This window comes from Cyclobacterium xiamenense (assembly GCF_009467825.1).
In the GTDB taxonomy this organism is placed as follows: Bacteria; Bacteroidota; Bacteroidia; order Cytophagales; family Cyclobacteriaceae; genus Cyclobacterium; species Cyclobacterium xiamenense.
This window is the reverse complement of sequence record NZ_WIOK01000009.1, coordinates 1-57,671: the sequence shown is the minus strand read 5'-3', so window position 1 is coordinate 57,671 and position 57,671 is coordinate 1. Positions and strand designations below refer to the sequence as shown.

At 49.1% G+C, this 57,671-nt stretch carries 43 protein-coding genes (1 of these 43 running past the window's edge); 36 read left to right on the top strand and 7 right to left on the bottom strand.

The annotated features are described in order from the left end of the window. From GCU44_RS08720 to GCU44_RS08680, 9 genes are all read left to right on the top strand, one after another. A protein-coding gene (locus GCU44_RS08720; protein ID WP_092172722.1) for an IlvD/Edd family dehydratase crosses the window boundary here: on the top strand, positions 1 to 564 show its final stretch. The gene continues 1,152 nt to the left of window position 1, outside the view; the window shows 564 of its 1,716 coding nt (coding positions 1,153–1,716); its start codon lies off the left edge, out of view; the stop codon is at positions 562 to 564. Between the two features lie 68 nt (positions 565 to 632). Continuing rightward, positions 633 to 1,409, top strand: coding sequence for an SDR family NAD(P)-dependent oxidoreductase (locus tag GCU44_RS08715; protein WP_154855967.1), 777 nt, complete (start codon positions 633 to 635; stop codon positions 1,407 to 1,409). 242 nt (positions 1,410 to 1,651) lie between these two features. Continuing rightward, complete coding sequence (locus GCU44_RS08710) at positions 1,652 to 3,760, top strand: bifunctional aldolase/short-chain dehydrogenase (protein ID WP_154855965.1); 2,109 nt, start codon at positions 1,652 to 1,654, stop codon at positions 3,758 to 3,760. A gap of 9 nt (positions 3,761 to 3,769) precedes the next feature. Beyond that, positions 3,770 to 5,053, top strand: coding sequence for a TIM barrel protein (locus tag GCU44_RS08705; protein WP_154855963.1), 1,284 nt, complete (start codon positions 3,770 to 3,772; stop codon positions 5,051 to 5,053). Positions 5,054 to 5,086: 33 nt separating this feature from the next. Further along, positions 5,087 to 6,418: an FGGY-family carbohydrate kinase gene (locus GCU44_RS08700; protein ID WP_154855961.1), complete on the top strand. Its 1,332-nt coding sequence runs from the start codon at positions 5,087 to 5,089 to the stop codon at positions 6,416 to 6,418. Positions 6,419 to 6,437: 19 nt separating this feature from the next. Further along, the gene (locus GCU44_RS08695; protein WP_154855959.1) at positions 6,438 to 7,370 is read left to right on the top strand and encodes an alpha/beta hydrolase; all 933 of its coding nucleotides are present in this window, start codon (positions 6,438 to 6,440) and stop codon (positions 7,368 to 7,370) included. Then, positions 7,319 to 8,671 (top strand): apiosidase-like domain-containing protein, encoded by a 1,353-nt coding sequence (locus GCU44_RS08690; RefSeq protein WP_241684881.1) that lies wholly within the window; start codon positions 7,319 to 7,321, stop codon positions 8,669 to 8,671. Before GCU44_RS08695 ends, GCU44_RS08690 begins: the two co-directional genes overlap by 52 nt. A 205-nt stretch (positions 8,672 to 8,876) precedes the next feature. Further along, complete coding sequence (ileS, locus tag GCU44_RS08685; protein WP_154855957.1) at positions 8,877 to 12,251, top strand: isoleucine--tRNA ligase; 3,375 nt, start codon at positions 8,877 to 8,879, stop codon at positions 12,249 to 12,251. A 3-nt stretch (positions 12,252 to 12,254) separates the two neighbouring features. Next, positions 12,255 to 12,890, top strand: coding sequence for a lipoprotein signal peptidase (locus GCU44_RS08680; RefSeq protein WP_154855955.1), 636 nt, complete (start codon positions 12,255 to 12,257; stop codon positions 12,888 to 12,890). Positions 12,891 to 13,153: 263 nt separating this feature from the next. Here GCU44_RS08680 and GCU44_RS08675 read toward each other — a convergent pair whose 3' ends face one another. The 4 genes from GCU44_RS08675 to GCU44_RS08660 form a co-directional block, all read right to left on the bottom strand. Continuing rightward, positions 13,154 to 15,607 (bottom strand): PKD domain-containing protein, encoded by a 2,454-nt coding sequence (locus GCU44_RS08675; RefSeq protein WP_154855953.1) that lies wholly within the window; start codon positions 15,605 to 15,607, stop codon positions 13,154 to 13,156. An 80-nt stretch (positions 15,608 to 15,687) separates the two neighbouring features. Then, positions 15,688 to 16,605: a hypothetical protein gene (locus GCU44_RS08670; RefSeq protein WP_154855951.1), complete on the bottom strand. Its 918-nt coding sequence runs from the start codon at positions 16,603 to 16,605 to the stop codon at positions 15,688 to 15,690. Positions 16,606 to 16,718: 113 nt separating this feature from the next. After that, positions 16,719 to 17,813: a P1 family peptidase gene (locus tag GCU44_RS08665; protein ID WP_154855949.1), complete on the bottom strand. Its 1,095-nt coding sequence runs from the start codon at positions 17,811 to 17,813 to the stop codon at positions 16,719 to 16,721. A 3-nt stretch (positions 17,814 to 17,816) separates the two neighbouring features. Beyond that, on the bottom strand, positions 17,817 to 18,287 hold the full coding sequence (locus GCU44_RS08660; protein WP_092170867.1) for a pyrophosphohydrolase domain-containing protein: 471 nt from the start codon (positions 18,285 to 18,287) through the stop codon (positions 17,817 to 17,819). Positions 18,288 to 18,715: 428 nt separating this feature from the next. Between GCU44_RS08660 and dapF the strand changes: the two genes are divergently transcribed. From dapF to GCU44_RS08635, 5 genes are read left to right on the top strand one after another with little or no spacing between them, the layout of a single operon-like run. Then, positions 18,716 to 19,501, top strand: coding sequence for a diaminopimelate epimerase (gene dapF, locus GCU44_RS08655; protein WP_154855947.1), 786 nt, complete (start codon positions 18,716 to 18,718; stop codon positions 19,499 to 19,501). 57 nt (positions 19,502 to 19,558) lie between these two features. Beyond that, complete coding sequence (secA, locus tag GCU44_RS08650; RefSeq protein ID WP_154855945.1) at positions 19,559 to 22,939, top strand: preprotein translocase subunit SecA; 3,381 nt, start codon at positions 19,559 to 19,561, stop codon at positions 22,937 to 22,939. Between the two features lie 14 nt (positions 22,940 to 22,953). Further along, positions 22,954 to 23,505 carry a hypothetical protein gene (locus tag GCU44_RS08645; protein ID WP_154855943.1) on the top strand — a complete coding sequence of 184 codons (552 nt, stop codon included), beginning with the start codon at positions 22,954 to 22,956 and terminating at the stop codon, positions 23,503 to 23,505. Then, positions 23,492 to 24,685 (top strand): M20 metallopeptidase family protein, encoded by a 1,194-nt coding sequence (locus GCU44_RS08640; RefSeq protein WP_154855941.1) that lies wholly within the window; start codon positions 23,492 to 23,494, stop codon positions 24,683 to 24,685. Before GCU44_RS08645 ends, GCU44_RS08640 begins: the two co-directional genes overlap by 14 nt. A gap of 26 nt (positions 24,686 to 24,711) precedes the next feature. Beyond that, the gene (locus GCU44_RS08635) at positions 24,712 to 25,485 is read left to right on the top strand and encodes a S1/P1 nuclease (protein ID WP_174238242.1); all 774 of its coding nucleotides are present in this window, start codon (positions 24,712 to 24,714) and stop codon (positions 25,483 to 25,485) included. 3 nt (positions 25,486 to 25,488) lie between these two features. Here GCU44_RS08635 and GCU44_RS08630 read toward each other — a convergent pair whose 3' ends face one another. Further along, positions 25,489 to 26,181 carry a ComF family protein gene (locus GCU44_RS08630; protein ID WP_154855939.1) on the bottom strand — a complete coding sequence of 231 codons (693 nt, stop codon included), beginning with the start codon at positions 26,179 to 26,181 and terminating at the stop codon, positions 25,489 to 25,491. Positions 26,182 to 26,327: 146 nt separating this feature from the next. Between GCU44_RS08630 and GCU44_RS08625 the strand changes: the two genes are divergently transcribed. From GCU44_RS08625 to GCU44_RS08555, 15 genes are all read left to right on the top strand, one after another. Continuing rightward, positions 26,328 to 26,690, top strand: a complete 363-nt coding sequence (locus tag GCU44_RS08625) for a hypothetical protein (RefSeq protein ID WP_092172717.1) — start codon at positions 26,328 to 26,330, stop codon at positions 26,688 to 26,690. Next, positions 26,687 to 27,460 (top strand): exodeoxyribonuclease III, encoded by a 774-nt coding sequence (locus GCU44_RS08620; RefSeq protein ID WP_154855937.1) that lies wholly within the window; start codon positions 26,687 to 26,689, stop codon positions 27,458 to 27,460. The genes GCU44_RS08625 and GCU44_RS08620 overlap by 4 nt, the downstream gene beginning before the upstream one ends. 25 nt (positions 27,461 to 27,485) lie before the next feature. Beyond that, a complete protein-coding gene (locus GCU44_RS08615) occupies positions 27,486 to 27,887 on the top strand; it encodes an ATP-binding protein (protein ID WP_092170846.1) in 402 nt (133 codons plus the stop codon). 1 nt (position 27,888) lies between these two features. After that, positions 27,889 to 28,353 (top strand): rRNA maturation RNase YbeY, encoded by a 465-nt coding sequence (gene ybeY / locus GCU44_RS08610; RefSeq protein ID WP_154855934.1) that lies wholly within the window; start codon positions 27,889 to 27,891, stop codon positions 28,351 to 28,353. A 32-nt stretch (positions 28,354 to 28,385) separates the two neighbouring features. After that, positions 28,386 to 30,254, top strand: a complete 1,869-nt coding sequence (mnmG, locus tag GCU44_RS08605) for a tRNA uridine-5-carboxymethylaminomethyl(34) synthesis enzyme MnmG (RefSeq protein WP_154855932.1) — start codon at positions 28,386 to 28,388, stop codon at positions 30,252 to 30,254. A gap of 1 nt (position 30,255) precedes the next feature. Next, entirely contained in the window at positions 30,256 to 31,143 is an 888-nt protein-coding gene (locus tag GCU44_RS08600; protein ID WP_154855930.1) for a class I SAM-dependent methyltransferase, read from the top strand. After that, positions 31,140 to 32,891, top strand: a complete 1,752-nt coding sequence (locus GCU44_RS08595) for an Ig-like domain-containing domain (RefSeq protein ID WP_154855928.1) — start codon at positions 31,140 to 31,142, stop codon at positions 32,889 to 32,891. The genes GCU44_RS08600 and GCU44_RS08595 overlap by 4 nt, the downstream gene beginning before the upstream one ends. A gap of 665 nt (positions 32,892 to 33,556) precedes the next feature. After that, a complete protein-coding gene (locus tag GCU44_RS08590) occupies positions 33,557 to 33,988 on the top strand; it encodes a MarR family winged helix-turn-helix transcriptional regulator (protein WP_154855926.1) in 432 nt (143 codons plus the stop codon). A 423-nt stretch (positions 33,989 to 34,411) separates the two neighbouring features. After that, positions 34,412 to 36,817 (top strand): 3-hydroxyacyl-CoA dehydrogenase/enoyl-CoA hydratase family protein, encoded by a 2,406-nt coding sequence (locus GCU44_RS08585; RefSeq protein ID WP_154855924.1) that lies wholly within the window; start codon positions 34,412 to 34,414, stop codon positions 36,815 to 36,817. A 123-nt stretch (positions 36,818 to 36,940) separates the two neighbouring features. Beyond that, entirely contained in the window at positions 36,941 to 38,113 is a 1,173-nt protein-coding gene (locus GCU44_RS08580) for a thiolase family protein (RefSeq protein WP_154855922.1), read from the top strand. A 55-nt stretch (positions 38,114 to 38,168) separates the two neighbouring features. Continuing rightward, positions 38,169 to 39,980, top strand: a complete 1,812-nt coding sequence (locus tag GCU44_RS08575) for an acyl-CoA dehydrogenase family protein (protein WP_154855920.1) — start codon at positions 38,169 to 38,171, stop codon at positions 39,978 to 39,980. A 39-nt stretch (positions 39,981 to 40,019) separates the two neighbouring features. Further along, positions 40,020 to 40,541, top strand: a complete 522-nt coding sequence (locus GCU44_RS08570) for a DinB family protein (RefSeq protein ID WP_154855918.1) — start codon at positions 40,020 to 40,022, stop codon at positions 40,539 to 40,541. Positions 40,542 to 40,805: 264 nt separating this feature from the next. Next, positions 40,806 to 41,894 carry an alkaline phosphatase family protein gene (locus GCU44_RS08565; protein ID WP_154855916.1) on the top strand — a complete coding sequence of 363 codons (1,089 nt, stop codon included), beginning with the start codon at positions 40,806 to 40,808 and terminating at the stop codon, positions 41,892 to 41,894. Next, positions 41,891 to 43,573, top strand: a complete 1,683-nt coding sequence (locus GCU44_RS08560) for a metallophosphoesterase family protein (RefSeq protein ID WP_154855914.1) — start codon at positions 41,891 to 41,893, stop codon at positions 43,571 to 43,573. Before GCU44_RS08565 ends, GCU44_RS08560 begins: the two co-directional genes overlap by 4 nt. Further along, positions 43,570 to 44,985, top strand: coding sequence for an amidohydrolase family protein (locus tag GCU44_RS08555; protein WP_154855912.1), 1,416 nt, complete (start codon positions 43,570 to 43,572; stop codon positions 44,983 to 44,985). Before GCU44_RS08560 ends, GCU44_RS08555 begins: the two co-directional genes overlap by 4 nt. Before the next feature lie 84 nt (positions 44,986 to 45,069). Here the strand turns inward: GCU44_RS08555 and GCU44_RS08550 are convergent, their stop codons facing one another. Continuing rightward, positions 45,070 to 45,876 carry a metallophosphoesterase family protein gene (locus GCU44_RS08550; protein ID WP_154855910.1) on the bottom strand — a complete coding sequence of 269 codons (807 nt, stop codon included), beginning with the start codon at positions 45,874 to 45,876 and terminating at the stop codon, positions 45,070 to 45,072. A 247-nt stretch (positions 45,877 to 46,123) separates the two neighbouring features. Further along, a complete protein-coding gene (locus GCU44_RS08545) occupies positions 46,124 to 46,672 on the bottom strand; it encodes a fasciclin domain-containing protein (RefSeq protein WP_154855908.1) in 549 nt (182 codons plus the stop codon). 323 nt (positions 46,673 to 46,995) lie between these two features. On the opposite strand from GCU44_RS08545, the gene GCU44_RS08540 reads away from it, so the two are divergent. The 7 genes from GCU44_RS08540 (at position 46,996) to GCU44_RS08510 (ending at position 57,577) form a co-directional block, all read left to right on the top strand. After that, positions 46,996 to 48,837, top strand: a complete 1,842-nt coding sequence (locus tag GCU44_RS08540; RefSeq protein ID WP_154855906.1) for a Xaa-Pro dipeptidyl-peptidase — start codon at positions 46,996 to 46,998, stop codon at positions 48,835 to 48,837. A gap of 474 nt (positions 48,838 to 49,311) precedes the next feature. Then, the gene (locus GCU44_RS08535; protein ID WP_154855904.1) at positions 49,312 to 49,683 is read left to right on the top strand and encodes a GxxExxY protein; all 372 of its coding nucleotides are present in this window, start codon (positions 49,312 to 49,314) and stop codon (positions 49,681 to 49,683) included. A gap of 763 nt (positions 49,684 to 50,446) precedes the next feature. After that, positions 50,447 to 50,878 carry a very short patch repair endonuclease gene (locus tag GCU44_RS08530; protein ID WP_154855902.1) on the top strand — a complete coding sequence of 144 codons (432 nt, stop codon included), beginning with the start codon at positions 50,447 to 50,449 and terminating at the stop codon, positions 50,876 to 50,878. Further along, positions 50,859 to 52,448, top strand: a complete 1,590-nt coding sequence (locus GCU44_RS08525) for a DNA cytosine methyltransferase (protein ID WP_154855900.1) — start codon at positions 50,859 to 50,861, stop codon at positions 52,446 to 52,448. Before GCU44_RS08530 ends, GCU44_RS08525 begins: the two co-directional genes overlap by 20 nt. Before the next feature lie 53 nt (positions 52,449 to 52,501). After that, positions 52,502 to 53,929: an ATP-binding protein gene (locus GCU44_RS08520; RefSeq protein WP_154855898.1), complete on the top strand. Its 1,428-nt coding sequence runs from the start codon at positions 52,502 to 52,504 to the stop codon at positions 53,927 to 53,929. Beyond that, complete coding sequence (locus GCU44_RS08515) at positions 53,929 to 56,715, top strand: Z1 domain-containing protein (RefSeq protein WP_154855896.1); 2,787 nt, start codon at positions 53,929 to 53,931, stop codon at positions 56,713 to 56,715. The genes GCU44_RS08520 and GCU44_RS08515 overlap by 1 nt, the downstream gene beginning before the upstream one ends. Continuing rightward, positions 56,708 to 57,577, top strand: a complete 870-nt coding sequence (locus GCU44_RS08510; protein ID WP_161993915.1) for a PD-(D/E)XK motif protein — start codon at positions 56,708 to 56,710, stop codon at positions 57,575 to 57,577. Before GCU44_RS08515 ends, GCU44_RS08510 begins: the two co-directional genes overlap by 8 nt. The last annotated feature ends 94 nt before the right edge of the window (positions 57,578 to 57,671 follow it).

The following is a 57,671-nucleotide window of genomic DNA, read 5'->3' as shown; positions in this document are numbered from 1 at the left end:
GGAGCCATTATCAAACCATCAGCGGCAAGCCCGGAACTGATGAAACACACCGGCAAAGCAGTGGTCTTTGAAGACATCGACGATTACAAAAACAAAATTGACGATCCGGACCTGGATATCGACGAGCATAGCATCATGGTCCTAAAGAACGTAGGGCCCAAGGGCTACCCCGGTATGCCCGAAGTAGGGAATATGGGCTTGCCTCCAAAAGTCCTGGCAAAAGGAATCAAAGACATGATCCGCATTTCGGATGGCCGCATGAGCGGCACCGGATTTGGTACCGTGGTGCTACATGCCACACCCGAAGCCGCCGAAGGAGGAAACTTTGCCGTCGTGCAAACGGGAGATCTGATCGAATTGGATGTAGAACAGCGAAAACTGAACCTGCTGGTATCAGAAGAAGAGCTGGGCAAACGAAAAGCGGCCTGGCAAAAACCCGCTGCAATGACTGACAGGGGTTATGTAAGTCTGTATGTCAAACACGTAGAACAAGCCAACCTGGGGGCAGATCTGGATTTTCTGAAAGGAAATTCCGGAAGTGAAGTCACCAAAGATTCTCATTAACCCCGAAAATAGGTGTTTGGGTAGATCGGACCGATCTACCCAAACACCTATTTTATCCCAAACACACGATGAATATGCACGACCAACCTGATCAGCTGGTAGCGCTGATCACCGGAGCCGGAACCGGCATCGGGTTTGAAATATGCCGCCTGCTAGCATCCCAGGGAGTCTACGTGATGCTCAACGACGTGGACCCTTTGCTCACCGAAAAGGCGAGCCAAACGATCAACAAAGCCTATCCAGGTTTTTGCAAAGGGTGTCCGGGAGACGCCGGGGATACCGACTTTATTGTCCAGATGGTCCGGGAAACGGTTAGGGAATTTGGCTCCCTGGACCTGGTGGTGGCCAATGCGGGGATCACCCTATTCGGAGAGTTTCTTAACTATAAGGAAGCAGATTTTCACAAGGTGATGCAGCTCAACCTGGCCGGAACCTTTTTCCTGGCTCAACAAGCTTCCCGCCAAATGATCGCACAGAACAGGGGAGGCAGCCTCTTGTTCATGTCTTCGGTAACAGGACATCAGGCACACAAAAACCTGGCGGCCTATGGCATGAGCAAAGCGGCATTGGAGATGTTGGCCAAGACCCTGGTACTGGAACTATCCCCGTACAAAATCAACGTAAACACCGTCGCTCCGGGAGCTACCATTACCGAACGTACTGCTCAGGAAGCGGGCTATGCGGAAACCTGGTCCCGGATCACCCCCATGGGCAGACCAGCGCGTCCCCAGGATATCGCAGAAGCCGTAGCATTTCTGGTATCCCCCCGGGCAAGACACATTACCGGGCAAAGCCTGGTGATCGATGGAGGGTGGACGGCAACCAGTCCGTCTCCGTATACGTAATCCGTTTATTTACGAAAGGTTACCGCGTAAGCGAGATTTTTCGGTCAAATTCGGTGAAATCCGGCCGAAAAAGCAAGATTTTTGATGATTTCAGGTAAGTTTGTGTTAAAAGAGAGGCTAGGATCTGGCAGATGGTCTCGGCGTTTTTTTATCCCTAATCAGCATAGAACAGGACAGTTAAAAACTAATGATAAATTATATTCGCTAAATTAAAACGTATTCAAATCTATTCTAGTTACAATATGGCAATTACAAAAGACACGTTTAAGCACGTAGATTACCTATGGGATGAGGAAAAAGCAAAATCACTGGGAGACGATCAGGTCGCCCTGCTGCTTTACAGGTCCAATATATTGGGTGCGGACTTACGGATAACCAACTACGGGGGTGGCAATACCAGTTGCAAGACTATCGAAAAAGATCCCCTCACCAAGAAAGATACCGAAGTAATGTGGATCAAGGGATCCGGTGGAGATATCGGTACCTTGAAACGAAATGGCCTGGCTGGGTTGTACATGGACAAGTTGCTTTCGTTGAAAAACGTATACAGGGGGCTGGAATTTGAAGATGAAATGGTAGCGCTTTTCAATCACTGCATCTACGACCTGGACTCGAAGGCACCTTCGATCGATACCCCGCTTCACGCATTTTTACCATTCAAGCACATCGATCACCTGCATCCGGACGCGGCCATCGCCATCGCCGCCTCCAAAGATGGAGAAAAAATAACGGAGGAATTATTTGAGGGGCAAATCGCATGGGTCCCCTGGCAGCGACCCGGCTTCGATTTGGCACTGAAACTTGATGAAGCCTTGAAAGCGAACCCGGGAATTCGCGGCATCATGCTGGGAGGCCATGGACTCTTTACCTGGGCAGAGACTTCCTACGAGTGCTACATCAACAGCCTGGAGGTAATCGACAAAGCCTCTCAGTACCTGGAAGAAAACTACGGAAAAAATCGCCCGGTTTTTGGCGGTCAGAAGGTTCAATCCCTTCCAGAGGCCGATCGAAAATTACAAGCAGCTAAACTTGCCCCCCATTTACGAGGACTTGCTTCGAGCTTTAACCGCATGATCGGTCATTTTTCGGACGACGAACGGGTATTGGAGTTCATCAACAGCAACGACCTTGCGAAACTGGCACCCCTGGGAACCAGCTGTCCCGACCACTTTCTACGAACCAAGATCCGCCCCCTTGTACTGGACATTCCCGCCGATAAGGACCTAACCGATATGAGCGATGTCACCGCTTATTTGGAAAAAGAATTTGAAGACTACCGGCAGTATTACACCAAGTATTACGAAGATCACAAACGGGACAATAGCCCCGGCATTCGGGATTCCAACCCGGTGGTGATTCTTTGGCCAGGCGTGGGCATGTTTTCCTATGCCAAAAACAAGCAAACGGCGCGCGTGGCCAGTGAATTCTACACCAACGCCATCAACGTGATGAAGGGTGCAGAAGCGATTTCCGAATACGTTTCGCTTCCCTTGCAGGAAGCATTTGATATAGAATATTGGTTGTTGGAAGAGGCCAAGTTACAGCGCATGCCCAAAGAACAACCGCTTTCCCGAAAAGTGGCCTTTGTAACCGGCGGTGCGGGAGGTATCGGCAAAGCCATTGCCGATAAACTTGCCAAAGAAGGCGCCTGTGTATTTATCACCGACATCAATCAGGGAAATCTGGAAGAAGCGCTGAACAGCTACAACCGGGACACAGGTGCTGGTTCCCTGATGGACGTGACCAAGATGGAAGACATCGAAGCTGCGTTGCAGGCAGCCTGTCTGAAATTTGGTGGCGTGGATATCATCGTCAACTGCGCCGGACTGGCCATATCCAAACCCATCGATCAAACCACTGAAAAAGACTGGGACATCCTGCAAAACGTTTTGGTAAAAGGTCAGTTTGCCGTTTCCAAAGCAGCTGTTGCCATCCTACGTGCGCAAAACAAAGGCGGGGATATCATCAACATTGCCAGCAAAAATGCGCTGGTATCCGGACCGAACAATGTTGGCTACGGCACCGCAAAAGCAGCGCAGGTGCACATGAGCCGGCTTCTGGCCGCCGAGCTTGGACCGGATAAAATTCGCGTCAACGTAGTCAACCCGGATGCGGTGATCGAAGGCAGCAAGATCTGGGAAGGCGAATGGGCCAAAGGCCGCGCCAAAGCCTACGGCATTACCGTGGAAGAACTTCCGGCCTTCTACGCCAAGCGAACCATTATGAACGAAATCATAGGCGTGGACGACATTGCCAATGGCGTTTTTGCCTTTGTCGGCGGACACCTCGGCAAGAGTACCGGAAACATCCTGAATGTGGACGGTGGAGTAGCTGCCGCGTTTGTACGATAAACTAGTACCATGCTATTCGATAAAAACCAAATCCATACACTCAATGACCAAGCTCTCCCGGACCACCGGGAGAGTTTTGAGTATCTAAGCCAACGGTTGTCGCGCAGAGGCGTCAAAACAAACGAGCTGATCAAAAAAATCCAGGAATTTCAGGTGGCCATCCCCAGTTGGGCCCTGGGCACCGGGGGCACGCGCTTTGGTCGATTTCCCGGAGGCGGCGAACCCCGTTCTCTGGAAGAAAAAATCTCGGATGTGGGTACCCTGCACGCCCTGAATGCCGGATCCGGGGCCATCTCCCTGCACATTCCCTGGGATATTCCGGACAACGTGGAAAAAATCCGGCACCATGCTGCGGCCAATGGATTGCTGTTTGATGCCGTGAACTCGAATACGTTTCAGGACCAACCCGATCAGGAGTTTTCGTACAAGTTTGGCTCGCTCTGTCACACGGATGCCCGTGTGCGAAAACAAGCGGTAAACCACAACCTGGAAGTGATTCAATACGGGAAAATGCTCGGATCCAAATCCCTTACGGTCTGGCTGGCGGACGGCTCCTCCTTTCCAGGGCAAATGAATTTCCGAAAAGCCCTACAGCGTACGCTGGACTCCCTGAGAGAAATCTACGATAGCATGCCCTCCGACTGGAAACTGTTCGTGGAATACAAACCCTACGAACCCTATTTTTACCACACGGTCATTCAGGATTGGGGTACCTCTCATTGGCTGGCTTCCCAACTTGGAGAGCGGGCGTACACCCTTGTAGACCTGGGGCACCACCTGCCCAATACCAATATTGAGCAGGTAGTAGCGACACTGATGATGCAAGGAAAACTGGGGGGATTTCACTTCAACGATTCCAAATTCGGAGACGACGACCTCACGGTAGGCGCCATGAAACCGTACCAGTTATTTCTGATTTTCAACGAATTGGTTGAAGGAATGGAGGATCCCAATTCGTCTAATCCGTCCCCTGCGTGGATGATCGATGCCAGCCATAACTTAAAGGATCCCATGGAGGACCTGTTGCAATCCGTGGAAGCCATTCAACTGGCGTATGCGCAAGCTTTGATCGTAGACCGTTTAGCACTGGAAAACGCTCGGGACAATAACGATCCCGTATTGGCGCAGGAAATCCTACAGGAGGCCTTCCGAACAGATCTGAGGCCACTGATTGCAGAAGCCCGGGTTCAGTCCGGTGCGGCCCTGCACCCTGTTAGCGTTTTTCGCAAACTGGAAGTTCGTAAAAAACTGATTCGGGAACGAGGATCCAAAAGCTTGGCCACCGGCCTTTAATGTAACCTTTCTTTTCGTTAAACCAACCACCCAATGCCCAAACCGGTAATCGCCATCTTTGATATAGGAAAAACCAACAAAAAGTTTTTTCTTTTCGATGAAGACCTGAATGAAATAAACGAAGAATACATAAAGTTTCCGACGATCACCGACGAGGATGGGGACGAGTGCGATGATTTGGAGAAAATTACCACCTGGGCCAGAGACACCGTGGAAGCACTATGCAATAATCCGGAGTTTGAAGTCAAGGCCCTTAACTTCTCCACCTACGGAGCTTCCTTTGTGTCCATCGATGAAAATGGCAAGCCGCTTACGCCAATTTACAACTACCTGAAAGATTTTCCGGAAGACCTGCACCGGGAGTTTTACGATGCCTATCCGGAAGCGACGATTAATCTGGCCACCGCTTCTCCTACCTTGGGTATGCTCAATTCAGGTCTGCAATTGTATTGGTTGAAACGAAAAAAGCCCGAAGTTTTCAAGAAGATCGCTTATTCCCTGCACCTGCCCCAGTACATTTCTTTTTTGTTTAGCGGTGAAGCGGTGAGCGAACCCACCTCCATCGGTTGCCACACCAAACTTTGGGATTTTCCAAAAAAAGATTACCACGAGTGGGTATACAAGGAAGGGATAGACGCAAAGTTAGCCCGTCAGGTACCGACCACCCATAGCTTCGAACGGGTGATTTGCGGCAAAAAAGTCCAAGTGGGCGTGGGCATCCACGACAGCTCGTCCGCACTGGCTTCCTACCTGATCAAAATCAAGGAACCGTTTATCCTGATTTCAACCGGCACCTGGAGCATCACGCTCAATCCCTTTCCCAACGAGGAACTACGCCTGGAGGAGTTGCAAAACGACTGCCTGAATTTTCTTTCCATCCATGGACAAACCGTCAAAGCCAGCCGGTTTTTTCTGGGCTACGAACTGGACCATCAATTGGAAAAAATGAATGCCGCCTTTAGCAAAGAAAGCAAGTATTACAAGGACATCCTTCCCGACGAAGCGATGGTGCAAGGCTTACTGCAGGAAAAGACCCCGGGTAAGTTTTATCCGGAAACCATCGCGAGAACTCCGTTGGTGGCATCGATTTTCCCGGAAAACCACTGGGATGTTTCGGGTTTTCCCGATTTTGAAACAGCCTACCACCACCTGGTCTACGGGCTGGCAAAAATGCAGGTGGCTTCCCTCTTGCTCGCAAAGGGTGGGTCGGATACAAAAAAAGTGTATATTGACGGTGGCTTTGTACACAACAAGGTATTTATCCGATTCCTAACGGAATTATTGGAGGGCTATGAATTGGAGTTTTCTGATTTCCCCCTGGGTTCTGCCTACGGTGCTGCCTTGATGCTCAAAGCTTATTCGTAATCTTTATACCCCACAACCCATGCGTTCTCTGCTCCTCCTGACCTGCGTGCTTATGCTTACCAACCTGTCTATGGGACAAACCGGACCCCTTACGCTGACGATCTACCCGGGAGAGGTGCCGTTCCAGAAGGAAACGGACATCACAGAAGTCGTTCAACAAAACGACATACTGGTCATCAGCAAGGTTCAGCTTCCCCAAATCCAGGTGTTTCTTCCCGCCAAACGATCTGCCACCGGAAAAGCCGTGATCATTTGCCCGGGCGGTGGATACGGGGTACTGGCGTACGATTGGGAAGGACTCGACATTGCCAAATGGCTAAACAGTCATGGCATCGCTGCAATCGTTCTGAAATACCGCCTGCCCTCTGCAGCAACCCAGACACGACCACATGTGGTACCCATGTCCGATGGACAGCGGGCCATTCGCCTGGTACGGCACCATGCCGGGGAATGGGGAATTGACCCGGATCAAATTGGGATTATGGGATTCTCCGCGGGGGGGCACCTGGCTTCCACGCTGGGCACACATTTCGATTCGGGTAACCCGGGCGACGCGGATGCCGTTGAGCACCAATCCAGCCGACCGGATTTTATGGTTCTTGGCTATCCGGTGATTTCCTTTACCGAACACATTACCCATATCGGATCCCGAAACAACCTGCTTGGAAAAGAACCCGATCCACAATGGGTCAGCTATTTTAGCAACGAAACCCAGGTTCGGGCCGACAGTCCGCCCACCTTTCTCTTTCATTCCCAGGACGATAAGGCCGTACCGGTGGAACACAGCTTACTCATGTACCAGGGCCTGCTGGAAAAACAAATCCCCGTGGAAATGCACCTGTACCCGACAGGCGGACATGGGTTTTCCCTTTCCATAAACAAGGAGGGTACGCAAAAAGGATGGATGGAGAGTCTCATCACCTGGATCCAGCATTTACCTACCTCCCCATGAAACCGCTGCGGATAACGGCCAACCGAAGGTACCTGGAAACTACTTCCGGAGACCCCTTTTTATGGGTGGGAGATACCGCCTGGGAACTCATACACCGAGCGAGCCTGGACGAAACCAGGCTTTACTTTCGGAACCGCAAAGAAAAAGGCTTTTCCCTGATTCAAACCGTGATCCTGGCTGAATTGGACGGCTTGCACCACCCCAATGCCCATGGAGAAATCCCCCTACATGACGATGACCCGGCCCGACCCAACGAAGGATATTTCCGGCACGTGGATCAGGTAGTGGCCCTGGCGGAAGAGATGGGCCTATACCTTGGATTGCTACCCACCTGGGGCGATAAGTTTAATAAAAAATGGGGGGATGGCCCGGAAATCTTCACACCCGAAAATGCCCGAAGCTTCGGGGAATTTCTTGGGAAGCGGTATGCCGGATTTCCGCACATTGTTTGGATTCTGGGTGGGGACCGGATTCCTGAAACGTCCCTGCACCGGGAAATCATTGAGCAAATGGCAGCAGGGATCCGGGATCAGCAAGGCCACAGCCTCCTAAGCTACCATCCGAATGGAGGAAACCTGGCCAGCGACCACTTCGGAGATTCCGATTGGCTGGACGTGGACCTCTTCCAAAGCCGCCATCAGAAAGGTTTCCGAGAATATCGATTTACCCGTAAAGGAAGAAAACGCAATCCGCCAAGGCCCGTAATCGATGGAGAACCGGGCTACGAAAATATTCCAAACATGCTAAACAAGTGGCACTTTCAGCGCCTGGATGCCAGCGACATCCGGAGGGCTGCCTACTGGAACCTGCTGTCCGGAGCTGCAGGACATACCTACGGGTGCAACGAAATCTGGCAAATGTACGATGGGAAAACCGATCCCCGGTTTGGGGCGCAATTTTCCTGGAAAGAAGCGCTGGACCTTCCCGGCGCCAGCCAAATGGGCGTTCTTCGGAGGATTTTCGACTGTTTGCCCTGGCAGCAAATGGAACCGGCCCCATCGCTGATTGCCAGCATCAACTGGAAAGTAAGCCCCCTGAAAACCGTGCTCGCCAACCCGGACAAAAGTTGGGTGCTGGTATATAGCCCACAGGGAAAATCCATCAGGATCCGGTCCTCCCTGCTTAAAAAAAGAGAAAAGGTAGCCTTTTGGCTGAATCCCGAAACGGGAGAACAAACGGATGTTCGGGGCAAACTGACCGCCGTATTCCGCGTTCCCGATCCCCGAAGAGATTGGCTGCTACTCCTACTCGATCGGGACAGTCTGAAAAATTGGGTATATACCCCAATTCTTGAAAGCTAACTGCTGCCTGGAGGCAGTCTTTGCTGAAAATTTCTTTTGGTTTCCGTCTTTTTCCGCGTTGATTGGGCTTGTAGCAGTTTTTACACAATTGCCATACATATCCCCTGGTTTTCTATTAACTTTACGCCTCCTTTTGAGGCAGTTGTCAGATGCCCAAAATCCGTGAACAGGGAATCACCTTAACCGAAAATAGTTTCTAGTTGCAGTGAAAAAATATCAGGAATACAAACAAGTAGCATATCCCAGCATTGGGGAAGATATATTGGCTTTTTGGAAAAGCAACGGAATTTTTGAAAAATCGGTCGCCAACAGGCAAGGGGCTCCCACGTATACCTTTTACGAAGGACCACCCTCTGCCAACGGAACCCCCGGAATTCACCACGTGATGGCCCGGGCGATCAAAGATGTTTTCTGTCGCTACAAAACTCAAAAAGGGTTTCAGGTAAAACGAAAAGGCGGCTGGGACACACACGGCCTTCCCGTAGAACTACAGGTAGAAAAAGAACTGGGCATTACCAAAGAAGATATTGGCAGCAAGATTTCTGTAGAGGCCTACAACCAAAAGTGCCGGGAAACCGTGATGCGCTTCAAGGATGAATGGGACGATTTGACAGAAAAAATAGGTTATTGGGTAGACCTCAACGATCCCTACATCACCTTTGACGCCAACTATGTAGAGAGTCTCTGGTACCTGCTGAAAAAACTCTACGAAAAAGACCTGCTGTACAAAGGCTATACCATACAGCCCTACTCTCCTGCCGCAGGAACCGGACTGAGTTCGCACGAACTTAACCAGCCCGGTTGTTACCGGGACGTAAAAGATACCTCCATCACGGCTCAGTTTAAAGTCCAGGGCGAAAAGGACCTTTACATCCTGGCCTGGACCACCACACCCTGGACCCTGCCCTCCAATTCGGCACTGGCCATTGGAGAAAAACTCGATTACATCTACGTACGAACCTTCAACCCCTATACTTTTGAGCCGGAAACGGTCATTCTGGCAAAAGAGCGGTTGTCCGCCTATTTTCATCCGGAGGGTGCCAAAAGGGAACTTGACGACTATAAACCGGGAGATAAAATTATTCCCTATCAGATACTGGAGCAAGTCAAAGGCAAGGCCCTGCTGGGGCTGCAGTACGAGCAATTGTTTCCGATACCCGAATTGTCTCTTCCCGATCCCGCATTTACCGTCATTGCTGGAGATTACGTGACCACCGAAGACGGTACAGGAATCGTCCACCTGGCGAAAGCATTCGGTGCAGACGACTTTCGAACTTTGACCCAGCAGCACATTCCAGGCGTTTTTGTCAAAGACGAACGGGGTCAGGAGATCCCCATCGTAGACAAAAAAGGCAAATTCCTGCCCTTTGTCGGCAAGTACCTAAAAACCAAAATGGAGGCCCATGGGATTCAGGCACACAAAATCCTGAGCGAGAATGATTTCTACGTCAAGAATTATACGCTGGAAGACGAAGAAAACAAGGCGTACAAAAGCACCGACGTCATCATTTCCATCATCCTGAAAAATGAAAACAAGGCCTTTAAAGTAGAGAAGTACGAACACAGCTATCCCCACTGCTGGCGTACCGACATGCCCATTCTGTATTATCCCCTGGAAAGCTGGTTTATCAAAACAACCGCTTACAAGGAGCAATTGGTAGCCCATAACCGGACCATCAACTGGAAGCCAGAATCAACCGGAACAGGGCGCTTTGGCAATTGGCTGGAAAACCTGGTGGACTGGAACCTCAGCCGGTCCCGCTACTGGGGAACGCCCCTGCCAATCTGGAGAAACAAAGCCGGCACGCAGACCCGGTGTATCGGCTCCATAGCCGAACTGCAGGCAGAAATCGACCGGGCCATCGAGGCCGGCTTCATGACCGCATCCCCTTTTAAGGGGAAGACACCCGACCTGCACCGCCCCTATGTGGACGAGATCGTTTTGGTAGGGGACAACGGCGACCAACTATTCCGGGAGCCGGACCTAATCGACGTTTGGTTCGATTCTGGGGCCATGCCCTATGCGCAGTGGCACTACCCCTTCGAAAACGAGGAATTATTCAACGCCAATTACCCGGCCGATTTTATCGCGGAGGGCGTCGACCAGACCCGGGGTTGGTTTTTTACCCTACACACCTTGGCGGTAATGCTTTTTGATAGCGTGGCCTTTAAAAACGTGATTGCGAACGGCTTGGTCCTGGACAAAAATGGCAACAAGATGTCCAAACGCCTGGGAAATGCAGTGGATCCTTTTCAGACGTTGAAGGAATTTGGCCCGGATGCGCTGCGCTGGTACATGCTCAGCAACGCCAATCCCTGGGACAACCTAAAATTCAATAAGGAGGGGGTTGCGGAGGTACAACGGCGGTTTTTTGGAACCCTCCAAAACACTTATAACTTCTTCGCACTCTATGCCAATCTGGACGATTTTGTGTACCGGAAGGAAAGCAAAATTCCGGTACAAGACCGGCCGGAACTGGACCGATGGATTCTGTCCAAATTGCAATCCCTAATCCAGGAAACCGGCAAGGCTTACGAAGCCTACGACGTGACCCCCGCCACCCGGGGAATCATGAACTTTACAGTAGACCAACTCTCCAATTGGTACGTTCGCCTGGCCAGAAAGCGGTTTTGGAGGGGTGAACTGAACGCCGACAAACAGGCTGCCTACGAAACCCTTTATGAATGCCTGGAAACACTCTGTAAATTAATGGCGCCAGTGGCTCCGTTTTATGCGGATTGGTTGTTCAAAAACCTGACGGCCAGCCAAACGGGAGCCGCCCAGTCGGTACACCTAACCGACTGGCAGGATGCGGACGAAAACCTGATCCAGAAACCGCTCGAAAGCAGCATGCAACTGGCCCAGGAAATCTCCTCCCTGGTTCATTCGCTTCGAAAAAAGGAAAAGCTGAAAGTCCGGCAACCCTTGCAGAAAATCCTGATTCCGGTACTGCAACCCGAAACCCAGGCGTATATTCAACATGTGGAAGAACCGATCAAATCCGAAGTGAACGTCAAATCGATCGAATACATCGACGATACCTCCGGAATTCTGGTAAAAAGCATCAAACCCAATTTCGCGGTTTTGGGGAAACGATTTGGCCCCAAAATGAAGCTGGTCAACCAAGCCATCCAAAAATGGGGCAAAGAAGAAATCGCCGCAATCGAGAAAGCCGGGCAACTGAAAATCCTGGTGGACGAGGCCGAAGAAATCATCTCGCTGGAAGAGGTGCTGATCCAATCCCAGGACATTCCTGGTTGGTCCGTGGCCAGTGATAACGGAATTACCGTTGCTTTGGACGTCACGCTTACCACCGAACTAAAGGAAGAAGGCATCGCGCGGGATTTTGTCAACCGCATTCAGAACCTGCGAAAAGATCTGGGAATGGAAGTGCAAGACAAAATCCGCATACAAGCTGCCGCCTCGGAGCAAGTAGTAACCGATGCCCTGACCCATTTTTCGGACTATATCAAGACCGAAACCCAGGCAATGGCATTGGAATTAGCGAACGAAATTATCCATCCAACCGTACTAGACATGGACGAGTTTACACTCTCCGTCGCTGTAGAGAAAGTTTAGGCTATGAAGTATTTCAAATATTTTGGCATTACCCTGGTCGTGATCCTCTTGGACCAGGCGGTTAAAATGCTGGTGCACAACGGTATGGATTTTGGTACCGCAGGACAAATAAAGGTGTTCGGAGATTGGTTTAAACTCCACTATACCACCAACCCGGGAATGGCCTTTGGCATGCAACTGGGCTCGGAGTACGGAAAATTGATTTTAACCAGTTTTCGGTTGATCGCCATGTTTGGCATTGGCTACTACCTGTATGCCCTGATTCAGAAAAAAGCGCATCCCGGATACATATTTTGCATCTCCATGATTTTGGGAGGAGCCATCGGCAATCTAATTGATAGCGTATTCTACGGCGTTTGGTTGGGAAACGCTCCCTTTGATGCGCCCAGTCCCTGGTTTCACGGTCAGGTAGTCGACATGTTTTACATCGATATCTGGGAGGGCTTTGTTCCGGAGTGGGTCCCGCTTTTGGGAGGAAGCTACACGGCCCTCTGGCCCATCTTCAATATAGCCGATGCCTCAATTTTCGTTGGAGTAGCCATTATTCTTCTCTACCAAAAGCGCTTTTTTGACGAAGCAAAACACACCGAAGAGGAAGACGACATACAGAAGCAATTTATCGACGAAAAAAACAACTAGGCTACGGGTTCGATAGAAAACGATGTCCCTCGCGCTGTTTTCGGAAGCATCCAGGCCCTGACAACCAACCGCGGATGTGTCCGGAACTTATTCTCAACGGCCCGCTCCCAGGCTATCCAAAGAAAGCACGGTTTCGTCATTGGCCACCATAGGTAGGGGTTCAACCTGCTCCCCACTGTTAGGAACGATACATCCCACCTGATAGGGAGATTGGATACCAACTTGCCAATCTCGCTGACGTTCATCTACAATTCTTATTTCTACTAGCGAAGCAGTAGAAAGGAACCGGATTGCGTTTCGGTACCTCCATTGGGAGCGGTATAGTTAACCCGGTACACGTAACTACCGGCAGGAGCTGCGTCGCCCTGATAGTCGCCGTTCCATCCTGCCGACTGCGCATCGTTGGTGTAAAAAATCACTTCACCCCATTTATTAAACACCCAGAATTCCAGCCCGTCTACTTTGGTGAAAACAGGAAAATAATGACTATTGCTGCCGTCCGCAGCGTCCGGAGTAAAGGCATCGGGCATGCGCACTTCGAAAGCCAAAATGGTGACTTCGCGGGTGTATTCCGCGGTGCAACCATTCCCATCCAGTAATTCCAGACGCACCAGGTAGGTACCTTGTTGCCGGAAGGCATGGGTTGGACTCATTTCTGTCGCCTCGTTTCCGTCTCCAAAATCCCAGCGAAAGGAGACCACATTTCCGTTAAACTGCGGTTCAAAGGATACCGTTTCTCCAATAAACACATCGGTTGATACCCCCGGCCCGGAATAGGTAAATGACGCATCCAATGCATAGGGAAGCACGGCTACTTCTTCGGTAGACGCACAGCCTTTCTCGTCCGTCAAGGTAACGGTGTAGGTTCCAGGCTGCGAACTGCTCATCGTAAATCCATTGTCTGTGATTTCTCCACCGCTCCATGTAATCGTTAGACCTGTTTCATTTTGCTCCGAAATTACCAGAAAGGTGGTTTTCAAGCCGGGTTCGCCACAGAGCACTTCGGTAGAAGAAGCGATGGTAAATACGGGAGGTTCCGGGGCTTCAATTACAAATACTTCCTCCTGACTGCAACCGGATTCGTTGGAAATGATCACCGAATAGCTTCCCGGACCGATATCGGATAAGCGGGCAGTGGTGGCTCCGGTAGACCATTCGTAGCTCAAAGCATCCGGATCACCCTCTGGTAAAATTTCTATGGAAGCCGATTCAAGATCTTCGCAGCGCTGAACGGGGGTGATCACATGGGTATACACGAGCGGCTCGGCCCCGGTGACCTGAAACGCGGTCTCTTGTTGACAGGCATTTGTATCCGATACCCGGATCAAGTAATCCCCCGAAAGCAGCCCGTCAAAGCTCCGATTCCGGTTCATGCCAAAATCCAGGGTCTGGACGGTTTCTTCGGTGCCGTCATCATTGAGGCGGAGCAATTCGGCGCTCACAGGCAAACTGCCACCGGAAACTTCAAAGGCTACCGATGCGGCATCTCCGGGATCACAACCGGGATTCAGGTTGGACAATTGCTCATCGAGTGTTATTTCGAGGGCTGCCGGGTTCTCCAGCGTGACGCTGCCGGTTGCCCTGCAGTCCTGGCTGTCGGTGACAATCACCGTATACGTGCCTGCGGGGAGGTTTTCCACACTGCGCGTGGTCGAATTTCCAGGATCGTCCCACTGGTACGTATACGGAGGAACACCACCTTCGACCAAGGCAACCACTGCCCCATCGGCCGCACCAAAGCAGGACAATTGTGCCCCGTTGTAGGAGGAAGTCACGGTAGGAAGTGCCTCCATGGTTTGGTGACTAAGTGTGAAAGGACGAAAACAATCGCCTTCACCGTCAAGCACTGCCACATACGGCTGCGCTTCCTCCAGTTTGGGAAAAGGATTTTCGGCGCTGTATTCCACCGATCCGGCTTCCACCGGATAGCTGTCGTAAAACCGGGTAGCTGCCGGGAAATAGCCGACTACTTCGGAAACGGGTATTTCGTCTCCGCTCACATTGCAAAGCTGAATGGCCAGGGGATCCTCCGAATCCTCGCAAGAACCAAATTCCCCTCGTGCTTCAAACCGAAGTGGTTCGGTCAATGGGGTGAAAACACAGGTCTGATCGCTGCCGTACCCCTGGATAACGGGATTCGCAAAGGGAACCTCCGTAGTCGCATTTTTTCCGGTTACCTCTCCGCTCAGGTTAAAGGACGCGGCGCATTGAAACCCTGCGGGACCGGAGCAATTGTCCGGAGCCAACAGGCGGTATTCCAGGTAACCAAGCAAGGCATCCGGGTCTTCCGGAACGGCGACCTCACCCATCTCCCAAACCAGCGTTCCGCCGGGACCCAGGGAGGCGTCGTAAACCGGCTCGGCAGGATTTCCACTTGGGGCAAGCCAGGTAGCCCCTACTTCGTCAAAAACCACATTTTGGGGAATTGGGATTTCCAGTTTTCCTTCTGTGACGGATTCCTGCCCTTTATTTCTGATTTCCACACGAAAATCCAGGGGTTCACTGCTTTCTACCTGGTACACCTCTTCCAATTGGGGATTGTTACCGGAAAACTGCTGAATTGCCTCCAATTGGGTCCTTCGTGCCGAAATGGAGAAGGTGATGTTAAAAATCGCGTAGGTATCGATAACGGAGGCATAATTAAAACGGGTGCGGGTTTGGCCGTTGCCAATGATGCCATTTCCCTCATTTGGAAGTTCGAAGACGGCCAGGTCCATGCCTGTGTTATTAATTAATTCCGGGTTTCGCGGATTCCCCCCCGTGTAAATACTGGAATTGAAAAAGTTAAAGGTATCGTTCAGTTCGTGTTCCAGGCGTATAAACTCCCCGGAGTTGACGCCCCGCTCAATTTAAAAAAATCCCCGGTTCCTCCCCGTTCACCCTCGGCAGCCATAACGCCCAGTTTGACGGATACCGGACCTGAGGCAACCGCGGAAAAACCCTGCAAGTCAAGGATGTTATTTTGGTTCAGGTAGGATTCCACGTAGGCAAACCCATCAAAAACCACCACATCCCGGGCCTGCATCGCAGCATTTTCGTAAACGACCACCATACCCCAGCCGCCATAAAACCCAATGGAACCACCCGTTCCCTCGAGCAGCGCCACATCGGCAAGCCAATACTCACCGGCGCCGGCTGCCTGTACCAGATCGGTGACGTCCGCATAGCCTACATACAATCCATCTTGCTCCTGGTAAGATTCCGGAAACCATATTTGGTCGTTTTGGGCGCGGATCCGGGTGTAGTCCGCCTGTCCCGGCGCTTTGATTTTCACTTCTCGTTTGTCGAGGGTTTGGGTAATCCCGGATTTGGTTACCTGAAACTCCATCTCCTCTGAGGAACGCCCTGTCCAGTAAAGGCCGGCAAATAATACCCGGGAGCAGCTGGGATCCGCTCCGTTTTCATTGGAAAAGACCAGGGTTGATGCCGAGGAATTAAACGTTTGCGGGTCGTTGTCTTCGTCGATGTACACCATCGGATAGTTGTTCTGGAAATTCAGGCTGTAGTCCTCGAGCGTGAGGTTGGTGTTTCCGATGATGGTAAAATCCCCGTTGATATTGTAAATGGAGGTGCTTGGCCCGTTGGGCGCAACCCGGGGCAAAAAAGGCTGCAGCACCTGCGCAGGACCCGGCAGTACCTGAAGTGTCAGGCAAGCAAGCACCAGGAGGACCACTTTTCGCCAACCGTTGATATGATTTCTTTGCGTACGAAGCACCCGAAAAGGAAATTACGTTCTCGTATTCAAGTATACAAAGAAATATTGATTGGAAGCCGATTTACCTAATAAAATAAAACTTCTCCAAAACAGAAACGTACCCGGCTTGCGGCTTATTCGAGAAACAACTGACGGACTCTTTCCTTGGGCAAGGCCTTAACCTGCCTGCCATTTTTTCCCTTCATGTCTTCTGCAGCAAACAGGGAATTGATAATTGCTTCTTCGGTGGCCTCGATAGCGGCTAAAAATAAGGGGGTAACGGCACCATTGTCCAAGGGAGTTACCGTGGCTGGGGAAGCGAGCAGCTGCCTGGCGGTGCTGAAGGCAATCACGTAATCACCGCTTCCGTTAGAGGCGATTCCTCCCGTCCGTGCCAGTCCCATCATCGCTCTTTTGGCAATGCGTTCCAGGTTACGCGAGTCCACGGGGGCATCGGTTGCGACGACGATCATGCAGGACCCATCGGCAGACTCCAATTGGTTTCTGAAACTGTATTGGCCGAGAATCTTTCCGACTGGCTGCCCAGCGATCTGCAAAACGCCACCAAAATTGCTTTGCACCAATACCCCTACGGTGTAGCCTCCCAAATTGGCAGGCAATTTTCGTGACGAGGTGCCAATTCCTCCCTTAAAGCCAAAGCAAATGGTGCCGGTGCCGGCACCCACATTTCCTTCCCGTACCGGGCCATTTTTTGCTTTCTTGATAGCTTCTACCACGTGCTCCGGCCGGACATGCCTCCCTCTGATATCGTTCAGGTAGCCGTCGTTGGTTTCGCCTACCACGGCATTGAGCGAGCCGACTTCTTCGTTTCCCTCCAGAAACAACATGTAATCCAGAATGCCCTCCATCCCTGCGGCAACGCTCAGCGTATTCGTCAGGACGATGGGCGATTCCAGGTTTCCCAATTCCTGGATTTGGGTGCTACCGGCTAATTTGCCAAACCCATTGCCCACGTACACCGCAGCAGGAACTTTCATCTGAAATAAATTTTCCTGATGGGGCAAAATGGCCGTGACTCCGGTACGTACCTGAGTTCCTTCGAGCAAGGTTGCATGTCCCACGGCCACCCCCGGAACATCGGTAATGGCGTTCCACTCCCCCGGACTCAACACACCCAGGGAAATTCCATAATTTCTGGCACTATTTTGCGCCGAAACCAACGTATGTGAGCATACGGACAATACGATCAATGCAAGGGACAGGCGCATGGTTTAGGATTTAACTAGAATGGAGGCCAAATCAGCCGGTGAATAATGAATGGACTTTAAGGTCTTGTTATCTTCCGATCGGTACACCAGGTACACACCGTCCGATTCTACAAAATAGCAATCCGTTCCCAGCCGCTTGTAGTGGTTTACGGTTTCTTCGGCTTCTTGCTTGTTTTTGCAGGCTTTGCTCATATTCGAGCGCTGCACCTCCTCAAAGAGCTGCTGAAATTTTTCTGCCAGGCCAAACTCCAGGATGGCACCGGAAAGAACGTATTGAATGTCGCACAACGCGTCTGCAACTTCCACCAGATTTTGATTGGCTATGGCTGTTTCCAATTCCTGCAACTCCTCGCTGATAAGTGAAAGGCGGAGTTGGCAGCGTTCCGCAGAAGGAATTGCCGGATCAGGTAAAACCGGGTGCTTGAACGTCTGGTGAAAACGGGCTACGGCCGAGAGGCTTTGGGGATCTTTCATGGGGACATACGGTATAGGCTACCAAATAAAAAAAACCCTGACTAGGAAGCAAGTCCTTTCGGGTTAATTTGGTCAAAGGGAAGAAATTCCTCGGGAATCGCCACAGCAAAATACCAACGAAGACCCCCGCCTTTTGTCCTCCGTTCGACAGCGGCGTTCTTGTCAATAGGACCTTTTTTTTATTCCCGTCAACGACAGCCATCCGGGGCAGCCGCGGGCAAGGTTGATCATGCCAGGGGCCGTTCCTGCGGGTTTCCCCGGTATTTGCCACAGTTAATTCGATATAAACCCATAATTTCGAACAAGATGATTATTTTTGTATTCCATTCGCGTATTGGTTGGGTTTTTGCGGTGTCAATGATCCGATTTGAGAAGTTATTTTAGGGATTACTTCCGGGCGAATGGAAACGTAAGCGCTTTAAATTCAAATGGATATAACCTTTTACAAATACCAGGGTACCGGCAATGATTTCATTATGGTGGATGGGCGTGCATTTTCCCTGGGTGCGGATCCCGTTTCCCGTATCCACGCACTTTGCCACCGAAGATTCGGAATTGGCGCGGATGGTTTGATTCTGTTGCAGAACAAATCCGGCTACGATTTTGAAATGTTCTACTACAATGCTGACGGCACACAGAGTATGTGTGGAAATGGGGCGCGTTGTGCGGTGGCCTTCGCTAAATTTCTGGGAATAATTTCGGAGGATACCCATTTTCTGGCAATTGATGGGCCTCATCGTGCAAAGATTTCGGGTGATTGGGTGGCACTGGAAATGGGAAATGTCGAAGCGATTCAACCAGCGGGACAGGACTTTTTCGTGGACACTGGGTCTCCACACCACGTGCGGCAGGTAGACGACCTGGATCAATACGATGTCCTGGGGGAAGGAAGAGCGATTCGAAACGACCTGGCTACCTATCCCCGAGGCACCAATGTGAATTTCATGAAACCCCTGTCCGATACCGAGATACAAGTGCGAACATTCGAGCGGGGGGTAGAAGATGAAACCTTGTCTTGCGGTACGGGGGTCACTGCCTGTGCCCTTGTCTACGGCGCACAACGCAACCAACAATCCATAAAAATTACCACCTTGGGTGGAAACCTGGAAGTAGGGTTTGTAAAAAACCCCGCGGGTGGATTCGAACAAATTGTTTTGTCAGGTCCGGCCAAGCAGGTGTTTTCCGGCAAGATTTCCCTGCCGGAGGCAACTTAATCCCAAGTACAGGAGTACAGTAGTTATAAGAACGAGCGCGATAAAGCAGTAATACACATGATAGAAGCAATAGCAAAAGGGTTAGCAAAAGTTTTTGGCACCAAATCTGACCGGGACATCAAGACACTCAGTCCGGTGGTAGGCCTTGTTAACGCCGCTTACGAGAAATTAGGAAGTCTTTCCGACGACGAACTACGGAAAGAAACCCAGCTTATCCGGGGTATAGTCGAAGAAGATTTGAAAACCTTCGACGAGCGTATTGCCCAGTTGAAAGTGGATATTGAGGCCTTGAATCCCGATCAGGTTCAGGCCAAGGACGCGTTGTTTAATGAAATCGACCGGGTAGAAAAAGAACGGGACGAGGCACTGGAGGTGAGCCTGGAAAAGGTGTTGCCCAGGGCCTTTGCGGTGGTAAAAGAAACAGCAAGGCGCCTGAAAGAAAATAAAAAACTTACCGTCAACGCCACGGATACCGACCAGGAAATGGCGGCCACCAAATCCTATGTGGAAATTGCCGGTGAGCAGGCCATCTGGCACAACCACTGGATGGCCGCTGGCGTGGAAGTTACCTGGGATATGCTCCACTACGACGTACAGCTACTAGGCGGCGTAGCGCTTCACCGGGGAAACATCGCAGAAATGGCGACCGGTGAAGGTAAAACGCTGGTATCCACCCTACCTGCCTACCTCAATGCCCTCTCCGGGAGAGGGGTACACATCGTCACCGTCAACGACTACCTGGCAAAACGAGATTCCGAATGGAATGCTCCCTTGTTTGAATTTCATGGCTTAACGGTAGACTGCATTGACAAATACCCGCCCAATTCCGAAGGCCGCAGAAAGGCCTACGCATCCGATATTGTCTACGGAACCAACAATGAATTTGGCTTTGATTACCTGAGAGACAACATGGCCCGGGATGCCAGAGACCTGGTACAGGGAAAACACCACTTCGCCATGATTGATGAGGTCGATTCCGTCTTGATCGATGATGCACGAACGCCGCTGATCATCTCCGGCCCCATACCCCGGGGAGATCAACATGAGTTTTACGAGATGAAGCCCCGGGTGTCTACGCTGGTGGACGAACAGCGAAAATTGGTGCAGAATTACCTGACCGACGCAAAAAGATTGATCAAGGAAGGTAAGGAGAAAGAGGGGGGCCTGGCACTATTCCGCGCCTTCCGCGGCCTGCCAAAATACAAGCCCTTGATCAAATACCTGTCCGAACCGGGAATTCGGGTCATTCTGCAGAAAACAGAAAATTTTTACCTGCAGGATAACAAACGAAACATGCCGGAAGCGGACGAGCCCCTCTTGTTCACCATTGACGAGAAATCCAATAGCGTGGACCTGACGGACAATGGCATCGAAACCATTACCCGAAAAAACGAAAACGCCAGCTTCTTTATTTTACCCGATATTGGTAGTGAAATCGCCGATCTGGAAAAGGACGAGTCCATTGATGACCGGGAAAAACTGGTACGAAAAGAGGAACTGATCAAGGACTACGGGGTTAAGGCACAGCGGATACACACCGTCAACCAGCTTCTCAAGGCCTATTGCATGTTTGAAAAGGACACCGAATACATCTTGGTGGATGGAAAGGTGAAAATCGTCGACGAGCAAACCGGCCGGGTGATGGAAGGCCGAAGGTATTCCGATGGCCTGCACCAGGCCATCGAGGCAAAGGAAAACGTGAAGGTAGAAGATGCCACCCAAACCTATGCCACTGTCACGCTGCAAAACTATTTCCGCATGTACCACAAACTTTCCGGGATGACAGGGACTGCGGAAACAGAGGCAGGTGAGTTCTGGGAGATTTACAAACTGGATGTCATTGTGGTTCCGACCAACAAACCCATTCAGCGGAAAGATCGGGAGGACAAGGTGTACAAGACCGTCCGCGAGAAATTCAACGCTGTGGCCGATGAGATTAACGAGTTGACCGAAGCAAACCGCCCGGTACTCGTAGGTACCACTTCGGTGGAAATTTCCGAACTACTGAGCCGGATGTTGACCATCCGAAAAATCAAACACCAGGTACTAAATGCGAAGCAACACGCCCGCGAAGCCGACGTGGTAGCAGAGGCGGGAAAACCGAAGACCGTCACCATTGCCACCAACATGGCGGGTAGGGGTACCGACATCAAGCTGACCCCCGAATCGAAGCAGGCAGGCGGTCTGGCCATCATTGGTACCGAACGGCACGAATCGAGGCGGGTAGACCGGCAGCTTCGGGGTCGATCCGGAAGGCAGGGAGACCCGGGCTCCTCGCAGTTTTTCGTCTCCCTGGAAGACAACCTCATGCGCCTTTTTGGTTCGGAGCGAATCGCCAAGCTGATGGACCGGATGGGGCTGGAAGAAGGTGAGGTCATCCAGCATTCCATGATTACCAAGTCCATCGAAAGGGCCCAGCGGAAGGTTGAGGAAAACAACTTTGGTGTACGAAAGCGCTTGTTGGAATACGATGACGTGATGAACAGCCAGCGGGAAGTGGTGTACAGACGAAGGAAAAATGCCCTGATCGGTGACCGCCTCGAATTGGACATCCTAAACATCATGTACGACGTTTCGGAAGACCTGATAGAAATGGCCAAATCGACCGAGGACCTCGACAACTTTCGCATGAACGTATTCAGCTCCCTGGGAATCGATTTTCAATTCTCGGAAAGCGACCTGAAAGAGAAAGACCTGCCCTCGTTGACCAAGGAGCTGTTTAATGCCGCCTACGAAAATTACCGGAAGAAAAACCAATCCATTCTGGAAAGGGCCATGCCTATCCTTCGGGACGTCCATAAAAACAGGGGAGCTACGGTAAAGGAAATCATGGTGCCTATTTCGGACGGCATCAAACAAATCGGCGTAGTGGTCAACCTGGAATCTACCCTGAAAAACGAGGGGCGGGAACTGATCCGGGCCATCGAAAAAACGGTAACCCTGGCTATAATCGACCAAAATTGGAAAGAACACCTACGGGATATGGACGATCTGAAGCAGTCTGTTCAGAATGCCGTGTACGAACAAAAAGACCCCTTGCTGATTTACAAGTTTGAGGCTTTTGAAATGTTTAAACGCTTTCTGGGCAAACTGAACGATGATATCGTCTCGTTTATTTCCAAGTCCGATCTACCAAAGCAAAACCCGGAACAGGTGGCTGCCGCGCAAAGCCAACAGAAGGCGGAACCAAGGGTGACCGCTTCCAAGGAAGAAGTAGCAAGCAGCCTTGGAAATCCCTCCGGTCAGCGAGCCGCTATTGCAAGTAGCCGGGCAACCCAATCCCGGGAACCGGTAAAACCCCGGAAATCGGATAAAACCTACGGACGAAACGACAAAGTGACCGTCAAATACGTGGATGGAAAGGTGAAAAAGGACGTGAAATATAAAAGCATCGAACAAGATCTTTCGGATGCAAAGTGCATCATCATCGAAAATTAATAAGCAGACGACCCATGGCAGGAAAAACCAGTCTTTCAATTCTCGTGTGTGCCGTTCTTCTCAGTAGCTGTGGGATTATCAATATCCGCACTAGCGGGGGAAGTGCCGAAATGTATGCGAACTATTCCGAAGATCTCGAAAGCTCCCGAATCCAATTTGATCCGCTGCCAGATCCGGAAGATTCGGAACTGGCATTCAGTGAAGAGGCCTCGCCCATAGATCAGGAACTAGGCAGAAAGATCAACGAAATCATTGCTGAAAACGATAAGGAGATGTTTCTGACCGGATACACCATACTGATTTACAGTGGGGTAGACAGGGAGGCTGCATTTGAAATACGTAACGAGGCCTATACCGAAATTCCGGATATCCAGACGTATATGGAATACGAACAACCCCGGTACCTGGTAAAAGTAGGGCGATACATCAATAAAATAGAGGCGTTGGCCACCTATGAAAAAATGAAAGGCGTTTTTCCCGGTTCCCGAATCATTTCCGATCGGTACCTGAAGGACCGGGAGCTCCAGAAAAAAGAAGAAGAAAAAATTGAAAATGCTGAAAGATAAAATCCAGAAACTCGCAGCGGCATACAAAGCAGACACCATTCGCATCAGAAGGCATTTACACGCCCATCCGGAGCTATCCTTTCAGGAGGAAAATACCGTTGCTTTCGTAGCAGACACGCTCCGATCCATTGGGGTCGACACTATCGAACCGAAAGCAAAAACCGGATTGGTGGCCTTGATTGAAGGTAAAAATCCCGCTAAAAAAGTTGTCGCCTTACGGGCAGACATGGATGCACTACCCATAACCGAAGCCAATGACGTACCCTACAAATCCACCCGGACGGGAGTGATGCATGCCTGTGGACACGACGTACACACTTCCTCGTTATTAGGGACCGCGCGGATTTTAAACGACTTGAAAGATAGTTTTGAAGGAACCGTCAAACTGCTCTTCCAACCGGGAGAAGAAAAGGTTCCCGGGGGTGCTTCCATGATGATTGCGGACAACGCGCTGGCCAATCCCCGTCCTGCCGCGATCATGGGACAGCACGTCATGCCGCTCATACCCGTAGGAAAAGTTGGGTTTCGAAAGGGTATGTACATGGCCAGTGCCGATGAACTGTACCTGACGGTAAAGGGAAAAGGAGGGCACGGGGCCATGCCGGAAACACTGGTCGATCCGGTGCTAATCAGCGCACATATTTTGGTTGCTTTGCAACAAGTGGTCAGCCGGAAAGCCGATCCCAAAACCCCATCCGTTCTTTCTTTTGGAAGGGTGATGGCCGAAGGAGCCACCAACGTGATACCAAATGAAGTGAAAATTGAGGGTACTTTCCGGACGTTGAACGAAGATTGGCGGAAAAAGGCGCACGAGCAAATGATTCGGATTGCTACCGGCATTGCGGAAGGGATGGGTGGATCGGTAGATTTTGAGGTGCGTAGGGGCTACCCTTTCCTGAAAAACGAACCCGAACTTACCGAACGCTCCATACAGGCAGCGAAAGCCTACCTTGGTGAGGAAAACGTGGTAGATCTGGATATTTGGATGGCTGCTGAGGATTTTTCCTACTATACGCAGGAGATGGACGGGTGTTTTTACCGGCTGGGTATTCGAAACGAGGCCAGGGGCATTGTTTCCGGAGTACACACGCCTACCTTTGATATAGACGAAGATGCCCTGGGTCTCAGCACCGGTTTAATGGCCTGGTTGGCACTTGAGGAGTTGAATCACCTTCCCTGATAATCTTCGCTAGTACACGCACAGTCATGAAAAAAATCACACTTACCGTCCTGTTGGGTACCAGCCTGGTCGTTAGTAGTTTTGGATGGGGCCAGACCGGACACCGCGTCGTGGGGCAAATCGCTACCTGGCACCTGAATAAAAAAGCCGAACGTACGCTACAGCAACTCCTCGGCCCCGAATCCTTGGCCATGGTAGCCAATTGGATGGACGAGATCAAGTCTGATCCAGATTACCGCTTTATGGATCCCTGGCATTACCTGACCGTCAAGACAGGAGCAGACGGTTACGATCCCTCCCTGCAGGAGGCGGGAGGCGATGCCTTTAGCCAAACCAAAAAGATCATCTCCGCCCTTCGCGAAGGGAAATTGGATCCAACATCCAACGTTGAATACGTCAAAATGCTCGTTCATCTGGTGGGAGACCTTCACCAACCGCTTCATGTGGGTACGGGAGAAGACCGGGGAGGAAACGAGGTAAAACTGAGCTATTTCAATCAGCCTACCAACCTACATGCCGTCTGGGATACCCGAATCATCGATGGCAAGAATCTGAGCTACACGGAACTTGCCGAACACCTGAATCGGAGAGCGAACAGCGAGCTCATACGGTCCTACCAAAGCGATCCCCTGGAAAAATGGCTTCAGGAGGCCGTGGATTTACGCCCACTGATTTACGATTTACCGGAAGATAAACGAATTTTTTACGAGTACGGGTACCGATGCTATCCAGTAATCGAAGAACGTTTATTGGCAGCAGGGATCCGATTGGCAGGAATTTTAAACGAGTTGTTTGGCTAGCAATCATTTTCCGGCAGCCAATACGGCAAAATCAATGCTTTCAGGCTCATATTGCTGTATAGCGAGTGCGCAGGCGGCAAGCGTAGCGCCCGTGGTCATAACGTCGTCCACTATCAACAAACGCTGATCCAAAACCTCTTTAGGAAAGGAGACGGTAAATACGTCACTTACATTCTCCCATCGTTCCATTCGATTCTTGTTCGTTTGGCTCTGGGTGGGTATTTCGCGAATCAAGAGACTCCTGCAAGACAGGGCCAGGGATTCCGCCATTCCCAGGGCCAATTCCTCGCTTTGGTTGTAACCCCTTGCTTTCCGCTTTTTCGCATGCAATGGCACCGGTACCAGTGCGTCCCAGCAGTTGTCGTACCCATGCTCCTTCAGTAAATCCCCATACATGTATCCCAAGCGCCGGGCCAGAAAAGGCTTGTTTTTGTATTTAATGTGATGCAGAATTTTCTGACTCATTCCGTTTTTGGAAAACCGAAGGTACGAAATGACTTTGGTTACCGGAGCAAGACCCAATACCTTGTTTTTAAGGTCATTATCTTCGGGAAGCAGGTGATAATCCGTGCGGGGAAGACGAGCAATACAGAACCTGCAAAGCTGATTTTCAAAGGGGAAGAGGCTGCGTTTGCAGATACAACAGGTTTCGGGAAAAACCAAAGACATAAAATCCTGCCAATAATTGAAACGCATACCTAAAATGGGTTGTTTATACGTATTGAGCCGTTTAACCTGTTATCTTTGTATTGCATTCGTACAAATGAAGGTAGCAAAAATACCCAACAGATAAAAGAGGCATTTCGGCGATAAACCAACGGAAGAAATTTACACGTATGGCATTGATAAAAAAAGATTTGGACCTTGAAAAGCGGTGGGGTAAACTGCTGGAGGGTTTACAGCAATTGCTTGGAAAAAAACCCAGCGACTTAAATGCCGTATTGTTTATCATCGGCGTACAGGAGTTGGGAAGCGGACCCAAAAATTTTTCCAAAGAAGAAAAACAGGATTTGATGCATATCGCTGTATGCCGGGTGCTTAGTCAATCGGGGTTTTACTCCCTGGATTTTATTGATCAGGACGGGTGGCCGCATTGGAAATTAGAAAAAACCTTGCCACATTTGGATGCAGCACAACAGGAAAAAATGCTCAAAATCCATGTGTTGGAATATTTTGAAGAGGAATTTGAAATAGACATCAAATGAAGATCGTATCCTACAATGTCAATGGAATTCGGGCGGCCATGAAAAAAGGCTTTCTTGACTGGCTTAAGGCGAGCGATCCAGATATCCTTGGTTTGCAGGAAATCAAATCGCTCGAGAACCAAATTGATGTATCGGTGTTTGAAGACCTGGGTTATCACGTATACTGGTACCCGGCGGTGAAGAAAGGGTACAGTGGCGTAGCTATTTTAACGAAACAGAAACCTTCACAGATTACCTATGGAATGGGCATCGCTGACTACGATGACGAGGGGAGGATGATTCGGGCGGATTATTCTGATTTCTCATTTATCAGTGCCTATTTTCCTTCGGGCACCACCGGAGACGTACGGCAAGATTTCAAGTACCGCTTCCTCCATGATATTTACGGATACAGCCAGGATTTGATCGGCGAGCATCCAAATTTGATTCTTAGTGGGGATTATAATATTTGCCACAAGCCGATTGACATACACAATCCCATTGCGAATAAAAATACCTCTGGGTTTTTACCTGAGGAACGCGCATGGATGGATAAGTTTACCAATTCCGGTTTTACGGACAGTTTCCGACTTCTTAACCAATCGGCCGATCAGTACACCTGGTGGAGCTACCGGGCCAATTCCCGGGCGAATAACAAAGGATGGCGCATTGATTACCACATGACTACTCCATCGATAAGCGAGCGTGTGACAGGAGTGGACATTTTAACAGCAGCCGACCATTCCGATCATTGCCCCATACAGCTAACGTTAGGAGATATTACTAAATAAATCATGATTAAAGCCTAAACCATCAATGAAATCAATAAAAATATCAATCCCATCTTTGATTGAAAATATTACAATCATTGAGAGTTTCATTGATAATGCCAAAGAAAAATTTCATATCAACGATGATATTTATGGCAATATCATGATTTCCGTAACGGAGTGTGTGAGCAATGCCATCATTCACGGCAACAAAGAAAACAAAAAGAAGAACGTTCGTTTGGAATTAAAATTTCTGGAGGATCAATTAAAATTCATTATCGAGGATGAGGGAGATGGGTACGACTACCATCACCTAAACGATCCGACCGCTCCGGAGAACCTGGAAAAATCCGGGGGAAGGGGAGTATTTATCATGAAGCATCTCTGTGACGAAATTCAATTTGAGAAGGAGGGAAGCCGGATCATTCTCACTTTCTACATGAATTAAGATGGCTATCAACTTCTTCGAAGAAGGGATAAACGCAAAGCTCAAGCAGCGAAGGCAAATAAAACAGTGGGTAAAGGAAATCGCTGCAGAGAAAGGATTTCGGATACACTCGTTAAATTATGTGTTTTGTTCCGACGACTATTTGTACGATATCAATCGAGCCTACCTAAAGCACGATACGTATACCGATATTATTACCTTTGACCAATCCGAACAAGAAGGGACACTTGAAGGCGATGTATTTATTAGTGTGGACCGTGTAAGCGACAACGCAAACAAACAGGCTGAGCCTTACGGTACCGAGCTTCTTCGCGTGATCGTCCACGGTCTATTGCACCTGTGCGGATACAAAGACAAAACCGCTGCCGACAAACAACGCATGCGGACCGAGGAAGACAAAGCTTTGGCACGGTACTCAAATCTAACTGTTCCACGTGGAACACCAAAGAACCAAAACCAGATCTAGACTGTTCCACGTGGAACACCAACAAGAAATCTATGTTTCCAATATACGATGTAATAGTAGTAGGAGCGGGACACGCGGGATGTGAAGCTGCCCATGCGGCAGCCAAGATGGGTTCCCGCGTTTTGCTCTGTACCATGAACATGAACACCATCGCTCAAATGTCCTGTAACCCCGCTATGGGAGGGGTGGCTAAAGGGCAAATCGTACGGGAGATCGACGCACTTGGTGGCAAGTCGGGTATCATTTCAGATAAATCCACGATTCAATTCCGCATGCTGAATCGATCCAAGGGTCCGGCCATGTGGTCTCCGCGAACCCAAAATGACCGCATGCGCTTTGCGGAGGAGTGGCGGCTCAGCCTGGAGGCGACGGAAGGTGTTGACTTCTGGCAGGAAATGATCACGGATTTACTCGTGAAGGACCATCGGGTACTTGGTGTTAAAACCAGCCTGGGATTGGAAATACGGGGAAAGTCGGTTGTGCTGACCAACGGTACCTTTTTAAACGGTATCATTCATATCGGTGAAAAGCAAATGGGAGGGGGGCGAACCGGTGAACGGGCCGCTAAAGGTATCACCGAAACACTCGTGTCCCTTGGTTTTGAATCGGGGCGCATGAAAACCGGAACACCGCCACGTGTCGACGGCCGCAGCCTAAATTACAAACGCATGGAAGTACAGGAAGGGGATGCTCGCCCGGAAAAATTCTCCTACTCCTCCGAAACCTCCCCGGTTACCCAACAGCGAAACTGCTGGATCACCTATACCAACAAAGCTGTACACGAACAGCTGGAAACCGGTTTCGACCGATCACCCATGTTCAATGGGCGGATTCAAGGCATCGGCCCCCGGTATTGTCCATCCATTGAAGATAAAATCAATCGTTTTGCCGAGCGGGAACGCCACCAGATCTTTGTAGAACCGGAGGGATGGAACACGGTGGAAATCTACGTAAACGGCTTTTCTACGTCCCTACCCGAAGACGTACAGTACAAAGCCCTGCGGAAAATTCAGGGATTCGAAAACGCAAAAATGTTCCGGCCAGGGTATGCCATCGAATACGATTACTTCCCGCCAACACAACTGAAACTAACCCTAGAGACCCAACTGGTTGAAAACCTCTTTTTTGCCGGACAAATAAACGGTACCACTGGATACGAAGAGGCAGCATGCCAGGGACTCATCGCTGGCATGAACGCGCACAATAAAGTAACCGAAAAAGATCCGTTTATCATCAAACGATCCGAAGCTTACATCGGCGTACTTATCGATGACCTGATCAATAAAGGTACCGAAGAACCCTACCGCATGTTCACTTCACGGGCCGAATTCCGACTCCTTCTACGCCAGGACAACGCTGATCTACGCCTTACGGCATTGGGATACGCACAAGGACTAGCCGAAGAAGAACACTACCAGCAAATGAAGGAAAAAGAACAAGAAACCGAAGCACTCGTAAGCAAACTACAGCAAATTCGCTACAGCCCTGACGACATCAATAGCCAATTGGAAAAACTGGGAACGGCCACTATCAAGGAAAAAACTACGGCCGATAAGCTTCTTAAACGCCCACACATCGGCCTAAAGGAACTGATCGAAAATAGTCCTTCTACTATTCAAGATGAACTCTCTAGCTATTCGCAACCGGCACGCGAACAGGCAGAGATCCAAATCAAATATGCATCCTATATCGAAAAGGAACGACAAATGGTCGATAAAATGAGCCACCTGGAAAACCTGAATATCCCCTCAAGCTTGGACTACGCAGCCATAAAGGCCCTTTCCGCCGAAGGCCGACAAAAATTAGGACGGATCCGGCCCGAGACCTTGGGTCAAGCGTCCAGAATAAGCGGGGTATCACCCGCCGATATGTCTATTTTGACCATTTATTTAGGAAGGTAACATGTACGAACGATTAACCAAATGCCCATTGTGCAAAAGCGGGCTATTTATTAATCACATCATCGTAGAGGATAAAGCCATAAGTAAGGAATCGTTTATCATCTGTGCCTGTAAGAATTGCGAGCTGTGGTTTACCAACCCCCGCCCAGACCCCGAAAACAGTATCCACTACTATTCCTCTGATCGATACATTTCCCATCAAAAACAAAGCAAAGGAATAACCGATCTGGTCTATAAGCTTGTTCGAAGGTATACCATGCGCCAGAAGATGCGGTGGATTACCGACCGGTATCCGAGGAAAGGAAGACTACTCGACTTTGGCTGCGGCGTAGGTCACTTTGTCAAAGCCTGCCAGACCAACGGGTGGAATGCCTTCGGAATCGAACCCAACCCAACCGCTGCAGCAATTGCAACAAATACCCTGGGAATACCATTAATTGCCGATTTACCTGCGCTCGCACAGCAAAAGAAATTTGATATCATTACCCTATTTCATGTACTCGAACACATACATTCACTGAACAAAACACTGAAACTACTCCTGGATCGCTTGAAAAAAAGAGGCCTCCTTTTCATCGCCGTTCCTAATAGGGATTCAGCTGACGCCACTGCATTCAAGGAAAACTGGGCGGCATGGGATGTACCCCGACACCTCTACCATTTCAATACCCGTTCCATGCAGCACCTGGCCGAACGACACGGCTGTAGGATCGTCGAAATCCTACCAATGAAATTCGATGCCTATTACGTTTCCTTACTCAGCCATCAGTACATCGGATCACCAAACCGTTTTTACAAGGCAATCAGGGAGGGATATCGTTCTAACCGGGAAGCCAAAAAAAACGCAACTAATTATTCCAGTTTACTTTTTGTCCTAAAAAAGAAATGACAATCGCACTACGATACCTGCTGGCTTATACATTCCTACTCCTACTGAGCGCTTGCGCCAAGCAAAGCTCACCGATGGGCGGACCTAAAGACGAAGACCCTCCTATTTTGCTCGGTTCTACTCCAGCGGATCAAAGCACGAACGTGAAACCTAAAGAGATCACCCTCGATTTTGACGAATACGTTAACCTGGAAAATCCCAGCCAGTCCATTATTATTACTCCAAAAATCGATACCGATAAGGTCGAATTCCTGGCTAACAAAAATCGCGTGACCATCACATTAAATCAGGAACTGGAAGACACCACCACCTACCTGTTTAACTTCCAAAAAAGTGTCCAGGACATAACCGAAAAGAACCCCGCAGAACGCCTTAAACTCGTCTTTTCTACGGGTCCCACTATTGATAGCCTTACACTATCGGGCACCGTCGATTTTATACAACCCTATGACCGACCGAACGTCGAGGATGTACTGGTAGGGCTTTACCGCGCCTCGGACACAACGGACCTGTTTACGGCAACTCCTTACTATATCACCCAACCGGACTCAGCAGGAAACTTTACCATCACCAACATCAAGTCAGGTAAATTTCGAGCATATGCCTGGTACGACGATAATAACTCATCAAAGGCCGAATACCGGAACGAAGCATATGGGTTCGTCAACGACACACTTACCATTAACACCAACCTAGAAAACCTGCACATCAACCTTTCGAAAGCCAATCTCTCCGAACTAAAAATCAATCGATCTTCCAGCAGCGGGACAAACTACGACATCCTACTCAGTAAACCGATCGTAGATTTATCCATTGACCATCCCGAGAAAAACCAGAGCCTTTTTTACCGAATCAAAGAAAATACCCTGCGCCTTTACCATAGGAACCTTCGTCAAGACAGCACACAGGTTCGCATTCAGCTCACCGATTCCATTGGCACCCAACTAGACACCCTCTTGTACGCAACTTTTCTGGAAAGTGACCGAAACAAGGAAGCTTTACAAATAACCACCAATACTGGAACCGACTACTTGAATGAAGTAAAGGCTGTTCTCACATTCAATAAACCTTTGTATCGAATAGCGTATGACTCCCTTTACTTCTCTTACGACACCGCTGGAAGAATCCCGATAACGCCTAACATGACCAGCCTTACCGACAGCAGTAAAACCCGAACCGAACTGATAATTACCCACCCATTAGCAGATACACTTACCATAAATACCCTTACATTACACGCAAGCGATTCCACCTTCCAGGACATTGACGACCAATGGAACTCAGAACCGGTAAAGGCGACCTATTCCAAATTAAAAACAGATAACCTCGCTGACGGCATATCGGGCACGGTGGCCACGAACGAAAGACCGCTTATTGTTCAACTCCTCGATCGAAACGGCAACCTGGTAGCTGAACGCTACCTCATTGATACAAATACTTTTTCTTTCACCGGCATTGAAGCCACCACCTACAAGATCCAGGTTATTGTTGATCTCAACCGCAATAAACGATGGGACCCCGGTAACTATCGTCGATCGGTCCAGCCTGAGCCGATATATTATTTCTACGATCCAGAGACAGAGAGCGAGGAATTAATTGTACGTGGGGGCTGGACATTAGAAGACCTGCTTATTAGCCCACGACCAAAAACCGGATTCCCGCGACCGGAACCTGTACTCCACAAGCACCAACCGATTAAAATCCCTCTAGATGTACTAGATATTACCGAAGAAGATCTAAACAATTGACTATCAATAATATAAGGTATATAGACACCCATTTCTAAAAGTGTTGACAACCACCAGGCCAACGGGGATAACTTTACAAACTCATGCTGCCGTACACACCGCAACTACCCCGGAACAACACGAAAAAAGACACGAGAAATTTGCTGGGGATAATCCTCCATTTATAAACAGGTTTCCACCAACCTACCCACAAAACGTTATCCAGATAAGCCCTTACCCTTTTTTTCCACATTCCACCCACCAATGAAATAACCTACTCATTTCAAGAAATTTACCCAAACAACTACGGTGGATAATATGTGCGTACACACTGCCTAACACCAACAAACTGTCAACAACCGCTATATCCATTCAGTTACCCACTTATCCACTCCTTAATAGTACCAACTATTTTCTTTAAGATTAAAACTCAAATTACAATAGAGATGTGCATAAGCCTAATGCGCCGCTCATTTTTGATCATTGGCTTTTTAACAAAAAAGCTGGTACAAAAGCTACAGCATCCGTTCAGTCTTTTGCAAAAGGTAAACGATTTTTGTTTGAACCAGCTGTTTTTCGAGGGGCACAGTCACAGCTCTGATGCAAACGAATTCATCTGCAGAAAAAGAGCCTATTTATTATGCATGCCTAATTATTTTTTGTAAATTGATGGAATCAATGTCACGATGAAAAAAGAAGAAACCATCGATTACCATATTAAAACCTGTTGGCACTCCATTTCTAGAATTTACAACCAGCAAGCGCAAAAGGAAGGAATTACCGCATCCATGGGGTTTGTATTGATAAATATCCACTCTACGGAGGGAACAGCAGCGACGAAAATAGCTCCCATGATGGGATTGGAAAGCAGAAGTCTGACACGGATCCTAAAGTCAATGGAGGAGCGAAAATTGATACTCAAACAACCCGATGAGCTGGATAGGCGCTCGGTTCGTATTTTCTTAACCGATCTGGGAAAGCAAAAAAAGGTAGTAGCGGTAAAAACGATAAAAGAGTTTAACGAAAAAGTGCGGAATGCGTTAACAGAAAAGGAGATGACGAACTTCTTTTCATTGTTTGATAAACTTCATCGAGTAATAGACTTGATTCAAAAATAACCGCAGGTATTGGACGTGATTTGCCGAAAATACCCAAACTATACTTGAAATCTAGCCTGCTTAGCAGACAGGCATGGCATGACGCAAACGGCATACAAAGGAACGATTACTAACCATGCGAAGATTCCCCCGATGTGATCGGGACAGGCATCTGACCATTAAAAACAAGTATAAACAGATGAAATCGAGCCTGCCTACTGGACAGGCAGGCCTGACGTTCCCGTCACACAGAGGAGCGATTACTAACCATGCGAAGATTCCCTCGATGTGATCGGGACAGGCATCTGACCATTAAAAACAATTATAAACACATGAAATCTAGCCTGCCTACCGGACAGGCAGGCATGACGCAAGCGACCCACGGAGGGATGATTAGAAAGCATGCGAGATTCCATGTGGCAACTTAGGGACAATTATAAACACATGAAACAAACGATTAAAAAAGTAGCTGTTTTAGGTTCCGGAATAATGGGATCGAGAATCGCCTGTCATTTTGCAAATATCGGGGTGGAAGTCTTGCTGTTAGACATGGTACCCAAGGCCCCCTCCGAAAAAGAGCAGGAAAAGGGCTTGACTCTGGAGGACAAAGCCGTACGGAATCGCATAGTCAACGAGGCGTTGCAGCAAGCCCTTGCGTCAAAGCCCTCACCCATTTATTTGTCCGACGACGCTAAGCGGATAAAAACCGGAAATTTTGACGATGACCTATCGGGCATCTCCGCCTGTGATTGGATCATTGAAGTGATCATCGAGAATTTAGAAATAAAACAGGGTCTCTTTGAAAAGGTCGAGAAACATCGTAAACCGGGAACATTAATTACCTCCAACACTTCGGGTATACCCATTCATTTAATGGCTGACTCCCGTTCCCGGGATTTTCAGGAGTGTTTTGCCGGAACGCACTTTTTTAACCCACCCCGGTATTTGCAGTTGTTGGAAATTATTCCAGGTCCGGCTACCCTGCCCGAACATGTGTCTTTTTTGATGGATTATGGAAGTCGGTATTTGGGAAAGGAAACAGTGCTTTGCAAAGACACACCTGCTTTTATCGCCAACCGGATAGGAGTATATGCGATCATGGCAGCTATCCACCAGATAGAAAAAATGGGACTAGGCGTATCCGAAGTGGACAAAATGACGGGAACGGTGATAGGACGAGCAAAATCGGCCACTTTTAGAACGCTGGATGTCGTCGGATTAGATACCACAGTACATGTGGCGACGAATCTTTACAAGGTACTTGAGCACGATGAATCACGTGATGCCTTCAAACTCCCCAAAAGTGTGCAGGTGCTGAGTGAAAACAACTGGTACGGCGACAAAAGTGGAAAGGGTTTCTTTCACATGATTCGGCATGAAAACGGACAAAAAGAATTAAAAGAAATTGATTTTCAGACGTATGAATACAAACCGGCTGAAAAACCAAAAATAGAAGCCCTGGAAAAGGCTAAAGGGATCGATCAGTTAAAAGAGCGGATACGGTTTTTGGTAAATTACCAGGACAAGGCCGGAGAATTTTACCGGGCCACATTTTACGATCTATTTCGCTATTGTTCTTTCCGCATTCCTGAAATAGCCGATGAGTTGTACCGCATAGATCAGGCCGTATCTGCAGGTTTTGGTTGGGAATACGGACCTTTCGAAAACTGGGATATTTTAGGTGTCAAAGACACGCTTTCTAAAATGGAAGCAGCTGGGCAAAAGCCGGCGCCCTGGGTTTACGAAATGATTGAAGCGGGGATTGGGTCGTTTTACAAAGTGGAAGACGGCAAGCGCCATTACTACGACCAGACCTCCAAGGCTTATAAGGAAATTCCCGGACTGGAGGAATTTATACTGCTGGATACGTTGAAAGCGGCTGGTAAGAAAGTCTGGGGAAATGAGGGTGCAACGTTATTTGATTTGGGTGACGATGTACTCGGTCTGGAATTTCATACGAAAATGAATTCCATCGGTCAAGAAGTGGTAGCCGGGATTAACACGGCCATTAGCATGGCAGAGAAATCCTACAAAGGACTGGTAATCGGTAATGAGGGCGCCAACTTCTCTGCGGGGGCCAATCTGGCCATGCTCTACATGTTTGCAGGAGATAGGGATTTCGATGAGATCAATCTGATGATCGCCCAGTTTCAAAATACGATGATGCGTGCCCGGTACTCTTCTGTCCCGGTAGTGGTCGCACCTCATAATATGGCGCTTGGCGGAGGATGCGAACTTTCCTTACATGCCGACAAAATTCAAGCCCATGCCGAATTGTACATGGGCCTGGTAGAAGTAGGTGTTGGCTTGATTCCAGCTGGAGGAGGTACCAAAGAAATGGTAGCCAGGGTGTCAAAAAACTTGGTCGCCGGAGATGTGGAATTGAACCGGCTGCAGGAAGTCTTTATGAATATCGCAACGGCAAAGGTATCCACTTCTGCGGCGGAGGCAAGATCCCTCGGTTACCTGGAACAAAAAGATGCCGTGTCAATAAATAGAAAGCGGCAGCTTGCGGCAGCGAAAGAACAGGTATTGTTGCTTGCCGATGCAGGCTATACACAGCCGGTAGAAAATACCGCGATCCGTGTTCTGGGAAAATCGTCCCTGGCCTTGATCGAAGCCGGCATTACGGGCATGCGTTACGGCAAGTACATTTCCGAACACGATGCGAAGATTGCGCAAAAATTGGCCTGGGTCATGAGTGGTGGGGACTTGTCCGCACCGATAACCGTAAGCGAACGTTACCTATTGGATTTGGAGCGGGAAGCTTTTCTGAGTTTGACAGGGGAGCAGAAAACACTCGAACGGATTCACAGCATTTTGTTTAAAGGCAAACCCTTAAGAAACTGATTCACCGAAAAAACGGTCAACTGAAACCGGAGTTAGCTCTTCCCTGGTTTTTGCTTTGGAAGCAAGGGGTCGGCAGCACATTCAGTTTACCGACAAACTAGTGCCACACCAAACGAAGAAAAAATGGATGCATACATCATAAACGGTTACAGATCCGCAGTAGGAAAAGCAAAGAAAGGCAGTTTTCGATTCTACCGTCCGGACGACCTGGCGGCGGATGTTATCAAATACCTACTCGCCCATACACCGGGTTTGGAAAGTAAACGGGTGGACGACCTGATCGTAGGAAATGCCATTCCCGAGGCGGAACAAGGGATGCAGATGGGGCGAATGATCTCCCTGCTTGCCCTTGGAGAAGAAACTCCCGGTTTTATAGTCAATCGCTATTGTGGTTCCGGCTTGGAGGCGATCGCATTGGCAACCGCAAAGATCAACATGGGCATGGCAGATTGCATCATTGCTGGCGGGACGGAATCCATGTCCCTGTTGCCAATGATGGGACACAAGACAGCCTTAAATTATTCCATAGCCCGGCAAAACCCGGATTATTACCTAAGTATGGGATTGACAGCCGAAGAATTGGCCAAAGATTACCAGGTGAGTAGGGAAGATTCCGATCAATTTTCTGTCCAATCCCATGAAAAGGCCTTAAAAGCCATCGGGGAAGGACGTTTCAAAGACGAGATTGTGCCCGTGAAAGTGGAAGAAACCTACCTGGATGCCAACGAAAAAAGACAGACGCGGACGTTTACCGTGGACACAGACGAAGGACCCCGACCGGGGACCAGTATGGAAGTATTGGCAAAATTGAAACCGGTGTTTAAACAAGGAGGACAGGTTACCGCCGGCAACTCTTCCCAGACATCTGATGGCGCCGCTTTTGTGGTGGTGATGTCGGAACGAATGATGAAAGAACTGAGCCTGGAACCCATGGCTCGCCTACTTTCCTATTCGGTAGCAGGCGTTGAGCCCCGAATCATGGGAATCGGACCCAAGTATGCCGTCCCCAAAGCCCTGAAGCAAGCAGGGCTATCGTTGCAGGACATCGATTTGATCGAATTGAATGAAGCGTTCGCAGCTCAGGCATTGACCGTAATCCGGGCATTGGATTTTGATCCGGACATCGTCAACGTAAACGGGGGAGCCGTTGCATTGGGGCATCCATTGGGTTGTACCGGTGCCAAGCTATCGGTTCAGATACTGAATGAATTGAAAAAACGCCAGAAAAAATACGGACTGGTAACCGCCTGTGTTGGAGGTGGGCAAGGGGTAGCTGGCGTCTTCGAGCGCTATTGAAATACCGAACACCACAGCAGTTTGAAGCCAATGTAGGTTACTAAATGAACAAACTATGGAAGAATTACGCAAGAAAAACAGTTTGAATGGTGGCGAATTCCTTATCAAGGAAACCGCGGCCACCGATATTTTTATTCCAGAATCATTTAGTGAAGAACAAATGATGATGGCGGAAGCCTGCCAGGATTTTATGGATCGGGAAATCCTGGCCCGAATGGACGAAATTGATAGCATGGAGCATCCGGATTTGGTGCCTTCCATTTTGAAAAAGGCGGGGGAATTGGGCCTACTGGCCATTTCCGTTCCCGAAACCTATGGGGGATTGGGGATGAGCTTCAACACCTCCATGCTAATAGCCGATATCATTGGAGCCGCCGGTTCGTTTTCCACGACGTATGGCGCGCACACTGGAATCGGCATACTTCCTGTATTGTACTACGGAAATGATGCCCAAAAAGAAAAATACCTTCCCAAGCTTTCCAATGCCGAATGGGCTGCCTGCTATTGCCTTACCGAGCCGGATGCAGGTTCGGATGCGAATAGCGGGAAAACAAAGGCTACCCTAAATCCAGAAGGGACCCATTACCTGATCAACGGACAGAAAATGTGGATTTCCAATGCAGGATTTGCAGATTTTTTCATCGTTTTTGCAAAGGTGGAAGACGATGCCAACCTGTCCGCGTTCTTGGTAGAAAAAGGGTTTGGCGGAATCTCCATGAACGAAGAAGAACACAAAATGGGCATTAAGGGCAGTTCTACCCGCCAGGTATTTTTTAATGATTGCCCGGTACCGGTGGAAAATATGCTTTCCGAACGGGGCAATGGGTTTAAAATCGCAGTAAACATTCTGAATATTGGCCGCATCAAATTGGGTGCCGGGGTGTTGGGTGGTTGCCGTCGGGTATTGGGTCTCGCCATCCGTTATGCTTCCCAACGAAAACAGTTTGGTGTTACCATTGATTCATTTGGTGCCATACAAGCCAAGCTGGCTGAAATGGCGATTCGCACCTACGCTTGCGAATCCCTCTGTTACCGGGCGGGTCAGGATATCGAAGACCGCATTGACGCGCTGGAAGCGGAAGGCATGGATCCGGCAAAGGCCCGCTTAAAAGGCGTGGAGCAATTTGCCATTGAGTGTGCCATTGCAAAAGTACATGGCTCCGAGGTGCTGGATTACGTCGTGGATCAGGGTGTACAGATCTACGGAGGCATGGGCTATTCTGCGGAAGCTCCCATGGAACGGGCCTACCGGGATGCGCGTATTTCCCGAATTTACGAAGGGACCAACGAGATTAACCGGATGCTAATGGTAAGCATGTTGCTCAAACGGGCTTTGAAAGGGGAACTGGCCATTATGGGAGCTGCCAAAGAGGTGGCGGAAGAACTGAAGGGTGTACCGGACTTTTCCCAACCCGATTTTTCCCAACCGTTTTCAGCGGAAAAAGAGCTGCTGAAAAATCTGAAAAAAGTATTTTTGATGATCGGCGGACAGGCCACCAATAGCCTGGGTGAAAAACTGGAGCGGGAGCAAGAGTTATTGATGCACCTGGCCGATATCCTGATCGAAATCTACGCGGCCGAATCCACCCTGCTGCGTACGGAAAAACTTCTCGCCGAAAAAGGCGAAGAAGCGGTGAACTACCAGCGTGCCGTAAGTACTGTGTACTTGTATGAAGCCGTTGAACGAATTCAGGCAGCCGGGAAGGAAGCCATTCTATCGTTCGCTACCGGAGACGAACAAAAATTTCTTCTGCTGGGATTGAAGCGATTTACCCGCTACGGAGAGCAAATCAATCCTACCAAGCTCAGAAGAGATATTGCTCAGGCACTGATAGCCGAAGGTAAGTATTTCTTCTTCCACGCCTGATGGATACACACCTGCACAAACCAGTCAAGCCAGAAACTCATGAGTAAGCCCGAAGTATGGTTGCGCGGACCCATTCCCGATATCCCGTTTCTTTTGCAGCCGGCAGCCCATGCCTTGCTACAAACCCTGGAAGAGGTACCTGCCTGCTTGCAGGATTTTCCTGAAGAACGTTTGTGGGAACGTACCGCAGGAAGGGCTTCGGTAGGATTCCATCTGCTGCACCTAGCTGGCGTACTGGACCGCTTGCTTACCTATGCAGATGGAAAGCAATTGAATGAGGCCCAACTGGAATACCTCCAGCGCGAGTCGAAACCCCACCCGGATCTCAGCAGCGAATCCCTTGTTTATCGCTTTGAGCAAAAGGTATTGGAGACGCTGGAAATTTTTAAACGAAGCAGCGAGCCCACACTTCGGCAGTCCCGTCTGGTGGGCCGAAAAAAACTCCCAAGCACGGTCCTGGGTCTCTATTTTCATGCTGCCGAACACAGCCAGCGGCATTTGGGGCAGCTATTGGTAACCGCAACGGTTTTGAAAACCCGACAAGCTCCGTCTGGTGAGTAGTAGCTGAATTCACCGCTACTTTTGATGCAGCAAATGGTTGCTGCTGAAAAGAATCGTCGAATCTTTTTTCGCTATCCCAGGGATGAAATTGGCAGAAAAAATCCCCTTTACGGGAATTTCAACCGCCTAAATTCCTATATTTAAACGGATAAACCAGCACCTGCCGTCAGCCCCACACAGTGGGATGAACGCCAACCCTGTGAGAAGCTATCCGCGTATACGGTCTGGGCTAAGGTACTCCCGCTAAAAACCACGTATAAACCGATGAAAAAAATATCCCTACTCCTGATTGGCTTTACGCTACCGCTTTGCATTGTCCACGCACAAAAAACGACTCAGACAGAAAACGTTTTCCTTATCACCGTAGATGGTCTGCGTTGGCAGGAGCTTTTTCGTGGCGCCGATTCCCTTTTCGTCGACGATACCGGGATGATCGAAAAGCAAGGGGCACTTCTTGAGGAATACTGGGATACAGATCCTGAGCGGCGCCGGGAACTACTGATGCCGTTTACCTGGTCCACGCTGGCCAAAGAGGGACAAATCCACGGCAATCGTTACCAGGGTAATCGGGTAGATTTGCGAAATACCATGCTTTTTTCCTATCCGGGTTACAACGAGATATTGACCGGTAGGGCAGATGATGCGCGCATCAATTCCAACGATAAAAACAACAATCCGAACGTTACCTTACTTGAATACCTGCAGCGGATGCCGGCCTACCAGGGGAAGGTATTGGCTTTTGGCAGCTGGGATGTGTTTCCCTATATTGTCAATACCGAGCGGAGCGGAATTCCCGTCAACGCCGGATTTGACATGGCGCAGGGACCCGACCTGACTGAAGGAGAACGTCTGATCAATCGCCTCCAGAAGGAAATTCGAGGTCCCTGGGCAGGCGTGAGGCTCGATCCCTTTACCCACCACTATGCCATGGAAGCAATCAAAAAGCAGCGGCCCAGGGCAGTGTTGATCGCCTATGGAGAGCCCGACGATTGGGCGCACGACAACCGCTACGACGAATACCTGCATTCCATTCGCCAATTTGACGCGTACCTGAAGGATCTATGGGAATACATTCAGTCGACTCCGGGCTACAAAGACAAAACAACGATGATCGTCACCACGGATCATGGGAGAGGAGTCGACAAAGCTACCTGGACGGGCCATGGAACGGCCATTCCCCGCTCCCGTGAAATCTGGATAGCAGCGATCGGGCCCGACAGCCCGGCCCTGGGTGCGTTAGAAAACGATGCGCAACTGTATGCGGCAATGATTCCGAGGACCATTTTCCAGCTGCTGGGATTGTCTTATCCAGGAGAAGGTGCAGACTCCGCGATTGACGCCCTGTTGCCATGAGCTTTCGGATCGCCTTTGCATGCCTGCTTTTTGTTTTTTCGGCCTGCCATTCCGGACCCGAAACCCCGACCTTCAAAGAGGTCTTTTTGCACGATGATCGGAAGGCCGAAGGTTTTTTTCACCCCCGATTGCCAGAAGATGCGCTGCAGGCCCTGGATTCCGGCTGGATGTATCTGGCCAGCGATTCCTTACCCGGGATAGATCGGGAATGGCCCGATCGTTTCTTAGAACCCCAGCCCGTATCCTTGCCCCACCGCCTTCCCCTACCCAATCATTCCCTTTGGTACCGCTGGGAAGGGATGCTGAAACCTGGAGTTCTGCTGATTGATGCAGACGATGGCGTTCAATGCTGGCTCAACGGAACGCGTATTCGCCGAGCCGAGGAGGGGGATTATTTTGTGGTACCTGCCAGCGGGAAAACCGAGCTGGGTCTTCGGGTGGTCAACAATGCCATGTCCGGAGGCTTGCGGCAGGTGCACTTTCTTTCTCAGGCAGACTACCTGGCCTGGCAGGAAAAGAGGGACCAAATCCGGGAAGGCTTTCTGGCGGACCGGAAAATGGAGTTGCTGCAAGACCCGGAACACCTGAAAAAATGCGAAGAATTGCCTTTCCCCGAACTGAAAGAACGTTTGGCCGAATACCCCATTTTATTTACTGAACCCGTTCTGATCTGGGGAACGGCTGGGATCCCCTTTATCCGCTGGGTGAGTGAATCTGCCGGGACAGCCTTGCTGCGAACCGAAGGCGGAGAGGTACTCCGGGTGGCGTCCAGCGACGGTGTGTTTACCCAACAAGTAAATCCGGGAGAAACGTTTTCGTTTGACCTACACCAAAACAAATCGTATCAGGGGAATTTTAGCCTGACCGCTCCGGATCCATCCGAGGCCAATATCCGCATGGCGCTATGGGGAGATTCGCAGGGGGGATGGAAAACCTTTCGAAAAATTGCCGATTCCATTCGTTCAAAGCAGGTCGATCTCAGTATTGGTGCGGGAGATTTGGTAAACAATGGTTCGGAAGCGTGGGCCTACCCGCGATTTTTGCAGCTGCTTTCCCGCATGCAAACCCCCCAATTGCTCGTGCCTGGTAATCACGATTACGACGGATATTACGACGACTTGCAGGCCAGACAGCTCCATCACTACCTGTTTTTGCCGGAAACGCCCACCTTTGCCATGCAGGTTTTTGGTCCCCTGGCCATTCTTAGCCTGGATCCGAACGTAAATTTTCCCGTATCCATTCCGGAAGGTACCCGGCAGCGGGAATGGCTGGAGAAACAGATGCAGTCCGAAGCCTGGCAAAATGCCCGGTGGAAAATGCTGCTCCTGCACCAGCCTCCCTATTCTCAGGGATGGCCTGCCTACGCGGGGGAATGGACGATTCGACAGCTATTGGAACCCTTTTTTCATCAAGGTCTCGTGGATCTCGTCGTAGCGGGCCATACACACGATTACGAGCGATTGTCTCTGGAATTTTCCGGTAATTCGGTACATTTTCTCGTAGTAGGCGGGGCCGGGGGAGGCCTGGAGCCCCAGGGCGAACAATCGCAGGCACCCCAAATGGACCGGCTGATCAAAAAACACCATTACGGCATACTGCAGGTTGATTCCACCCGGATGCAATTCAACGCCTACGACTTGGATGGAAATACCCTGGACGAATTCACCGCAAAAAAATGAACCCCATTACCGGACTTTACCTACTCGCACACCTATTGCTAAGCCTGGTTTCCAACCATCCCCCGGTAGTAGACAAGACGGATCGGCATTACCTCAAAACAGCCGCGGAGTCCATTGCGCTGGTCCATGCCAAAATCTTCGACGGTACGGGCAGTCCCGCCCGTTTGAATCAAACGGTCTTGATCGAAAACGGCCGCATTCTGGCAGTAGGCGCTAGCGCAGAATTGGCTGTACCGGCAGGTTACGAAACCTGGGATGCGTCGGGCATGACACTGGTGCCCGGCCTGATCGGCACCCATAACCACCTCCGCTTGCCCCAGCGAGCCATGCGCTACACCGGCCCAAAGCTATACCTGGCCTGTGGCGTCACCACCATCCAAACCTGCGGGACGGGTCATCCGGCCGAAGAATTGGCATTGGCCCGCGCCATCGGGGAAGGACGGTACCCGGGACCGGAGATTATTCCCTCCTCTCCCTATTTTACAGGGCCGGAGGGGAGGGATAATTTCGTGCGTTTCACCAATGAAAAACAAGTTCGGGACAGCATTCGCTACTGGGCCCGACAGGGTGTGGCTTGGTTTAAAGTGTACCGGAATACCCGACCGGAAGATCTTCGGATCATCGTAGACGAGGCACACCGGCAGGGGGCCAAAGTCACCGTACACCTCTGTGCAACGACCTACGCCGAGGCAGCACAAATCGGGATCGATGCCATCGAGCACGGCTTTATTCATGCGTTCGACTTCGCAGCGGGAAGGGTGCCGGGAACCTGCTCGGGCAGCACGGATTTCCGATCGAATCTGGATGCGAACGACCCGGCCGTTCAGGAATTGATTCAGCTGCTGATCGATCGGGAGGTGGCCATTTCCAGCACCCCGGCCATTATGGAAGCCCAGGCCAGGGGCTACGCCGACCAACCAAGCCTGGAAGCCATGGACCCCTTTCATGTCCGGGCTTATCAGCGCAGGCGGGAGGAAAGGGAGGCGCGCGGAAGCGAAGGGTATTTTAAAGAAGCCTGGCTGCTTCGATCGCTGCAGTTCGATCGGGCGTTTTTCCGGGCCGGAGGGCTTTTGACGGCGGGACCTGACCCCGGTCTGCACGTATTGCCCGGATACGGCGACCAAAAGAATTACGAGCTATTTATCGAGGCAGGATTCGAGCCAGAAGTGGCGGTACAGATCCTGACAGCCAACGGGGCCCGGCTATTGGGAAGGACGGATATCGGAAAAGTTCAATCGGGAATGCGTGCCAACCTACTTCTGCTTGATGGAGACTTGGAGCAAGATCCCCGGGTTATCCGAAAACCGTTCTTGGTTTTCAAAGACGGAAAGGGCTACGATCCCCAAAAACTACTTGAGGCGGTCAAAGGCAAAGTGGGCGGTGCCATGGACGATGCCTGGCGGGTCGATTGAAAATCAATTCGACGCATCCCATGTGTCAGTTTCGGAGCGGTGTTGCTCATTTTTTCATCAACAATTCAATGACACCAACAGCGTTTACAGGCTGTGTGCATTCAGGATCGTTCCATCCTTCACTGTTTTGAGGTAAGTGCTTGCCTTGCCGTCTTCGCCTACTTCGCAAACACGATAGGAAGGGAAGGGATTGCCCCAGGACCCACCGAAGTGTCCGGACCAGAGAAAGGGCTTGTCGCGGTAAATCATCTGCCCGTCTACATCGTGGTCGTGGCCATGAAAGGTAGAGCGCACGGCCGGATAGGAGGCCAGCAGTTCCAATAGGGGCTTGCAGTCGATTCCGTGCCGGGTCCAATCGTTTTGAGAGATGTGCACGAAGACGAATACATGCGAAAGGCTGGCGTAGTTGTCGAGCAGGTTTTTCGCCAATTCCAGGTCTACGCAGCGGTACTCCCCTTTTTCGTTGGAACAATCCAGGATAATCCCACCCACATCGTCCTTGGCTAGAAACGCATGGTTGGTCGGTTGGCCCATGACGCGCAAAAAATCCGCCGCGGGAACCCGGTCGTGGTTGCCTCGTGTCAGGTAGTAGGGAACCTGTAGCTGATCGTAAACGCTTTTTACCTCGGGAAGCAACTTCGGATCGTCGTGGATCAAATCTCCGTTGAACAGCACGAAATCCACTCCGTTTTCTCGGTGGATGGCCTCGATCAGGTCCCGGTGAGAAGTTTCGTAGTCCGTTCCCGGTTGCCCCCAATGCCCGTCGGAAGCGGTAATGAATTTCAATCGGCCGACCTTCGGAGTTACCCGATTTCCAAACGAAAGCAAAGGCAACGCCAGCAGCGGTGCGCCGGCCAGACTGAGTTTGTGAAGAAAGAATCTGCGGTTCATGCGGGAAAGGATTTACAGCTACCAACATACGAAATTAATGCATCTTTTGGGATGCAGAACAGGATTTTTTCGCCAAGATTCGTATCCGCTACTAGGCGGGTACCGGTGATTTCTACGGCGAACCGGGAGCATCTCGGTCCGGTATTGCAGGTGGAAAAAAAAAGGCCGTCTCATCGAAATGGACAGCCTTGCGCAGGTTAGGTATAGTGGTCACGGATTCGTTTAACGCATCCGTTTTTCATTAAACTTATTCCGGTATTAGTACGCCATCGATCACGTGGATCACGCCATTGCTTCCGGACAAGTCTGCGGCCGTCACCGTGGCCCCATTGATTTTGACTGTGCCATCCGCGATCGATACCAATAGGGTTTTCCCATTTAGTGTTTCCACTACCTGTCCGTCGGACAGATCGGCGGCTAAAACATTTCCAGCGACCACGTGGTAGGTCAAAATCCCGGTTAGTTGTTCCTTGTTTTCCGGCTCCAGCAAGGAGGCCACTGTTCCTTCCGGCAGGGCAGCAAAGGCCGCATCGGTTGGTGCAAACACGGTGAATGGACCGTCACCGCTTAGGGTTTCTACCAGTTCGGCGGTAGTTAATGCCGTGACCAGCGTTCCGTGGTCCGGCGAACCGACCGCTATATCGACAATGGATGGTGCCGCTTCTTCAGGTGCGGCTTCTTCCACCTCCATCATCGTTTCTTCTTCCGTTGTTTCTTTTTGGGGACTCCCGCAAGCCGTCACCCATAGCAAGATAGCAAGTGCTGGTAATGCGGATGCATACATCATTCGTTTCATAGTTGATTGTTGGTTTTGGTATGGCAAGTAAACAACTGATAATCAGAATAGTTTAAAAATTTTTAAAAAACCCATTCAGCGTCGCCTATGAACCACTAATGGGAGGAAAAAAAATTCTGTAGCCGGTAGTATGGGTTCCGAGAAGTAAGATGGCAAATTCGTCTTGAAGCTTCGCCCGGCCATCAGTCGGTCGCAAAAAGGTGTCTCCGATACAACTATTTGACTGGTTAATGGGCTTTACGCAGGGCATCTTTTCCACAAACGGCAGGAAGCGCGTTGGCCATGCATTTCGGCACCTTTCAAAAAATCGCTATTTTTAAGCCATGAAGAAGCAAACAACCCATCTATTGATCCTTTGCCTCTGGCTGGCATTCGGAATTTTTGTACCACCCCTTGCCGCCCAATCGGAGGCCCAACCCCATTTTCTGGATGGGGAAGCCCAGGAAGTAGCGGCCTTCAAGGACCCCGCCCGTTGGGTACGGCATGATCTCTGGGTAGAAACCGAATTCGATTCCGACGCAGACGGGCAGCCCGATCGCATGCACGTTTCCGTTACGCGTCCCTATCAGACCGAATACCAGGGCTTGAAACTTCCCGTGATTTACGTCAGTAGCCCCTATTTCGCCGGGGTCGCACCCGATGTGGATGGCTTGTTTTGGGACGTGCGCCATGAATTGGGATCTCCGCCAGCGAGCCGGGTTTCACCGGAAGTGACTCCGCGCAATAACCGCCCCTTTATCTCCGATTCCCACATCCACACCTGGGTACCGCGGGGCTATATCGTGGTGCACTCTTCTTCCCCCGGCACGGGCCTTTCCCAGGGCGCTCCCACCGTGGGCGGCAAAAACGAATCCTTGGCCCCTAAAGCCGTGATCGACTGGCTCTGCGGGAGGGCCAGAGGCTATACCCAACCACAGGGCGGGGAATTGGTGGAGGCCTACTGGTCCACGGGCAAGGTAGGCATGACCGGAACTTCCTATAACGGCACCCTGCCCTTGGCTGCGGCTACCACCGGGGTGGAGGGATTGGAGGCCATCATCCCCATCGCCCCCAATACCTCCTATTACCATTATTACCGTTCCTATGGATTGGTGCGCTCGCCGGGTGGCTACCTGGGCGAAGACATTGACGTGCTCTACGATTTTATCCATAGCGGGGATCCTGCCAAACGGGCCGGAAACAACGCCCGCATCCGGGATACCGAAATGAAAGCCGGGATGGACCGGGTCACCGGGGATTACAACGATTTCTGGGCGGGCAGGGACTACCTGAACCAAATGGAGCCCATGAAAGCCGCCTTGCTGATGGCCCATGGGTTCAATGACTGGAACGTGATGCCCGAACACAGCTACCGGATCTACAAAAAAGCCCGGGACATGGGACTTCCGGTGCAGTTGTATTACCATCAGGACGGGCACGGAGGTCCACCGCCCATGCGGATGATGAATCGCTGGTTTACCCGCTACCTGCACGGTCAGGAAAACGGCGTGGAAGACGATCCCCGGGTGTGGATCGTGCGAGAGGGCGATGGTCAGGACAACCCCACGCCCTACGAAGCCTATCCCCATCCCCAATCCGAGCCCGTGGAGCTCTTTCTGGAAGGAGCAGCCCCGGCCATTGGTAGCCTGCAGCTGGAGAAACCCGCCCGGCAAGGCAAGGAGACTCTGATCGATAATTTTTCGTTTGATGGGGCTTCGCTGGCGCGGGCGGAGTTGACCGATCATCGGCTAGTGTTTGTGAGTCCCGAACTGAAGGAAGACCTGCACCTGTCCGGTCTGCCGGAGGTGACCATTCGCCTGGCCTCCAGCAAGCCCGCTGCCAACCTTTCGGTTTGGTTGGTCTCCCTGCCCTGGAACGAGCGGAAAAATGCAACGATCACGGACAATATCATCACCCGTGGATGGGCGGACCCGCAGAATCACCGCTCCCTGACAGAAAGCGAGCCCTTGAAGCCGGGCCGGTTTTACACGGTTAGCTTTGCCTTGCAGCCCGACGATCAGGTCATTCCGAAGGGGCAGCAGATCGGCTTGTTGGTTTTTTCCAGCGACAAGGAATTTACACTTTGGCCCGAGCCTGGCACGGAGCTGACGGTGGATCTGGATGCCAGTTCGCTGAGGCTGCCGGTAGTGGGCGGTACCGAGGCGTATCGAGGAGCTACCGAATAATTTTATGCACCACAGATAACACAGATTAGCACAGATTAATTAGGGATGGGATAGTCTCCCTTGAAGAAACGAAAAAAATCTGTGGAAATCCGTGCGAATCTGTGGTGAAAAAGGTGTTTCACCACGGATAACACAGATAGGCACAGATTAATTTGGGATGGGATAGTCTCTTTGAGGAAACGAAAAGAAATCTGTGGAAATCCGTGCGAATCTGTGGTGAAAAAGGTGTTTCACCACGGATAACACAGATTAGCACAGATAAATAGGGATAGGAAGGTAGAAAAAGCCCAAAGAAAATCTGTGTAAATCCGCGCGAATCTGTGGTGAAAAAGGTGTTTCACCACAGATAACACAGATTAGCACAGATAGATTAGGGATAATTTGGTTTAGCTTAAATAACCAAAAAATCCACGGAAATCCGTGCGAATCTGTGGTGAAAAAGCTATACACCTAAGATTTATTTGATTCATGCCTATGGAATTAAATGATTTAACCTACAAAATCATTGGCTGCGTGTATAACGTTCATTCCGAGTTGGGACCAGGGTTACTGGAATCTACCTATGAGATTTGTTTGGAATACGAATTACTCAAGCTAGGGTTAACAGTTGAACGCCAAAAGCCCCTGCCGGTAAGTTATGATGGGATTCAACTCGACGCAGGTTACCGAATAGACCTACTGGTAAATGGTCTGGTTATCATTGAATTGAAGTCGGTTGAGGAACTCGCACCTATTCATAAATCTCAAGTGATGACGTATCTCAAACTATCAGGTTTGAAATTGGCGTTGTTGCTCAATTTTAATGTACAGGATATGAAAAAAGGAATCGTAAGAATAATCATGTAAACCATGTACCAAAAAATCTGTGCAAATCCGCGCGAATCTGTGGTGAAAAAGGTGTTGCACCACAGATAACACAGATTAGCACAGATAAATAGGGATAGGAAGGTTAGGTAAAAAAAGCCCAAAGAAAATCTGTGGAAATCCGTGCGAATCTGTGGTGAAAAAAGTGTTGCACCAGGGATAACACAGATTAGCACAGATAAGTTAGGGATGGGCTGGTCTCTTTGAGGAAACGAAAAAAAATCTGTGTAAATCCGCGCGAATCTGTGGTGAAAAAAGAGGGACCACAGCTAACACAGATAGATAGAGGCCAGGTGGCTTGGTTTAGGAAAAGGAATCCGGAACTAATCGGTGTAGCTCTGGGGCGAAAAATGGAGCCCTATCGAATAGTCGGTTTGGGTGATGGTACAGTTTCTTCGGTTAAATCCTTGGAAAACCGTACGATTAGTTTCTTAAAGGGTTAGCAAAGTCCCCTAAGCTACCCTTAGGTTTTCGCATTTTCTTTACTGGTTTGTTGCCGGAAACGCCAGGGTTTGCTGGCATGGCTTCGGGTAATTTTTCCTGCCCCGCTACTTCCTCATTCTAAAATTTTCCCCTATCTTGTTAGGGGAATAGCATCAAGTTTTATTCGTTTTTTCGGGTCAAAGAAAAAGAAAACCCCATCTCAACGGATACAGTCTGGAAATATCGTCCAGGAAACCAACCAAATAGAAAGAGTCTCGAAAAAACACAACCCAAACAGGAGAACAAAAAAAGGGATATCAGTATGGCAGACGTTCACGAACCGGAGGTAAGGAGCTATAACATGAGCCGGATCAAAGGAAAGGATACCAAACCGGAAATGCTGGTGCGGAAATTCCTCCATGCTCGTGGGTTTCGGTACAAACTGCATGATAAAAAGCTTCCTGGAAAGCCAGATATTGTTTTGCCAAAATACAACACGATAGTTCAAGTGCACGGTTGTTTCTGGCATGGGCATGAAGGATGTAACTATTATGTTGTTCCAAAAACACGAACGCAATGGTGGCTGGATAAGATTACTACCAATAAACGAAAGGATAGGGAAAACGAAAATAAACTAATAGATATAGGATGGAATGTTCTCACTGTATTTGAGTGCGAACTGAAATCCGGCAATCGACAACAAACATTAATGAGGCTTATAAAAAGAATTACTAATGGCGATTCCAGTAATTGACCTATTTGCGGGCCCAGGGGGTCTTGGGGAGGGGTTCTCGGCAGTCAATCAGGGAAAGGCCTTCGATATCAGATTATCAATTGAAAACAATATCGCAGCTCACCAGACTCTTGAACTGAGAAGCTTTGTTCATCAATTTGAAAAACATGCATTGCCGGGAGCTTACTACGAGATGTATGAGGAATCAAATCTCGCAAAAAGAGATTTATTAAAGCAGAAATTGTTTGAAAGGTATCCCCGGGAATACGAAAAAGCTAAAGATATCGCATGGAGGTGTACATTGGGATCGCCGGATTTTCCGCCTGAATTAGTTAATCAAAGGATTGCCAAAGCACTGGCTGGAGAAAGAAACTGGGTGCTTATAGGAGGTCCTCCCTGTCAGGCATATTCTGTCGTGGGAAGGTCCAGGCGGCAATGGAAGGAAAATCTGGATGAAAAAGACCATCGTGTTCATTTATACAAGGAATATTTGCGAATCATAGCGGACCATCATCCGGCGGTATTTGTTATGGAAAATGTCAGAGGTATTTTATCCTCTAAACTGAACGGAGAGGTAATTTTTGACAAGATCCTCCGAGACCTTAGAAATCCAGGGATTATTTTTAAGAATAGAAAAGCCCCTAAATATAAAATTTTTTCCCTGACGAAAAGTGGTCAAACTGATGGAAAGGGAAACCCATATTATGAGTATCATTCCGATTTTTTGATAAAAGCGGAGAATTATGGCGTTCCGCAGAATCGGCATCGAGTAATCTTGCTTGGTATACGTCAGGACGTATCAGAGCCACCGAAAACTCTCGAAAAGTCAGAAAATCTCGTTACACTTTCAGACGTCATCGGCGATTTGCCAAAAATTCGCAGCGGAATCAACCGGTCCTTTATTCGCAGTGAAATGGTACTTGGAAAGAAAAAGCGGTTTTATAGAAAGGAAACCGATTCAGATGATGCATGGGAGCGTTTAACCAATTCATTAAAGGCGGAGGTTATTTCCTGGAATGGGTTTGCAAGAGAGTATTTGGCTAGTGGCATTGATGTTCCACCGGATGGAAGAGGTTCTGAGTTCGTTTCCTGTAATACACCTTCCCAATCCAATCCACTTTTTGATTGGTACCATGACCCGAATCTAAAAGGAGTAGCCAACCATGAGTCGCGCGTACATCTGGTGGAGGACCTGAAAAGGTATATGTTTTCCAGCATGTTCACGAAGACCTACACCCGGTTTCCCCGACTGCATGAATTTGAATCCCATAGTGAGGCATTACTACCAGATCACGAAAATGCCAAAACAGGGAAGTTTGCCGATAGGTTCCGGGTACAGGTTCCGGATCAGCCGGCCACCACTGTAACGAGTCACATCTCCAAGGATGGACATTACTTCATCCACTACGACCCGGATCAGTGCCGCAGTCTGACCGTGCGAGAGGCTGCGAGAATACAGACGTTCCCGGATAACTACCTATTCTGTGGATCTCGCACTGCGCAATACCATCAGGTTGGGAACGCGGTTCCACCTTATTTGGCAAAACAGATTGCAGAAATTGTATTTAAGATTTCAAGTAGTTCAAAGTGATCGATCATCTCAGAGACATACCATCCGAAGAAACTCCACCAAAAGCCGGAGCCATGATCAATACGTTCAGGGCATTCGGGTACAACCTGCAAACCGCCATTGCCGATATAATCGACAACAGCATTTCTGCCCGGGCAAATAATGTCTGGATACAGTACGAGTGGGACGGTGAAAAGTCATGGGTGACAATTACAGATGACGGTGATGGAATGGATAGAGATGGTCTGATAGAAGCCATGACACCGGGCAGCAAAGACCCGAAAGATGATCGTGAGGAACATGACCTGGGCAGGTTCGGACTCGGATTAAAAACCTCATCCTTTTCCCAATGTAAAGCTCTGACAGTGCTGACAAGGAAAGAAAATCACAGCATTATTAAAAGACATTGGGACTTGGATTTCGTGAACGAAACTGGCAAATGGAATCTGCTGGATTATTTGTCTGACAACATGTTCCTGGAACCTCTGGAAAAACTCAGTCACGGTACAACCGTGTTATGGGAAAAACTCGACAGACTGGTAGGCAATGCTAACGTCCACAATGAGGCCGCAAAGAATGTTTTCCTGGAAGAATTTGAAAGAGTGGAAGATCACCTCAGTCTGGTTTTTCACCGCTACATGGAAAGGAAGAAACTGACCATCTGGATGAATGGTAACAAACTGGAACCATGGGATCCGTTTATGAAAGAATCAGAAGGAGGTCAGTTGATAGCACATGAGAATCTTGACAATAACCAGGTAATTGTAAAATGTTATGTACTGCCCCACATATCCAAACTGAATCCGGAAGAGCGTAAAAAAGCAAAAACAGATGAATGGTACCGTCTGCAGGGATTCTACATTTACCGCAATAGTCGCTTGTTGCTTTACGGAGACTGGCTTGGATTATTTCCAAAAAATGAACATTTCAAGAACGCCAGAATCCTTGTCGATATCCCCAACAGATTAGATCATGATTGGAAAATAGACATAAAGAAAGCCACAGCTACCCCTTCCATTGCTGTCCGTAAAGATCTGGTTCGTCTCGGAAAAATGACACGGAAGTCGGCCGGTGCTGTACACCGTTTCAGAGGTAATCAGATCATGCTGGATGATTCCATCACAAGTTTTGATTTTCAACCGGTATGGAAAGCAAAAAAGAGCCGGGATGACGTAAGACACTATTACATAAATGAAGAGCATGCGGTTGTAAAAAGTTTGCTGGAAAAGGAATCCATATCCGCTTCTGAATTCAAATCTGTGCTTAAACTGATTGGTGAAACCACACCTGTAGAGGCTATTATCCAATACCATAGTGAAGAACCGGAAAGCCACGAACTCAGAGATAATCAGACTGAACCCGATTCCGGTACAATAGAACTGGCGAGGATGATGTACAGTTCATTGACGTCAAGTGGAATGGATCGTGAACTGGCCATAAAGCAGATTTTCAATATAGAACCTTTTAACCAGTACACACAACTAATAGAATATTTTGAATAATGAAAGAATTAGAAAGCGCTCGTAATGTCTGTCACATTTTATTGGGTGATATAAAAAGAGACCGTGATATCGTACCTGAAGATATTAAGGAAGTAGCTGAAAATCCTTTAATAAAGCAACAGTATCCTAATGTTGACTTAAATGACCTGATTGAACAATTAGAATATGACTTTGAGGTCTTTCAAGGGCAAGCAACTCAATTAGTCAATAAGAATGTAAAACCATGGTTACATGATATTCCGGGCAATTATCCATGGCAGCTTTGGGATAGGTATAAAGGTTGGTTGAAGGCAAAAGATGGTTCCTTTCCAGTAGATAGCCTGGATGACTTGACAAAAAAAATTCTCGATAAATGTATTAATCCGAAAACTCCAGGCAACTGGGATCGCAGGGGTATGGTTGTTGGTAATGTCCAGTCAGGTAAAACAGCCAATTACACCGGCCTGATCAACAAAGCTACTGATGCAGGTTATAAACTCATTATTGTCATTGCCGGCGTACACAACACACTTCGTTCACAAACCCAGGTCAGAATTGATGAAGGCTATATTGGCCGGAACAGCGCAGATTTTATCCTGCGAAAGAAAAATAATAAGATAGGAGTTGGGGAATTCAAAGTGGATACCGAGATATATTCTTACACCTCATCTGATGATAAAGGTGATTTTAACCGAGGTATAGCCACTCGTTTGAATGTACCAATTGGAGGAAACAGCCCTACGGTTCTGGTAATAAAAAAGAACAAGAGTGTGCTGGAAAACCTTATACTTTGGTTAAACCAATTTGCTGTTGACGACTCAGCCGGAAACAGAAAAATACACAATGTTCCGGTGCTGGTTATTGATGATGAAGCGGACAATGCATCTGTCAATTCAGGGACTGAAATAGACGTAAGGACGATAAACCGCCTCATCCGGACATTGCTGAACCTGTTCAATCAGAATACTTTCATTGGCTATACCGCGACACCTTACGCAAACCTGTTCATCCCCTCAAAATGGAGCGAAGAACTCGAGACAATGGTAAAGGATGTGAAATTGAAAGTGGGAGAAGACCTGTTTCCCAGGGATTTTATCGTCAATATTCCACCACCATCCAATTACATAGGTGCAGCCCAAGTATTCGGGTTTGAGAATGAAAAAACCGGAGAAACGTTTGAAGGGTTGGACATAATACGTCCTGCAGAAGATCAGGAACCCTGGTTCCCGCGAACAATAAACAGGGAAAACAGAGATGTCCTTCCGGATGATGTTCCCGGATCATTAAAAGAATCAATGCGGGCCTTTATTCTGACCTGTGCCATGAGACGCTTAAGAGGCCAGGACAAAAAACACAATTCCATGTTAATTCACGTTGCCCTCAGGGTGGCCTGGATCGACCGTATTGCCTGGCTGGTGAATGAAGTCCTGAGAGATTACAAAAGGCAGATCAAATCAGGCCAGGGAAGCCTTCTTTCAGAACTGGAAGACTTATATAAAAACGACTTCATTCCAACAACGGAAGAAGTGCTTGAAAATCTGACCTATACCGACCCGAAAATCAAAACATTTTCCTGGGATGTGGTAAAAACCGAATTGATCAATACAGTCACCAAAATAGAAGTCCGGGCTGTGCATGGAACCAAGAATACACGGAATCTGGAATATCACGACATTGAAGAAATCAATTACAAAAAGTATGAAGATGCAGGCACAAGCCTTTCGGTAATTGCTGTCGGGGGCAATAAGCTTGCCCGTGGAATTACCCTTGAAGGCTTGTCGGTCAGTTATTATCTCCGAACAACACGCATGTACGATTCCCTGATGCAGATGGGTAGATGGTTCGGTTACCGACCCGGTTATGTTGATCTGTGCAGGTTATATACTACTGAACAACTGGTAAACTGGTACCGGCATGTTACCATGGCTACGGAGGAAATGCGGGCAGATTTTGATGAAATGGCAGCTAAGAACCTTCGCCCTGAAGATTTTCAGTTAAAGGTACGGACACATCCGGGTATGCTGCTTATTACATCTGTAACCAGAATGAGGGATCATGAGCGCATTCAGGTAGGATTCTCGGGTAAACTGATCCAGACCTATGCATTTGAGAAATCTCCCTCAGTAGTCAAATCCAATTATCAGGCGTTCAAGAATCTCCTGAGCCGCCTATCCGGACCCGAAGAGCAGAAATCGAACCGCGGAGTAAACGCACTACTTTGGAACAAGGTATACGCAAATATTGTGTCTGATTTTATCGCCTCCTATCGTTCCGGTTACATACGCGGTGATATTTTAAGAGCGTACATAGAAAAGCAAAATCAGATTGGCAAGCTGAAGGAGTGGTCTGTTGCGGTTATTCTGAATACGGGTAAAACAATCACTACGAAAGGTGATCTGAGTGGTAAACCTGTCAAATCACACGCGTTTACCTGGAGTGATGGAGATATTAAAGCTGGATTGCCAGCACGGAATCTTGAAAATGGTCTTACTGAACTCAGTGTTAAAGGGAACAAAAATGCCATACTGGATAAGCGAGCGAGAATGATCGATCTCGAATTCAAATCTGAACCTACCGAACAGGACATAAAGGATAAGCGAAACAGTGAAGGGAAACCACTTCTTGTAATTATGCCATTGGATCCCAGGGTATCTCCTGACCTTGATGAAAACATTCCTCTTGTTGGATTCGGTTTGATCTTCCCGGAATTTGAAGGTGAACAAACTTTTGAATATGCTGCACGTCCTCAGCAGACAGAATTTGAAGAAATTCTGCAGGAAGATGATGATACGGAGGAAGATGACTGATATACGACAAATTTGGACTGATCAGGAATCTACATCCGGAAAGAATGTGGTGAAAAAGAGGATTGATTCCATTCCGGAGCTGAATTGTTTTATCGGGCTGATCGGTGCAACAGGAGCAAGAATGTTTCAACTGGAACTCGATTCTGCAGCACCTGTTCATAAGAACTTTCTGAGAAAATTTCGGGGTGTTGAAATACAGGCAATCCCCTTAAGCCAATCACAAACCGAATACACGATAATTCTCCTAGAAAAAGAGCTGACCGATATTTTCACAATGTTCATAGAGGACATCATTGAAAAACTCAATACAGTTTCAGAATCACAACAGGCGCTCACCCTAATCAACCAAAGGGTAAACTATTGGAAAAAGCTCTTTTCAAGGGCAACAGGAGAACTATTATCTATTGAAAAGCAAAGGGGATTATTCGGAGAACTGTTCTTTTTAAAGCTACTTCTGCAGAATACCTCCAACCTAAAAGAAGCTATGCACTCCTGGAGGGGTGCTGAGAGTGCGAATCAGGATTTTGCTCGCAACCGAAATGCGGTTGAGATTAAAACATCCAAAGGAAATAGCCCTTCCGTACACATCTCCAATGAACAGCAGCTTGATTTCATGGCATGGGATCACCTTTTTCTTGGATTGATTTCAGTAACAGAAACCACAGGTAATCAGAATTCTCTTGCAGGCATTATAGATGAAGTAAAGGATTTAATCAACCATGATACGGAACTGATCCGGGACTTTGAAACAAGACTCGAATGTGTCGGGGTAAGCAAGGATATGATCGAAAATTATGATGAGATCAGTTATTCAGTTAATAGCCGGAGGTTCTTTAGGGTACAGGACGGATTCCCTGTATAATACTCCCCATATGTTGGACCAAAAGTATCAGTCGTTAAGTTAACTCATTTATTTGATATTACCTCCTTAGTTGTCTTATTTCCCAAGGGTACCC

Bases quoted from the DNA above. Each gene is read 5' to 3' on its own strand.
- GCU44_RS08585 (WP_154855924.1), top strand. From the start codon at position 34,412: ATGAAACAAACGATTAAAAAAGTAGCTGTTTTAGGTTCCGGAATAATG.
- GCU44_RS08705 (WP_154855963.1), top strand. From the start codon at position 3,770: ATGCTATTCGATAAAAACCAAATCCATACACTCAATGACCAAGCTCTC.
- GCU44_RS08710 (WP_154855965.1), top strand. From the start codon at position 1,652: ATGGCAATTACAAAAGACACGTTTAAGCACGTAGATTACCTATGGGAT.
- GCU44_RS08615 (WP_092170846.1), top strand. From the start codon at position 27,486: ATGAAATCAATAAAAATATCAATCCCATCTTTGATTGAAAATATTACA.
- GCU44_RS08675 (WP_154855953.1), bottom strand. From the start codon at position 15,607: ATGGACCTGGCCGTCTTCGAACTTCCAAATGAGGGAAATGGCATCATT.
- GCU44_RS08560 (WP_154855914.1), top strand. From the start codon at position 41,891: ATGAGCTTTCGGATCGCCTTTGCATGCCTGCTTTTTGTTTTTTCGGCC.
- GCU44_RS08695 (WP_154855959.1), top strand. From the start codon at position 6,438: ATGCGTTCTCTGCTCCTCCTGACCTGCGTGCTTATGCTTACCAACCTG.
- GCU44_RS08665 (WP_154855949.1), bottom strand. From the start codon at position 17,813: ATGCGCCTGTCCCTTGCATTGATCGTATTGTCCGTATGCTCACATACG.
- dapF (WP_154855947.1), top strand. From the start codon at position 18,716: ATGGATATAACCTTTTACAAATACCAGGGTACCGGCAATGATTTCATT.
- GCU44_RS08530 (WP_154855902.1), top strand. From the start codon at position 50,447: ATGGCAGACGTTCACGAACCGGAGGTAAGGAGCTATAACATGAGCCGG.
- GCU44_RS08520 (WP_154855898.1), top strand. From the start codon at position 52,502: ATGATCAATACGTTCAGGGCATTCGGGTACAACCTGCAAACCGCCATT.
- GCU44_RS08715 (WP_154855967.1), top strand. From the start codon at position 633: ATGAATATGCACGACCAACCTGATCAGCTGGTAGCGCTGATCACCGGA.
- GCU44_RS08595 (WP_154855928.1), top strand. From the start codon at position 31,140: ATGACAATCGCACTACGATACCTGCTGGCTTATACATTCCTACTCCTA.
- GCU44_RS08645 (WP_154855943.1), top strand. From the start codon at position 22,954: ATGGCAGGAAAAACCAGTCTTTCAATTCTCGTGTGTGCCGTTCTTCTC.
- mnmG (WP_154855932.1), top strand. From the start codon at position 28,386: ATGTTTCCAATATACGATGTAATAGTAGTAGGAGCGGGACACGCGGGA.
- ybeY (WP_154855934.1), top strand. From the start codon at position 27,889: ATGGCTATCAACTTCTTCGAAGAAGGGATAAACGCAAAGCTCAAGCAG.
- GCU44_RS08525 (WP_154855900.1), top strand. From the start codon at position 50,859: ATGGCGATTCCAGTAATTGACCTATTTGCGGGCCCAGGGGGTCTTGGG.
- GCU44_RS08575 (WP_154855920.1), top strand. From the start codon at position 38,169: ATGGAAGAATTACGCAAGAAAAACAGTTTGAATGGTGGCGAATTCCTT.
- GCU44_RS08590 (WP_154855926.1), top strand. From the start codon at position 33,557: ATGAAAAAAGAAGAAACCATCGATTACCATATTAAAACCTGTTGGCAC.
- GCU44_RS08620 (WP_154855937.1), top strand. From the start codon at position 26,687: ATGAAGATCGTATCCTACAATGTCAATGGAATTCGGGCGGCCATGAAA.
- GCU44_RS08680 (WP_154855955.1), top strand. From the start codon at position 12,255: ATGAAGTATTTCAAATATTTTGGCATTACCCTGGTCGTGATCCTCTTG.
- GCU44_RS08550 (WP_154855910.1), bottom strand. From the start codon at position 45,876: ATGAACCGCAGATTCTTTCTTCACAAACTCAGTCTGGCCGGCGCACCG.
- GCU44_RS08510 (WP_161993915.1), top strand. From the start codon at position 56,708: ATGACTGATATACGACAAATTTGGACTGATCAGGAATCTACATCCGGA.
- GCU44_RS08570 (WP_154855918.1), top strand. From the start codon at position 40,020: ATGAGTAAGCCCGAAGTATGGTTGCGCGGACCCATTCCCGATATCCCG.
- GCU44_RS08535 (WP_154855904.1), top strand. From the start codon at position 49,312: ATGGAATTAAATGATTTAACCTACAAAATCATTGGCTGCGTGTATAAC.
- secA (WP_154855945.1), top strand. From the start codon at position 19,559: ATGATAGAAGCAATAGCAAAAGGGTTAGCAAAAGTTTTTGGCACCAAA.
- GCU44_RS08700 (WP_154855961.1), top strand. From the start codon at position 5,087: ATGCCCAAACCGGTAATCGCCATCTTTGATATAGGAAAAACCAACAAA.
- GCU44_RS08515 (WP_154855896.1), top strand. From the start codon at position 53,929: ATGAAAGAATTAGAAAGCGCTCGTAATGTCTGTCACATTTTATTGGGT.
- GCU44_RS08545 (WP_154855908.1), bottom strand. From the start codon at position 46,672: ATGAAACGAATGATGTATGCATCCGCATTACCAGCACTTGCTATCTTG.
- GCU44_RS08565 (WP_154855916.1), top strand. From the start codon at position 40,806: ATGAAAAAAATATCCCTACTCCTGATTGGCTTTACGCTACCGCTTTGC.
- GCU44_RS08580 (WP_154855922.1), top strand. From the start codon at position 36,941: ATGGATGCATACATCATAAACGGTTACAGATCCGCAGTAGGAAAAGCA.
- GCU44_RS08630 (WP_154855939.1), bottom strand. From the start codon at position 26,181: ATGCGTTTCAATTATTGGCAGGATTTTATGTCTTTGGTTTTTCCCGAA.
- GCU44_RS08660 (WP_092170867.1), bottom strand. From the start codon at position 18,287: ATGAAAGATCCCCAAAGCCTCTCGGCCGTAGCCCGTTTTCACCAGACG.
- GCU44_RS08690 (WP_241684881.1), top strand. From the start codon at position 7,319: ATGGATGGAGAGTCTCATCACCTGGATCCAGCATTTACCTACCTCCCC.
- GCU44_RS08555 (WP_154855912.1), top strand. From the start codon at position 43,570: ATGAACCCCATTACCGGACTTTACCTACTCGCACACCTATTGCTAAGC.
- GCU44_RS08600 (WP_154855930.1), top strand. From the start codon at position 30,256: ATGTACGAACGATTAACCAAATGCCCATTGTGCAAAAGCGGGCTATTT.
- GCU44_RS08540 (WP_154855906.1), top strand. From the start codon at position 46,996: ATGAAGAAGCAAACAACCCATCTATTGATCCTTTGCCTCTGGCTGGCA.
- GCU44_RS08635 (WP_174238242.1), top strand. From the start codon at position 24,712: ATGAAAAAAATCACACTTACCGTCCTGTTGGGTACCAGCCTGGTCGTT.
- GCU44_RS08640 (WP_154855941.1), top strand. From the start codon at position 23,492: ATGCTGAAAGATAAAATCCAGAAACTCGCAGCGGCATACAAAGCAGAC.